51 protein-coding genes (2 of these 51 cut by a window edge) are annotated in these 57,671 nt (G+C 62.1%); 27 read left to right on the forward strand and 24 right to left on the reverse strand.

What is annotated here, in order from left to right; all coding sequences use genetic code 11:
- On the forward strand, positions 1–690 hold the 3' portion of the coding sequence (gene hemB, locus BMZ23_RS03775; protein WP_093472909.1) for a porphobilinogen synthase. Its footprint begins 321 nt before the window's first position; the window shows 690 of its 1,011 coding nt (coding positions 322–1,011); the start codon falls outside the window, past its left edge; the stop codon is at positions 688–690.
- A 14-nt stretch (positions 691–704) separates the two neighbouring features.
- Complete coding sequence (ppk1, locus tag BMZ23_RS03780; protein ID WP_093472911.1) at positions 705–2,876, forward strand: polyphosphate kinase 1; 2,172 nt, start codon at positions 705–707, stop codon at positions 2,874–2,876.
- On the opposite strand, the gene ppx is transcribed toward ppk1, so the two are convergent.
- Positions 2,855–4,357, reverse strand: coding sequence for an exopolyphosphatase (gene ppx / locus BMZ23_RS03785; protein ID WP_093472913.1), 1,503 nt, complete (start codon positions 4,355–4,357; stop codon positions 2,855–2,857). The genes ppk1 and ppx overlap by 22 nt on opposite strands.
- A 153-nt stretch (positions 4,358–4,510) precedes the next feature.
- Here ppx and trxA point away from each other — a divergent pair, with 153 nt between their 5' ends.
- The 4 genes from trxA (at position 4,511) to BMZ23_RS03805 (ending at position 8,899) form a co-directional block, all read left to right on the forward strand.
- Positions 4,511–4,837 carry a thioredoxin TrxA gene (trxA, locus tag BMZ23_RS03790; protein ID WP_093472915.1) on the forward strand — a complete coding sequence of 109 codons (327 nt, stop codon included), beginning with the start codon at positions 4,511–4,513 and terminating at the stop codon, positions 4,835–4,837.
- A gap of 192 nt (positions 4,838–5,029) precedes the next feature.
- Complete coding sequence (gene rho / locus BMZ23_RS03795; RefSeq protein WP_093472917.1) at positions 5,030–6,295, forward strand: transcription termination factor Rho; 1,266 nt, start codon at positions 5,030–5,032, stop codon at positions 6,293–6,295.
- Positions 6,296–6,467: 172 nt separating this feature from the next.
- Positions 6,468–7,937: a 4-hydroxy-3-polyprenylbenzoate decarboxylase gene (ubiD, locus tag BMZ23_RS03800; RefSeq protein WP_093472920.1), complete on the forward strand. Its 1,470-nt coding sequence runs from the start codon at positions 6,468–6,470 to the stop codon at positions 7,935–7,937.
- On the forward strand, positions 7,934–8,899 hold the full coding sequence (locus BMZ23_RS03805; RefSeq protein WP_093472922.1) for a 2Fe-2S iron-sulfur cluster-binding protein: 966 nt from the start codon (positions 7,934–7,936) through the stop codon (positions 8,897–8,899). The genes ubiD and BMZ23_RS03805 overlap by 4 nt, the downstream gene beginning before the upstream one ends.
- A 3-nt stretch (positions 8,900–8,902) precedes the next feature.
- Here the strand turns inward: BMZ23_RS03805 and BMZ23_RS03810 are convergent, their stop codons facing one another.
- The 7 genes from BMZ23_RS03810 to BMZ23_RS03840 form a co-directional block, all read right to left on the reverse strand.
- Positions 8,903–10,000, reverse strand: coding sequence for a glutaredoxin family protein (locus tag BMZ23_RS03810; RefSeq protein ID WP_218143559.1), 1,098 nt, complete (start codon positions 9,998–10,000; stop codon positions 8,903–8,905).
- Positions 10,001–10,008: 8 nt separating this feature from the next.
- On the reverse strand, positions 10,009–11,244 hold the full coding sequence (locus BMZ23_RS03815) for a heme biosynthesis protein HemY (RefSeq protein WP_093472924.1): 1,236 nt from the start codon (positions 11,242–11,244) through the stop codon (positions 10,009–10,011).
- Between the two features lie 3 nt (positions 11,245–11,247).
- On the reverse strand, positions 11,248–12,384 hold the full coding sequence (locus tag BMZ23_RS03820) for a uroporphyrinogen-III C-methyltransferase (protein ID WP_177197212.1): 1,137 nt from the start codon (positions 12,382–12,384) through the stop codon (positions 11,248–11,250).
- Positions 12,385–12,405: 21 nt separating this feature from the next.
- Positions 12,406–13,149, reverse strand: coding sequence for a uroporphyrinogen-III synthase (locus BMZ23_RS03825; RefSeq protein ID WP_093472928.1), 744 nt, complete (start codon positions 13,147–13,149; stop codon positions 12,406–12,408).
- Complete coding sequence (gene hemC / locus BMZ23_RS03830) at positions 13,146–14,084, reverse strand: hydroxymethylbilane synthase (RefSeq protein WP_093472930.1); 939 nt, start codon at positions 14,082–14,084, stop codon at positions 13,146–13,148. The genes BMZ23_RS03825 and hemC overlap by 4 nt, the downstream gene beginning before the upstream one ends.
- 87 nt (positions 14,085–14,171) lie before the next feature.
- Positions 14,172–14,921, reverse strand: a complete 750-nt coding sequence (locus BMZ23_RS03835) for a LytR/AlgR family response regulator transcription factor (protein ID WP_093472932.1) — start codon at positions 14,919–14,921, stop codon at positions 14,172–14,174.
- A 5-nt stretch (positions 14,922–14,926) separates the two neighbouring features.
- Positions 14,927–16,006: a sensor histidine kinase gene (locus BMZ23_RS03840; RefSeq protein ID WP_093472934.1), complete on the reverse strand. Its 1,080-nt coding sequence runs from the start codon at positions 16,004–16,006 to the stop codon at positions 14,927–14,929.
- 93 nt (positions 16,007–16,099) lie between these two features.
- Here BMZ23_RS03840 and argH point away from each other — a divergent pair, with 93 nt between their 5' ends.
- Positions 16,100–17,506, forward strand: coding sequence for an argininosuccinate lyase (gene argH, locus BMZ23_RS03845; RefSeq protein WP_093472936.1), 1,407 nt, complete (start codon positions 16,100–16,102; stop codon positions 17,504–17,506).
- 4 nt (positions 17,507–17,510) lie between these two features.
- Positions 17,511–17,702 (forward strand): hypothetical protein, encoded by a 192-nt coding sequence (locus tag BMZ23_RS03850; protein ID WP_093472938.1) that lies wholly within the window; start codon positions 17,511–17,513, stop codon positions 17,700–17,702.
- On the opposite strand, the gene BMZ23_RS03855 is transcribed toward BMZ23_RS03850, so the two are convergent.
- The 5 genes from BMZ23_RS03855 to BMZ23_RS03875 all read right to left on the reverse strand — a co-directional run bounded on the left by BMZ23_RS03855 (position 17,672) and on the right by BMZ23_RS03875 (position 23,524).
- The gene (locus BMZ23_RS03855) at positions 17,672–19,033 is read right to left on the reverse strand and encodes a hypothetical protein (RefSeq protein WP_093472940.1); all 1,362 of its coding nucleotides are present in this window, start codon (positions 19,031–19,033) and stop codon (positions 17,672–17,674) included. The two genes, BMZ23_RS03850 and BMZ23_RS03855, sit on opposite strands and share 31 nt — an antisense overlap.
- A 138-nt stretch (positions 19,034–19,171) precedes the next feature.
- On the reverse strand, positions 19,172–20,269 hold the full coding sequence (gene aguA, locus BMZ23_RS03860) for an agmatine deiminase (protein ID WP_093472942.1): 1,098 nt from the start codon (positions 20,267–20,269) through the stop codon (positions 19,172–19,174).
- Between the two features lie 2 nt (positions 20,270–20,271).
- Complete coding sequence (gene aguB / locus BMZ23_RS03865) at positions 20,272–21,150, reverse strand: N-carbamoylputrescine amidase (RefSeq protein ID WP_093472944.1); 879 nt, start codon at positions 21,148–21,150, stop codon at positions 20,272–20,274.
- Positions 21,151–21,205: 55 nt separating this feature from the next.
- Positions 21,206–21,982: a M90 family metallopeptidase gene (locus tag BMZ23_RS03870; RefSeq protein ID WP_093472947.1), complete on the reverse strand. Its 777-nt coding sequence runs from the start codon at positions 21,980–21,982 to the stop codon at positions 21,206–21,208.
- A 147-nt stretch (positions 21,983–22,129) separates the two neighbouring features.
- On the reverse strand, positions 22,130–23,524 hold the full coding sequence (locus BMZ23_RS03875; RefSeq protein ID WP_093472950.1) for a glutamine synthetase family protein: 1,395 nt from the start codon (positions 23,522–23,524) through the stop codon (positions 22,130–22,132).
- Between the two features lie 267 nt (positions 23,525–23,791).
- On the opposite strand from BMZ23_RS03875, the gene BMZ23_RS03880 reads away from it, so the two are divergent.
- From BMZ23_RS03880 to BMZ23_RS03925, 10 genes are all read left to right on the forward strand, one after another.
- Entirely contained in the window at positions 23,792–24,565 is a 774-nt protein-coding gene (locus BMZ23_RS03880) for a gamma-glutamyl-gamma-aminobutyrate hydrolase family protein (protein WP_093472952.1), read from the forward strand.
- On the forward strand, positions 24,562–25,908 hold the full coding sequence (locus BMZ23_RS03885) for a glutamine synthetase family protein (RefSeq protein ID WP_093472955.1): 1,347 nt from the start codon (positions 24,562–24,564) through the stop codon (positions 25,906–25,908). The genes BMZ23_RS03880 and BMZ23_RS03885 overlap by 4 nt, the downstream gene beginning before the upstream one ends.
- A 14-nt stretch (positions 25,909–25,922) precedes the next feature.
- Positions 25,923–27,296: an aspartate aminotransferase family protein gene (locus BMZ23_RS03890; protein WP_093472958.1), complete on the forward strand. Its 1,374-nt coding sequence runs from the start codon at positions 25,923–25,925 to the stop codon at positions 27,294–27,296.
- A gap of 321 nt (positions 27,297–27,617) precedes the next feature.
- The gene (locus BMZ23_RS03895; RefSeq protein WP_218143563.1) at positions 27,618–28,706 is read left to right on the forward strand and encodes a polyamine ABC transporter substrate-binding protein; all 1,089 of its coding nucleotides are present in this window, start codon (positions 27,618–27,620) and stop codon (positions 28,704–28,706) included.
- Between the two features lie 62 nt (positions 28,707–28,768).
- Positions 28,769–29,905 carry a polyamine ABC transporter ATP-binding protein gene (gene potA, locus BMZ23_RS03900; RefSeq protein WP_093472964.1) on the forward strand — a complete coding sequence of 379 codons (1,137 nt, stop codon included), beginning with the start codon at positions 28,769–28,771 and terminating at the stop codon, positions 29,903–29,905.
- The gene (locus BMZ23_RS03905) at positions 29,902–30,807 is read left to right on the forward strand and encodes an ABC transporter permease subunit (protein ID WP_093472967.1); all 906 of its coding nucleotides are present in this window, start codon (positions 29,902–29,904) and stop codon (positions 30,805–30,807) included. Before potA ends, BMZ23_RS03905 begins: the two co-directional genes overlap by 4 nt.
- On the forward strand, positions 30,804–31,664 hold the full coding sequence (locus tag BMZ23_RS03910; RefSeq protein ID WP_093472970.1) for an ABC transporter permease subunit: 861 nt from the start codon (positions 30,804–30,806) through the stop codon (positions 31,662–31,664). Before BMZ23_RS03905 ends, BMZ23_RS03910 begins: the two co-directional genes overlap by 4 nt.
- A 230-nt stretch (positions 31,665–31,894) precedes the next feature.
- Positions 31,895–32,500 (forward strand): TetR/AcrR family transcriptional regulator, encoded by a 606-nt coding sequence (locus tag BMZ23_RS03915; protein WP_093472973.1) that lies wholly within the window; start codon positions 31,895–31,897, stop codon positions 32,498–32,500.
- Between the two features lie 40 nt (positions 32,501–32,540).
- Complete coding sequence (locus BMZ23_RS03920; RefSeq protein WP_093472976.1) at positions 32,541–33,023, forward strand: GXWXG domain-containing protein; 483 nt, start codon at positions 32,541–32,543, stop codon at positions 33,021–33,023.
- A gap of 103 nt (positions 33,024–33,126) precedes the next feature.
- Positions 33,127–34,257 carry a pyridoxal-phosphate-dependent aminotransferase family protein gene (locus BMZ23_RS03925; protein ID WP_093472978.1) on the forward strand — a complete coding sequence of 377 codons (1,131 nt, stop codon included), beginning with the start codon at positions 33,127–33,129 and terminating at the stop codon, positions 34,255–34,257.
- A gap of 47 nt (positions 34,258–34,304) precedes the next feature.
- Here BMZ23_RS03925 and BMZ23_RS03930 read toward each other — a convergent pair whose 3' ends face one another.
- Both BMZ23_RS03930 and BMZ23_RS03935 read right to left on the reverse strand, forming a co-directional pair.
- The gene (locus BMZ23_RS03930; protein ID WP_093472980.1) at positions 34,305–35,036 is read right to left on the reverse strand and encodes a VC0807 family protein; all 732 of its coding nucleotides are present in this window, start codon (positions 35,034–35,036) and stop codon (positions 34,305–34,307) included.
- Between the two features lie 100 nt (positions 35,037–35,136).
- Positions 35,137–36,114: a calcium/sodium antiporter gene (locus tag BMZ23_RS03935; protein ID WP_093473152.1), complete on the reverse strand. Its 978-nt coding sequence runs from the start codon at positions 36,112–36,114 to the stop codon at positions 35,137–35,139.
- A gap of 143 nt (positions 36,115–36,257) precedes the next feature.
- Between BMZ23_RS03935 and BMZ23_RS03940 the strand changes: the two genes are divergently transcribed.
- From BMZ23_RS03940 to BMZ23_RS03955, 4 genes are all read left to right on the forward strand, one after another.
- Positions 36,258–36,683: a DsrE family protein gene (locus tag BMZ23_RS03940; RefSeq protein ID WP_093472983.1), complete on the forward strand. Its 426-nt coding sequence runs from the start codon at positions 36,258–36,260 to the stop codon at positions 36,681–36,683.
- A 15-nt stretch (positions 36,684–36,698) separates the two neighbouring features.
- The gene (locus BMZ23_RS03945) at positions 36,699–37,235 is read left to right on the forward strand and encodes a rhodanese-like domain-containing protein (protein WP_093472985.1); all 537 of its coding nucleotides are present in this window, start codon (positions 36,699–36,701) and stop codon (positions 37,233–37,235) included.
- Positions 37,236–37,382: 147 nt separating this feature from the next.
- Positions 37,383–38,621 carry an efflux RND transporter periplasmic adaptor subunit gene (locus BMZ23_RS03950; protein WP_093472989.1) on the forward strand — a complete coding sequence of 413 codons (1,239 nt, stop codon included), beginning with the start codon at positions 37,383–37,385 and terminating at the stop codon, positions 38,619–38,621.
- Entirely contained in the window at positions 38,618–41,761 is a 3,144-nt protein-coding gene (locus tag BMZ23_RS03955; protein WP_093472992.1) for an efflux RND transporter permease subunit, read from the forward strand. Before BMZ23_RS03950 ends, BMZ23_RS03955 begins: the two co-directional genes overlap by 4 nt.
- An 11-nt stretch (positions 41,762–41,772) precedes the next feature.
- Here the strand turns inward: BMZ23_RS03955 and BMZ23_RS03960 are convergent, their stop codons facing one another.
- The 3 genes from BMZ23_RS03960 to BMZ23_RS03970 form a co-directional block, all read right to left on the reverse strand.
- Positions 41,773–42,072: a metal-sensing transcriptional repressor gene (locus BMZ23_RS03960; RefSeq protein ID WP_093472995.1), complete on the reverse strand. Its 300-nt coding sequence runs from the start codon at positions 42,070–42,072 to the stop codon at positions 41,773–41,775.
- 109 nt (positions 42,073–42,181) lie between these two features.
- A complete protein-coding gene (locus BMZ23_RS03965; RefSeq protein WP_218143560.1) occupies positions 42,182–43,117 on the reverse strand; it encodes an SPFH domain-containing protein in 936 nt (311 codons plus the stop codon).
- Positions 43,118–43,171: 54 nt separating this feature from the next.
- On the reverse strand, positions 43,172–43,630 hold the full coding sequence (locus tag BMZ23_RS03970) for an NfeD family protein (RefSeq protein WP_093473000.1): 459 nt from the start codon (positions 43,628–43,630) through the stop codon (positions 43,172–43,174).
- Between the two features lie 308 nt (positions 43,631–43,938).
- On the opposite strand from BMZ23_RS03970, the gene BMZ23_RS03975 reads away from it, so the two are divergent.
- Together BMZ23_RS03975 and BMZ23_RS03980 are read left to right on the forward strand one after the other, a co-directional pair.
- On the forward strand, positions 43,939–44,880 hold the full coding sequence (locus BMZ23_RS03975) for a triacylglycerol lipase (RefSeq protein ID WP_093473003.1): 942 nt from the start codon (positions 43,939–43,941) through the stop codon (positions 44,878–44,880).
- 61 nt (positions 44,881–44,941) lie between these two features.
- Positions 44,942–45,937, forward strand: coding sequence for a lipase secretion chaperone (locus BMZ23_RS03980; protein ID WP_093473006.1), 996 nt, complete (start codon positions 44,942–44,944; stop codon positions 45,935–45,937).
- Between the two features lies 1 nt (position 45,938).
- Here BMZ23_RS03980 and BMZ23_RS03985 read toward each other — a convergent pair whose 3' ends face one another.
- Genes BMZ23_RS03985 through BMZ23_RS03995 form a run of 3 tightly spaced genes read right to left on the reverse strand, consistent with a single transcriptional unit; the run spans position 45,939 to position 49,053 of the window.
- Positions 45,939–46,283, reverse strand: coding sequence for a YdbL family probable chaperone protein (locus tag BMZ23_RS03985; RefSeq protein ID WP_093473010.1), 345 nt, complete (start codon positions 46,281–46,283; stop codon positions 45,939–45,941).
- Between the two features lie 11 nt (positions 46,284–46,294).
- On the reverse strand, positions 46,295–46,486 hold the full coding sequence (locus BMZ23_RS03990; protein ID WP_093473013.1) for a YnbE family lipoprotein: 192 nt from the start codon (positions 46,484–46,486) through the stop codon (positions 46,295–46,297).
- A gap of 14 nt (positions 46,487–46,500) precedes the next feature.
- On the reverse strand, positions 46,501–49,053 hold the full coding sequence (locus BMZ23_RS03995) for an intermembrane phospholipid transport YdbH family protein (RefSeq protein WP_218143561.1): 2,553 nt from the start codon (positions 49,051–49,053) through the stop codon (positions 46,501–46,503).
- 88 nt (positions 49,054–49,141) lie between these two features.
- On the opposite strand from BMZ23_RS03995, the gene BMZ23_RS04000 reads away from it, so the two are divergent.
- Complete coding sequence (locus BMZ23_RS04000) at positions 49,142–50,572, forward strand: phospholipase D-like domain-containing protein (protein ID WP_093473019.1); 1,431 nt, start codon at positions 49,142–49,144, stop codon at positions 50,570–50,572.
- 196 nt (positions 50,573–50,768) lie between these two features.
- On the opposite strand, the gene gabT is transcribed toward BMZ23_RS04000, so the two are convergent.
- The 3 genes from gabT to BMZ23_RS04015 form a co-directional block, all read right to left on the reverse strand.
- Positions 50,769–52,040: a 4-aminobutyrate--2-oxoglutarate transaminase gene (gene gabT / locus BMZ23_RS04005; protein ID WP_093473022.1), complete on the reverse strand. Its 1,272-nt coding sequence runs from the start codon at positions 52,038–52,040 to the stop codon at positions 50,769–50,771.
- A 73-nt stretch (positions 52,041–52,113) separates the two neighbouring features.
- Positions 52,114–53,574, reverse strand: coding sequence for an NADP-dependent succinate-semialdehyde dehydrogenase (gene gabD / locus BMZ23_RS04010; RefSeq protein ID WP_093473025.1), 1,461 nt, complete (start codon positions 53,572–53,574; stop codon positions 52,114–52,116).
- A gap of 133 nt (positions 53,575–53,707) precedes the next feature.
- Complete coding sequence (locus BMZ23_RS04015; RefSeq protein ID WP_093473028.1) at positions 53,708–54,190, reverse strand: MarR family winged helix-turn-helix transcriptional regulator; 483 nt, start codon at positions 54,188–54,190, stop codon at positions 53,708–53,710.
- Between the two features lie 176 nt (positions 54,191–54,366).
- Here BMZ23_RS04015 and BMZ23_RS04020 point away from each other — a divergent pair, with 176 nt between their 5' ends.
- The gene (locus BMZ23_RS04020) at positions 54,367–56,487 is read left to right on the forward strand and encodes a TonB-dependent receptor family protein (RefSeq protein WP_093473031.1); all 2,121 of its coding nucleotides are present in this window, start codon (positions 54,367–54,369) and stop codon (positions 56,485–56,487) included.
- A 251-nt stretch (positions 56,488–56,738) separates the two neighbouring features.
- Positions 56,739–57,671 carry the 5' portion of an omega-aminotransferase AptA gene (gene aptA, locus BMZ23_RS04025; RefSeq protein ID WP_093473034.1) on the forward strand. It continues 408 nt past the right edge of the window, so 933 of the gene's 1,341 nt are visible here — the first part of the coding sequence; its start codon is at positions 56,739–56,741; its stop codon lies off the right edge, out of view.

Consider the following 57,671-nt stretch of genomic DNA (forward strand, 5'->3'; position numbering starts at 1 on the left):
CAACGCGCTACCCGCGCCCTGAAGGCGCGCTTTCCGGCGCTCGGGGTGATTACCGATGTGGCGCTGGATCCCTTCACCACCCATGGTCAGGACGGCATCATCGATGCGCAGGGGTATGTACTCAACGACATTACCACCGAGGCACTGGTCCGCCAGGCGCTGTCGCATGCCGAGGCCGGTGCCGACATGGTAGCCCCCTCGGACATGATGGATGGCCGTATCGGCGCCATCCGCCAGGCGCTGGAACAGGCCGGCCATGTAAACACCGCGATCCTCGCCTACTCCGCCAAGTACGCCAGCGCCTACTACGGCCCGTTCCGCGATGCAGTCGGCTCGGCCGGCAACCTTGGCAAGGGCAGCAAGGCCACCTACCAGATGGACCCGGGCAACAGCGACGAGGCCCTGCACGAGGTAGCCATGGATCTGCAGGAAGGCGCGGACATGGTGATGATCAAACCCGGCATGCCCTATCTGGATATCGTGCAACGCATCAAGCAGGAGTTCGGCGTGCCGACCTTCGTCTACCAGGTCAGTGGCGAGTACGCCATGCATCAGGCCGCCATCGCCAACGGCTGGCTCAGCGAAGCAGTGATCCTGGAGTCCCTGACGGCCATCAAGCGTGCCGGTGCCGATGCCATTCTTACCTATTTTGCCAAGTCCGCCGCACGCCAGTTGCGCGCACTGGAATAACCCACGAGGACCCCATGCAGATCCCTGAAAGCCTGCCTGCCAGCAACGAAACCGAAGCCACCCCGATCCGCGAGGTGGTCAACGAGGCCCCGGCGCCACTGGCTGATATCAACGCTCCGGAACTGTACATTCACCGTGAGCTGTCCCAGCTGCAGTTCAATATCCGTGTGCTGGAGCAGGCGCTGGATGACAGTTACCCGCTGCTGGAGCGGCTGAAGTTTCTGCTGATCTTTTCCAGCAACCTCGACGAGTTTTTCGAGATCCGCGTGGCCGGGCTGAAAAAGCAGATCACTTTTGCCCGCGAGCAGGCTGGCCCGGACGGGCTGCAACCGCAGCAGGTCCTTGGACGCATCAGCGAGATTGCCCATCAACAGGTGCAGCGCCAGTACGCCCTGCTCAACGATGTGTTGCTGCCACAACTGGCCGGCAAGGGCATCCGCTTTGTGCGGCGCCACCAGTGGACGCACAAGCAGACCCTGTGGATCCGCCGCTACTTCCGCCAGGAAGTAGCCCCGATCATCAGCCCGATCGGACTGGACCCGACCCATCCGTTCCCGCTGCTGGTAAACAAGAGTCTGAACTTTATCGTGCAGCTGGAGGGTGTCGATGCCTTCGGCCGCGACTCCGGTCTGGCGATCATTCCGGCGCCGCGCTCGCTGCCTCGGGTAATCCGCCTGCCCGACGAGCTGTGCGATGGTGGTGACAACTTCGTGTTCCTGTCCTCGATCATCCACGCCCACGCCGACGATCTGTTCCCCGGCATGAAGGTGCTCGGCTGCTACCAGTTCCGCCTGACCCGCAACGCCGACCTGATCGTCGACCCAGACGAGGTCGACGATCTGGCCCGCGCCCTGCGTGGCGAGCTGCTGTCGCGCCGCTATGGTGATGCGGTACGTCTGGAAGTGGCGGACAACTGTCCAAAACCGCTGGCGGATTTTCTGCTGCGCCAGTTCGGTCTGAGCGACAGCGAGCTGTACGAAGTGAATGGCCCGGTCAACCTGACCCGCCTGTTTGCCATTACCGGCCTCGACAATCATGCAGACCTGCAGTTCCCGCCGTTCAGCCCGGGCATTCCACGCCTGTTGTCGAATGCCGACAACCTGTTCCAGGCGGTCGGCAAACAGGACATCCTGCTGCTGCACCCCTATGAATCCTTCAGCCCGGTGGTTGATCTGCTGCGTCAGGCGGCGCAGGACCCGGCCGTACTGGCCATCAAGCAGACCCTGTATCGCACCGGCGCCAACTCGGAAATCGTCAACGCCCTGGTCGAAGCGGCCCGTAACGGCAAGGAAGTCACGGCGGTAATCGAGTTGCGTGCACGCTTTGATGAGGAATCCAACCTGCAGCTGGCCAGCCGCCTGCAGCAGGCCGGCGCGGTGGTGATCTATGGTGTGGTTGGCTTCAAGACCCACGCCAAGATGATGCTGATCCTGCGCCGGGAGAACGGCGAGCTGGTGCGTTACGCGCATCTGGGCACCGGCAACTACCATGCCGGCAACGCTCGCCTGTATACCGATTACAGCCTGCTGACCTCGGACCTGGCACTCACCGAAGATGTGCACAAACTGTTCAACCAGCTGATCGGCATGGGCAAGATGCAGCGCATGAAAAAGCTGCTGCAGGCACCCTTCAGCCTGAAAAAACGCCTGCTGGAACTGATCAACCGGGAAACCCTGAATGCTCAGGCCGGCAAGCCGGCGCATATCATTGCCAAGGCCAACTCACTGACCGATGCCAAGATCATCAAGGCCCTGTACAAGGCCTCGCAGTCCGGCGTAAAGGTCGACCTGATCATCCGCGGCATGTGCTGCCTGCGTCCCGGCATTCCGGGCGTCTCGCACAACATCCAGGTGCGCTCGATCATCGGCCGTTTCCTTGAGCACAGCCGGGTCTACTACTTCCTCAATGGAGGCCAGGAACAGGTCTGGCTGGCCAGTGCCGACCTGATGGAGCGCAACCTCGACAAGCGCGTCGAGACCTGCTTCCCGCTGGAGGGCAAGAAGCTTACCGCCCGCGCCAAGCAGGAGCTGCAGGCCTACCTGAGCGACAACACCCAAAGCTGGCTGCTGCAGCCGGACGGCAGCTATGTACGCAGCAGCCCAACCGGTAACCAGCTCTCACGTAGCGCCCAGCAGACACTGCTGGAAAAGCTCGGCAATACCGTTCAGCGCACCGTCAGCGTATAACCGGCACGCGCCCAGAAGCGGGCTTCCTGTTCGAAGTCCGCCTGGGTCAGCGGGTTGCGCTCCAACCAGCTGGCGGGGAAGCGCAGGGTCAGCCAGTCGGCCCCGGCATCCAGTTGCAGACGGGGCATCTGTTGTGTGCCACGGATATGGTGGTAGAGAATCGCCAGCCGCAACACCATGCAAAGACGCAGCAGGGTATTACCCTGCTCGCCGAACTCAGCCAACCGGCGCTGATCGGGCAGATTGCGGCGGTGCCCCCAGACCAGCAGTGCCAACGACTGCTGATCCTCTCTGGAAAATCCGGGAAGATCGGCATGTTCGATCAGGTAAGCGCCATGCTTGTGGTACTGGCTGTGCGCAATATCGAGCCCCACCTCATGCACACGTGCAGCCCAGCGCAACAGGTCAGCGTGCTCTTCACCAAAGGGCCCCCAGTTGACTTGCAGCTTACCCAGCAGACCCAGCGCCTTGCGCTCGACACGCAGAGCCTGCTCCTGATCGACGTGAAAACGCTCCATCAGCGAATTCAGCGTGCGCTCACGAACATCCTCATGATGATGGCGCCCCATCAAGTCATACAGCACGCCCTCACGCAGCGCGCCTTCGGAATGTGTCATGCGCACAATGCCCAGCGCATCCACCAGCGCCTCGAGAATGGCCAGACCGGCCGGCAGTATCGGTCGGCGCTCAGGCTTCAGTCCCGGCAGATCCAGGCGTTCCACATGACTACACTTGAGCAACTTGCGCTTGAGCCACTGCAGGCCCTCCGGAGCAATCTCGCCCTGCCCGTGACCTGCAGACTGGATACACTGGGCAATGCTGCGGATGGTACCCGAGGCGCCGACAGCTTCCTGCCAGCCGAGGCGCTGGATCGACTGTTCTATCGGCATCAACTCCAGGCGGGCCGCTGTGTAGGCCTGCGCATATCGTGCAGCACTGATACGTCCGTCCGCGAAAAAGCGCTGACTGAATGACACGCAGCCCATCTGCAGGCTCTCGCGCATCAATGATTCGAAGCGTTCCCCGACAATAAACTCGGTGCTGCCTCCACCAATATCCACAACCAACCGCCGCCCCTTGTCGTCGGCCTGCGAATGCGACACCCCGAGGTAGATCAGTCGCGCTTCCTCGCGGCCGGAGACGATTTCCACCGGATGGCCAAGAATCTGCCGCGCCCGCATTACGAACTCACCACGGTTGCGCGCCTCACGCAAGGCATTGGTGCCGACCACACGCACCGCACCCGGCGGCAACCCGTTGATCATCTGGGCAAAGCGCCGCAAACAATCAAGCCCCCGTTGCATCGACTCCTCACTGAGCATGCCCCGGGCATCCAGTCCTGCAGCCAACTGTACCTTCTCGCCAAGCCGCTCGAGCAGCCGTGCCTCTCCGTGATCAACCCGCGCCAGCACCATATGAAAACTGTTGGAACCCAGGTCTATCGCGGCAATCAGCGGAAAGTCGACAGTGGTAGCGGTCATCGGCTGGACTCTTTGGATATCGGAATCCGGATCATAACACCGGATCCATGCACAGATTGTTGCACTTGGGTTGCCCGCTTTGTCACCACCGCATCAGGTGCTATGATGCCGCCGATACTTGTCCCCTATTCGTGTTGCAGCCTGGAGAACCCCATGAGTGATTTGATCGTGCATGTCAGCGACAGCAGCTTCGAGGCCGAAGTGCTCAAGGCCGAAGGACCGGTACTGGTTGACTACTGGGCCGAATGGTGTGGTCCGTGCAAGATGATTGCACCGGTACTTGACGACATCGCTCGCGACTATCAGGGCCGCCTGAAGGTCTGCAAACTGAACATCGACGACAATCAGGACACCCCGCCACGCTACGGCGTCCGCGGCATTCCTACCCTGATGCTGTTCAAGGACGGCAATGTCGAAGCCACCAAGGTCGGCGCCCTGTCCAAGTCACAGCTGTCTGCCTTCCTCGACAGCAACATCTGATCGTTCATCAGCCGCCTCCCTGCAGACTGGCGGGGAGGCTGGACGTCACCGCCTTGCGGTGTTAGATTTGCACACCAACCCCAGTTCGCACCCTGCGACTTCGGCTTTCCAGACCGACTATCATCCCGGCTTCGCCTCTGCCGAAGCTTTAAACCAACCTGTCCTGCCTGACAATCACAACTCGCCCAACCTATGAATCTGACCGAACTGAAGCAAAAACCCATTCCCGAACTGCTTGAAATCGCCGACCAGATGAATCTGGAAAACATGGGCCGCTCGCGCAAACAGGATGTCATCTTTGCCATTCTGAAAAAGCACGCCAAAAGCGGTGAAGACATCCACGGCGACGGCGTACTGGAAATACTCCAGGATGGCTTCGGTTTTCTGCGTTCGGCTGACTCTTCATACCTGGCCGGCCCGGACGATATCTATGTGTCACCGAGCCAGATCCGCCGCTTCAACCTGCGGACCGGCGACAGCATTTCCGGCAAGATCCGTCCACCGAAGGATGGCGAGCGCTATTTCGCGCTGCTGAAGGTCGACTCGATCAACTTCGACCGCCCGGAAAACACCAAGAACAAGATCCTCTTCGAGAACCTGACACCGCTATTCCCGGACGATCGCCTGAAGATGGAAGCCGGCAACGGTTCCACCGAAGACCTCACGGCGCGCATCATCGACCTCTGCGCACCGATCGGCAAGGGCCAGCGCGGTCTGCTGGTGGCACCGCCAAAGGCCGGTAAGACCCTGATGCTGCAAAACATTGCGGCCAACATCGCGCGCAACAACCCCGAGTGTCACCTGATCGTCCTGCTGATCGACGAGCGCCCGGAAGAAGTGACCGAAATGCAGCGCACCGTGCGCGGCGAAGTGGTCGCCTCGACCTTCGATGAGCCCCCGAGCCGTCACGTGCAGGTCGCCGAGATGGTGATCGAGAAGGCCAAGCGACTGGTCGAGCACAAGAAAGATGTGATCATCCTGCTCGACTCCATCACCCGCCTGGCGCGTGCCTACAACACGGTAATCCCGAGCTCCGGCAAGGTGCTCACCGGTGGCGTCGACGCCCATGCCCTGGAAAAGCCCAAGCGCTTCTTCGGTGCCGCACGGAATATCGAGGAAGGCGGCAGCCTGACCATCATCGCCACCGCGCTGGTCGATACCGGCTCGAAGATGGACGAGGTGATCTACGAGGAATTCAAGGGCACCGGCAACATGGAGATCCACCTGGATCGCAAGATTGCCGAGAAGCGGGTATTCCCGGCGATCAACATCAACCGCTCCGGCACCCGTCGCGAAGAGCTGCTGACCAGCGATGACGAGCTGCAGCGCATGTGGATCCTGCGCAAGATCCTGCACTCGATGGAAGACATTGCCGCCATCGAGTTCCTGCTGGATCGCCTGAAGGATACCAAGACCAACGACGAGTTCTTCCAGTCGATGAAGCGCGGCAAAAACTGACTCGCAGGCAAAACACCGCAAGCCGCAACCGGACCTGTGCCGGTTGCGGCTTGACGCATTTTACGCCCCCCATCCAAGCGTTTTGTCGGCATAATGCGCTTCTGACCAGACACCCCAGGCTGATGCCTTCTCCGGATTGCCCTCAGCCTGCCGCTTGAGGCTTAAAGCCAAGATGCACTACTCCGACCTGCGTGACTTTATCAAGGGCCTGGAAAAGGCCGGCGAACTCAAACGCATCCAGACCCCGGTTTCGCCGGCCCTGGAAATGACCGAGATCTGCGACCGCACACTGCGCAAGGCCGGCCCGGCGCTGCTGTTTGAAAACCCCGCAGGCTATGACATGCCGGTACTTGGCAACCTGTTCGGCACCCCGCAACGGGTGGCCATGGGCATGGGCGCCAGCGATGTCAGCGAACTGCGCGAAATCGGCAAGCTGCTGGCCTTTCTAAAGGAGCCGGACCCGCCCAAGGGGCTGAAGGACGCCTGGTCCAAGCTGCCGATTTTCAGGAAGGTGCTGAGCATGGCACCCAAGGTGGTGCGCGACGCCCCCTGCCAGGCAGTGGTCGAGGAAGGTGAAGATGTCGACCTGGCCCGCATCCCGGTACAGACCTGCTGGCCTGGCGATGCCGGCCCGCTGATCACCTGGGGACTGGTGGTGACCAAGGGCCCGCACAAGGAACGGCAGAACATGGGCATCTACCGCCAGCAGGTGATCGGCCGTAACCGGGTGATCATGCGCTGGCTCAGCCACCGGGGCGGCGCCCTGGACTTCCACGAATGGAAACAGGCACACCCTGGCCAGCCATTCCCGGTCAGCGTGGTGCTGGGTGCCGACCCGGCAACCATTCTCGCCGCGGTCACCCCGGTGCCTGACAGCCTTTCCGAATACGCCTTCGCCGGACTGCTGCGCGGCCAACGCACCGAGCTGGTCAAATGCCGCGGCAACCAGCTGCAGGTGCCTGCCAGCGCCGAAATCGTGCTGGAGGGCGTGATCCATCCCGATGACATGGCCGACGAGGGCCCGTTCGGCGACCACACTGGCTACTACAATGAGGTTGACCGCTTTCCGGTTTTCACTGTGGAACGCATCACCCGCCGTGAGCAGCCGATTTACCACAGCACCTACACCGGCCGGCCGCCGGACGAGCCGGCGATCCTAGGCGTGGCTCTCAACGAAGTATTCGTGCCGATCCTGCAAAAGCAGTTCCCGGAAATAACCGACTTCTACCTGCCGCCGGAGGGTTGCTCCTACCGCATGGCGGTGGTGTCGATGAAAAAGCAGTACCCGGGACATGCCAAGCGGGTGATGCTCGGCGTCTGGAGCTTCCTGCGCCAGTTCATGTACACCAAGTTCGTGATTGTGGTCGACGATGACATCAACACCCGCGACTGGCACGACGTGATCTGGGCCATTACCACGCGCATGGACCCCAGCCGCGATACCGTACTGATCGACAACACGCCAATCGACTACCTCGACTTCGCCTCGCCGGTCTCCGGCCTCGGCAGCAAGATGGGGCTGGACGCCACCAACAAGTGGCCCGGCGAGACCAATCGTGAGTGGGGCGTGGCGATTGACCGTGACCCCGCGGTGGTGGCGCGGGTTGACGCCCTGTGGAACGAGCTGGGGATTGATCGATGAAGGTCACCCTGCAACCCTCCGGACATGTTATCGAGCTGCTGCCCGGCGAGCGCATCATCGATGCCGCGCGCCGACTCGGCTACGATGCCCCGCAGAGCTGCCGCAACGGCAATTGCCATATCTGTGCGGCCAACCTGATCAGCGGTCAGGTGCGCCAGCGCGACCAGCTGCTGCGCAGCGGTGAGCTGTTCACCTGCGTGGCCGAGCCGCTGGAGGATTGCGAAGTGCACTGGGAAGGCGTACTGGCGCCGGACGAGTTGCCGCTGCGCCGACTGGCCTGCCAGCTGGAAAGCGCCGAACCGCTGGGGGCTGATGTCTGGCGTCTGCGCCTGCGCACGCCGGCTGGCAAGCCACTGCGCTACCACGCCGGACAGTATCTGCTGCTGCAACGCAACAGCGAGGAAATGTCAGCCTTCTCGATCGCCTCGGCACCGCACCAGCAACGCCTGCTGGAACTGCACATCCAGACCCGTGATCCGGCCACCCGCGACCTGATCGAGCAGATCATCCGCCAGCGGCTAGTACGCATACAGGCACCCTTCGGCGACTGCCATCTGGCCCAGCTGCCACAGCAGCCGCTGCTGTTACTGGCCGCCGGCACCGGCATGGCGCAGATGCAGGCATTGATCAACCATTGTATGGAACAGGGCTTCAACCAGCCAATACAGCTGTATTGGGGAGTACGCCAGGCCGCCGACTTCTACCGTATCGACGACTGGCAACGCTGGGAAGACGCCGGCGTGCAGTTGCACCGTGTGGTCAGCGACCAGCCTGACTGGCCCGGCCGGCAGGGTCTGCTGGCAAATGCCGCACTGGCCGATCTGGGCAATCTGAACGAGCAAGCGGTGATTGCCTGCGGTTCACCGCCGATGGTTTACGGCACGCTGGACCGGCTGCTGCAAGCCGGCATGCGCCCTGAGCAGATGCGCTCGGACGTGTTCAGCTACGCGCCGCGCGACTGAGACTCAGAACAGCCACTGCGGGCGCAACATCATTACCAGACCGAGCCCCAGCATCACCACGGCACTCAACAGCTTCAGCCAGCGGCCGCCCTGTTCGCCGAGCTTGCGGCTGCTCATCAGCCAGACAGCGGCACCAACCATCAGCGCATCGTCAAAGATGTAGCCGAGGATATACAACCCCAGATAGCCGTAATGCTGCAGTGGCTCCAGCTCGCGCGCCGAGAGAATCGCTGTATACAGCGCCGGCAAGCCAGCCGTGCAGAGCAGCTCAACCATGTTCACCAACACCGCCAGCACCGCGCAACCCAACAACGCCAGCGGCAGGCTGCGGCTCTGCACGATACCGCGCACCCGCGCATAAGTACCCGGCTTGGCGGCATCCGGAATGGCCAGCTTGACCGCGGACTGCGGTTGTACAAAGGATTTCAGATTGATCAAGCCAACCAGCAATGCCAGTAACGCCAACAGCCATTGCAACCAGAATGTCACGCCGACCAGCAGGAACAGATTCAGCCAGGCCACCATAAACAGAAAATAGATGGCACCACTGGCCAGCACGAAAGTGCCGGCAATCAGGGCCATGCGCAACCGGTCGCGCAGATGCACCAGGATCGACAGCAGAAACAGCAGCACCCACATGGCGCAGGGGTTGAAACCATCCAGCAGACCGACCGCCAGGGTAAACAACGGCAGCCCCAGACGCTCGACACTGAGTTCGCCAAGTGGACCGACACCCAGGCTGTCGCTATGCGGCACCCCGCTATCGGTCAACAGCCGTAACTGTTGCAGCCCTTGACGCTCATCGAAACCAACCAGAAAGCGTCCGTCAAAGGCAAAGGCCGGCACGCCAGGCGGCCACACGCCTGCCTGCTCCGACAGCTGCAAAAACCGCTGCAGGGCTTGGGGATCGCGATCAACCTGAGTCAGACGAACCACTAGCCAGGGACGCTCGGCCAGCAACTGTGGCAACTGCTTTTTTACCTCGCTGCAGTGTGGACAGCCATCGCGGACGAAGACTTCCAGCTCGGCAGCAGGTGCAGCCAACGACCACAGCATCATCAGCAGCCACAGCCAGCGCAGACTGGACATCAGCCGCGACACGACGGCGCTCAGTCGTCAGTTGGCAGGCTGAGCGCCGGCAGGTCGCGGCGCAACAGTTCAAAACCCTGCTGCTGAACCCGCGCCAGCGCCTGCCGATCGCCCAGATGCTCAAGCAGTCTGGCCAGTTCGGCACAGGTCTGCAGATCGCGACGCTCGACGAAACTGGCCTCCAGGTACTCGCGTGCCTTGCCCCACAAGCCCTGGCGCATCGCCAGGCGTGCGGCCGCCAGCAGCAGCACGGCATTGCGTGGATGTTCCTGCAGCCATTGCTCGGCCCGCGCCAACTGATGCAACGGATCTGCTCCGGCAACCAGGCCATACAGGTGAACCAGTCGCTCGCTGAAGCCATGCTCCAACGCCTTGCACAGGAGTTTTTCGATCAGCTGCTCACCGCCAAGCAGGCGCAGCTGCAAGCAATAGGCCTCCAGCAATGCCGCATCACGCTGCAGATGTTTTGGAAGAGAGTCCCACACCTGATGCAGGGGGGAGGCCTGATCGTCGGCACAGCTACGTCCCTGTTCACCAGCCTGCTGCAACAGTGCCAAGGCTGAACGCTGCTCAATGGCGCGCACCTCCTCCTCTGCCAGCACGCGCTGCTCACGCAAGCGCGGCAACCAGGGCTGCAGGCGTGGCCAGTCCTGCAAACGCTGGCACAACTGAACCAGCATCCTCAGCGCGCCAGCATGCTGGGGGTGTTTTTCCAGCACGCCATCGAGCGTGGCCAGCGCCGGCTCCAGTTGCCCCCGAGCCACCTGCATCTGCGCTCTGGCAAGGGAAACAGCCACTGCTGAACGCGGCGTACTGTCATGGGCAAGACGCAGCAGTTGCTCGCAGCCCGCATAATCCTCGAGTTCGTGGGCGGCACGGGCGGCAGCCAGATAGTTGACCAAGGGATGCGCTGCATGATCGGCAGAGCGACGTAACGACTTCAGCGCCGGTCTGAAGCGTCCTTCGGCCAGATCGAGCAACCCCCGGGTAGTGAGACGCTCGGCCCGGCGCCTGCGATTCACTTGCGACCAGGGATTTATGCGTTGACTGCCCACACCAACCATATGCAGCAGCGCGCGCAACAACAACCAGGCCGCCCATAGCAGAAGAACGGCCAGCAGGGCCACCCATATACTGGTTTCCAGTGACAGGTTGCGCCAGGCGATCATCAGGTAACCGGGATCTTCGGCCACTGCCATACCCAAGGCCGCACTCAACAACAGAACCAGTAGAATCGCCAGATAACTCCTGCGCATGGCTCAATCCTCCCGTTGAACGGGTGCCGAGCGACGACTCTGCACATAGGCATCCAGGCTCTGCTGCAATACAGACAGATCCGGCAATTGACGCTGCAGGTTCACCCCACGCAACTCGGCAAAGCGAGCACGCAAGACGCTGACCTGACGGTCGTCCTCCTCGAAGAACTGTGCAAGCACGCCTTCAGCCTGCTCAAAGGATTGCTCCCAGACAGCCTGTTCGCTGCGCAATACTGCCCACTGGGCCTGCTCAAGCTGCAACTGCAGGCTGTGCCTGACACGCTGCAGTTCACTGCGATCCATTTGCGGACGAATATCCCGACCACGCTTGAAATCGACCCGCACGTAGCCATCCAGGCGCTGCAGCACACGCTGCCAGCGACTCTCGGCCGCTACCGGAGGAACATCAGACTGCTCAACCTGATAGACCGGTGCTGGCGCCTGCAAACGTCCTGCCTGCTCCCGCAGCGCGGACAATTGCAGATACAGGCCGGGCCGATCAACGTCCGGCAGCGTGCGCAATTCAGTCAACTGGCGCGCCAACTCCTCACGCACGGCAAAGATACCGCTGTCTGGCTGCTCGCGCAAAATACGGTCGGCGGCCTCAAGCAGTCCTGTCGCCGCCGTTACATCCTCGCCGGCCAGCAGGCGCAAAGACGCCAGACGCAACAGATAGGTCGCTTCGTCCAGCTTCCATTCGCGCTGACCTTCTCCCTGCAGGCTGTCAAAACGCTGGGCCAGTGCCTGCTGGCTACGCTGTAAATCAGCCACCAGCGACTGGGCACGTTCCAGCACCTGACTGTCAGGCAGCGCGCGCACCTGCTGCTGCAGTGCGTCAAGGCGTGTCGACAGGCCATCATCCAGCGCTTGCAACTCTGTCTGGATGCGCTCAGTGCGTAAGTCCGGCTTCTGCTGCTGGTACCACTGCCAGGCATGCAGGCCCAGACTGGCAAGAACCAACAGCAACAGCAGCCAGAGCAACCCGCCACGACGCTCTGGGGCTAATGTACCGTCCGATTCCGGAGGCTGTGACGGCTCACTCGCGGCCGTTGACGGCTCCTGCTGCGGCTCGGCTGCAGGTAGCACAGCCTCGACCAACTCCTGATCCGGCTGTTGTGTCTGCTTGTCACTCTGCTCCACACCCTGTCTCCTTGCGTTCAATCAGTCCGACTGCACGGCAGCCAATACGGCTGCATCATCCGCACCATGGCACAATTGCACGTCACTGCAGCCCAATCCGATGGCATGCTGAGCCACCCGCTCACCCGGCACCCAGCACCGCCAATGGCGTTGCTGCGACCAGTCGGCAGCCGCCGCCTGATGCCAATTCTGCAATGCCTGCACACTGAGCAGAACTATGCCACCAACCCCGGCCCGGGCAGCTTCGCGCAGCTGCACATCGAGCCCGGCCGGCGGCTGGCGACGGTACAGGGCCAGACAGTCAACCCGGCCACCCGCTGCATGCACCCGCTCGACCAGAAGCTCGCGCCCCTGATCGGCACGCCAGATCAGCACCCGCAAATCCGGCAGCTCCAGCAACCGCTGCCATTCAGGCATCCGCAACAGCGCCTCGCTGTCCTGTCCGTCGCACGGCCAGCGGGCCGACAATCCGGCCTGTCGCAACAAGGCTCCTGTACCGGCACCTACGGCATACCATTCAACACCAACCGGAGGCTGCGGCCAGTAGCGATCCAGCCGCTGCAATCCGATCCGTGCCGCCACAGGACTAACCACCATAACCGCCTGATACAGATCCAGGTCCATGATCAGCCGGCGCTGCTCCGGTCCTTCCGGCAGTTCCAGCGTTTCAATCAAGGGCACACTGCAGCTGTCAATCCCGCGCTCGGCCAGTGCCTGCGCCAACCGCTGGTTGTCGGGCTCGGCACGGGTCAGCAGCAGTTTCACTGACCGTCCGCGTCGGCGTACACCGCATCCAGAATCGCCCGCGCGCCCTGCGCCAGCAGCTGTTCGGCAACCGCCACACCGAGGGTTTCAGGGTCGCTGTCAGGCCCGCGGGTCTCGGCGCGCAGCAGGGTCTGCCCCTGCGGGTCGCCGACCAGTCCACGCAACCACAACTGGCCATCACTGCGCTCGGCATAACAGGCAATCGGCACCTGGCAGCCGCCATTCAGGTGATTGTTCAGCGCCCGTTCGGCACGCACGCGCAGTGCACTGTCCTGATCATTCAGCGGCGCCAGCAGGGCATGCAGCTCGCTGTCGTCAGTACGACACTCGATACCCACCGCGCCCTGCCCCCCGGCTGGCAGACTCTGTTCGGCACTGAGGAAGCTGCGGATACGCTCGGCAAAGCCAAGGCGCAGCAAGCCGGCAGCAGCCAGGATGATGGCGTCGTACTCGCCGGCATCCAGTTTGGCCAGACGGGTATTCACGTTACCGCGCAGAAAACGGATCTGCAGGTCAGGCCGCCGCGCCAGCAGCTGCGCTTGCCGGCGCAGGCTGGAGGTACCCACCACGCTACCGGCAGGCAGGCTGTCAAGATCGGCATACTGGTTGGAAACAAAGGCGTCGCGCGGGTCTTCCCGCTCGCAGATGACATACAGACCCAGACCTTCGGGGAAGGCCATAGGCACATCTTTCATCGAGTGCACGGCCAGATCGGCCTCGCCGTCGAGCATGGCGGTTTCCAGCTCCTTGACGAACAGCCCCTTGCCGCCGATTTTCGCCAGCGGGGCGTCCAGCAGCTTGTCGCCGCGACTGACCATAGGTACCAGGCTGACCGTCAGGCCGGGGTGCAGTTGCTCCAGTCGCGCCTTGACGTACTCGGCCTGCCACAGGGCCAGGGCACTCTTTCGGGTGGCAATTCGCAGATGTCGGTTCATGGGATTCTCGTTCCAAAGCCAGACTGCATCATACGCCATGCACCCGGTAGCATCCACGCGCGGCAATGCCGCAGCCCTCCGATGGCGTCAAAGCTTTTCCATCAGTTTGCGAACTCCGGGTACATGCCGGCGGCTGACAACCAGGGGCTGCTCTTCCAGCCCACGCAGGTGAAGAAGGAAATGGCCATGGGCATTACGCTGCAGCCGCTCGATACGGTTGCGCGCCACCAGGGCATTGCGGTGAATACGCACAAAGTGATCGGCAAATTCATCCTCCAGCGCCTTCAGTGGCTCATCCAGCAGCAGTTCACCCTGCTCATGGCGCATGGTCACGTACTTCTGGTCGGCAATGAAATACAGCACGCTTTCGATCGGCACCAGCTCCACACCCTTGCGGGTGCGTGCGCTGATATGGCTACGCCGGCCGGATTCAGCGTGGTCGGCAGGGCTGCGGCCCAGACTGGCCAGTTGCACGCGATTCAGCCGCTGCGCCTTGCCCAGCGCCTCGGCCAATTGCTCACGACGCACCGGCTTGAGCAGATAGCCCACTGCACAAACATCAAAGGCCTCCAGCGCATGGTCATCGTGGGCTGTGCAGAAAATCACTGCGGGTGCTTGCGGCAACTGGCACAGCCGGGCAGCCACCTGCAACCCATCCAGCCCCGGCATGCGAATATCCAGCAGCACTATGTCAGGCTGCAGCTGCCCGACCAGTTCAAGCACCTGCTCACCATTGACCGCCATGTCTGGCGACACCTGATATCCAGGCAACTCCGCTACCAGCCGGGCCAGACGTTCGCGAGCCAGCGGCTCATCATCGGCAATCAGTACGTTCATCCCTATCAGCTTCTCCGCAATGGAACAGGGGTCTGCTCACAAGGATAGACCAGCCGGCTGAAATAGCGTTCGCCTTCGCGCCCATTGTGCAACTGTCCGGCAGCACCATAACGGGCCTTCAGGCGCGCACGGATATTGTCCAGTGCCATGTGCAAGCCTTGATCTGTCGGACCGGATCGCTCCGGGCAACTATTGGAAACCTCGATCTGCACCTGCGACCCCTGGACGCAGCCACTAATACGGATATCACCGCCACGGATGTCCGGCTGCACGCCGTGCAGCACAGCATTTTCCAGCAGTGGTTGCAGGCTGAGTGACAGAATCGGTAACTGCTCCGGCAGTTCGACCGCCCATTCAATCCGCAGGCGCGTACCAAGACGTGCCTGCTCGATACGCAAGTAGCCCTCACACAGGCGCCGCTCTTCGGCCCAGTCAACCAGTCCGTCGACCTCGCCCAGACTGGCACGAAACAGATCCGCCAGATCCAGCAGCGCATCCTCGGCCTTGTGTGGATTGCTGCCAATCAGACTGAGGATGCCATTCAGACTGTTGAACAGAAAGTGCGGACGAATACGTGCCTGCAACGCCTCAAGTCGGGCGCGCACCTCGGCCTGGCTGTGGCATTGCCATTGTTGCTGGAGGTAGAAGTAGCGCAGCAGCAGGCTGGTCATGATCAAGGCAATCAGCCCGTGGCGCAGCAGCAACTCGCCCGGCAGTTGCGGACTGCCAAGCATGCCGCGCAGCAGAATCCAGTCCGCCAGCACACTGAACACCAGCGTCAGACCAATTACCACCAGATGACAGGCCAGGATGGCCAGTAACAGCGGCTGGCGCTGCATCCAGCCGCGCAGCCGACACAGCGACGCCGCCGACAACAGCACAATCCACTGCACAAACAGCGAGGCCATGGCCAGACCGACCCAGTTGAAAGCGCCAGCCACCGGCTGCGCCAGCACCCATACCAGCACCACCAGTTCGGCCAGCACCACCAGGGTAAACACCGCGCGCGGCGAACACAGATCCGGGAGGAAGAAATCTTCCCCCGCATAGGGTTGGGTGAGCAGCGTCCAGAGTCCGTTCTTCATTGATCCAGTGTCAGCCAGCCCAGCCCCCTCGCGCAAGCCTGAAATGTTATGCTATGCGCCTTTCATTCAGCGCCACAGCGGAACCATCCGGACATGAGCCAAGACAAGACAACCAACCAATCCTGGGGCGGCCGTTTCAGCGAACCGGTCGACGCTTTCGTTGCCCGCTTCACCGCCTCGGTGGATTTCGACAAGCGCCTGTACAAGCACGACATCCAGGGCTCGATCGCGCATGCCAGCATGCTCTGCAAGGTCGGCGTACTGACCGACAGCGAACGCGATGCGATCATCGACGGGCTGCGCGAGATTCAGGCCGAGATCGAAGCCGGCCAGTTCGACTGGCGGGTCGATCTGGAAGATGTGCACATGAACATCGAGGCACGCCTCACCGCCCGCATCGGCATCACCGGCAAGAAGCTGCACACCGGCCGTTCGCGCAACGACCAGGTAGCCACAGATATCCGCCTGTGGCTGCGCGAGGAGATCGACATCATCCTCGGCGAAATCGAACGCCTGCAGAGCGGCCTGCTGGACCAGGCCGAGCGCCACGCGGCCGTTATCATGCCCGGCTTCACCCACCTGCAGACGGCCCAACCGGTGACCTTCGGCCACCACCTGCTGGCCTGGTTCGAAATGCTGCAGCGCGACCGCGAACGCCTGATCGACTGCCGCAAACGGGTCAACCGCATGCCGCTGGGCAGTGCCGCCCTGGCCGGCACCACCTACCCGATCGAGCGCAGCATCACCTGCGAATTGCTGGGTTTCGAGGCGATTTCAGGCAACTCGCTGGATGGCGTCTCCGACCGGGATTTTGCCATCGAATTCTGCGCCGCTGCGGCACTGGCGATGATGCACCTGTCGCGCTTTTCCGAGGAGCTGGTGCTTTGGACCAGCGCCCAGTTCAACTTTATCGAGCTGCCTGACCGCTTCTGCACCGGCTCCTCGATCATGCCGCAGAAGAAGAACCCCGACGTACCGGAGCTGGTGCGCGGCAAGTCCGGCCGGGTGTACGGCCACCTGATGGGCCTGCTGACCCTGATGAAGAGCCAGCCGCTGGCCTATAACAAGGACAACCAGGAAGACAAGGAACCACTGTTCGATGCAGTGGATACCCTGCGTGACAGCCTGCGCGCCTTTGCCGACATGATCCCGGCGATCAAGCCACGTGTCGAGGTAATGCGCGAGGCAGCACGCCGTGGCTTCTCCACCGCCACCGACCTGGCCGACTACCTGGTACGCAAGGGCATCCCGTTCCGCGACTGCCACGAGATCGTTGGCCATGCGGTGAAATACGGGGTGGACAGCGGCAAGGACCTGGCCGAGATGAGCCTGGAGGAGTTGCGCGGTTTCAGCGAGCAGATCGAGGCGGATGTGTTCGAGGTGCTGACCCTGGAAGGGTCGGTGAACGCCCGTAACCACATCGGCGGTACAGCTCCCGCACAAGTACTGACTGCGGTTCAGCGCAACCGTGCACTGCTGCCCGGCAACAACGCAGACTGAGTCGATGTCCGACGATTCCCCAGAACGGCCACGCTACCGGATCAGTGCCGACCGCGCGTCGGCACGCCGGCGTGTACGCTATGTGGAAAGCAGTCATCCGGATGACGGCCAGTGCACCCTCTGCCAGCTCGACGAGCTGGCAGGGCAGTGCCCGACCAAAGCGCCTCAGTCGACCGCCGATACCGACAAGGTATAACTGCCAACACCGGCATTCTCGTAGCTGCCACTGATCAGCTCGTAGTCACCCGGCTGCAGGGTCAGGCTGAGCATGGAGTTGGTGCCGCTGCTGCCATCGTCATTTTCTTCCTCAAGCCCCTGACCGCGCAACTTGAGCAGGGTATCGAAGTCGGCGGACATCAGGTCAATCCGGTAATTACCCGCCTCACTGATGCGCAGACGGGTTCTGCTGCTACGTCCCTCCTGCAAGTGTCCAAGCACCAGCTCGCCAACCTCGATCCGGGCACCGGCAGGACGCGCCTGCAGCAGATCGGCCTGCAGGGTAAACAAGCCGTTGTTGCCGTCCATCGAGGAGGCCTTGATGCTGTAACTACCCGCTGCGACCGGTACCTGAATGCGCGCATCATAACCGCTGCCGGCACCATCATCGTCGACCGTGCTTACGCCTTCGCCATTCAGTTCGAGATAACTGTCAATCTCGCTGGAACGCATCTCCACCCGCAACAGTCCCGCCTCGGCAACCTGCAAACTGTATTCAACCGGCTGTGACAAGCCCATACCGGTAATCTGCTGGCCCAGCTGCAACTCGCCGCCATTGGTCAGGCTGACGCCCTCGGGCAGTTCGCGCCGGGTTACCTGCAGGCTGTAGCCACCAGCCCCGGTATTGTCGTAGCCGCCGGCCTGGATCTGGTAACTGCCGGGCTGCAGCATCAGGCTGAGTTTGGCATCGCTGCCACCGCCACTGTCGTCGTCAGTGGTATCCAGGCCATTGCCCTGCAGCTTTAACAATGCATCGAACATGTCCGAGCTCAACAGCAGTTCGTACAATCCAGCCTCACTGACCGTCAGGCTGTAGGTATTGCCGGCGCTGCCGTCGCCCAGCACACCAAGGATTTCCGTGCCCGGCTGCAATGCGCCGCCATTGGTCACCTGAACCGGCTCCAGAGTCAGGCGGAAGGGGCCATAGGCCGTATCCGACGCGCCACTTACTGACAGGGTATGCCGGCCATCACGTTCAGGCATCAGGAACAGGCGGCTGGCGGAGGGGCCGGCGACCGGCCGGCTATCCGCATCCAGCAAGACCAGTACCGGCTCCTGCAAGGCACCGCTACTGCTCACCCGATACACCTCACCGGCGCGCAGGCTGACGAGGAAGGACTGGTAGCGCGAACCGTCATTCTGGTTGACCGGACTGCGCGTGGTGATTTCACCGGACAACTGTACCGGTGCGCCGCCTTGACTGGCTGGCTGCGTGACCTGGGTAAAACAGCCGGTGAGCAGCAGGGAAAGACTTACCGCGGCGCTCAGCGCCAGAACTGACGAAGGGAAAAACCGCTTGCTAGGGTGCATAGGAATCCTGTTGTTGGAAAAGGTCCGTATTCCGCAGGCCGCCTGACTGAAAGCCACCGGGCAGCAACAGAAAAGGCGCTGCCAGGCAGCGCCGCAGATCACTATAGCGAGAATTCTGTACGCCACCAGCCCCTTGTCTCAGGGCGCTGGCTGCTGCTGGGTGATGCAATGGATATTGCCACCGCCGAGCAGGATTTCACGGCCCGGCACCATCACCACGCGACGATCCGGGAACAGTTGCTCAAGCAGCTCGCGGGCGGCCTGATCATGCGGGTCATCAAAGGCCGGAGCGATAATGCCGCCGTTCACTACAAGGAAATTGACATAGGACGCGGCCAGACGAACGGACGGATCACGTGCCTGACTGCCCGGTACCCGATCCACCCCGGCGCACTCCTCGGCCGAGGCGTACAGTGGCCCGGGAATCGGCATGCGATGCACCTGCAGCTCACGGCCGCGCGCATCGCGACTGGCCTGTAAAACCCGCAGTGCGGTCTGACAGCGCGCATGGTTGGGGTCATCCGGGTCATCGGTCCAGGCCAGCAGCACCTCACCGGGGCGCACGAAGCAGCAGAAATTGTCGACATGCCCGTCGGTTTCGTCGTTGTACAGGCCCTGCGGCAGCCAGATCACCTTGTCGATACCCAGATAGTCGGCCAGCTTCAGCTCGATTTCCTCACGCAACAGCTGCGGGTTGCGATTGGCATTCAGCAGGCATTCCTCGGTGGTGATCAGCGTGCCCTCGCCGTCCACATGGAAGGCGCCGCCCTCCAGCACAAAGCCCTCGGTACGGTAACGCGGACAACGCTCGAGCGAGAGGATCTTGCCGGCCACCTGATCGTCGCGCTGCCACGGCCAGTACAGCCCGCCGTTGAATCCCCCCCAGGCATTGAAGGTCCAGTCGACGCCACGCAATCCACCCTGGCCATTGACCACGAAGGTCGGCCCGGTATCGCGCACCCAGGCATCGTCACTGCTCAACTCGACTACCCGGATGCCGGGATGGTCGAGCTGGCTGCTGGCATTGCCGTACTGCGCTGCCGACACCCCGACGGTCACTGGCTCGAAACCAGCGATCGCTCTGGCCACCTCGGCAAAGGCGGCCTGTGCCGGCTTGGCACCGAGCCGCCAGTTGTCCGGACGCTCCGGCCAGAGCATCCAGGTCTGCACATGCGGCGCCCATTCGGCGGGCATCCAGTAGCCATCGGCACGCGGGGAAGTATGCAGGTTGTACATGCTCAGGGCTCCAGCCGGCCATCGAGGGTTTTCAGCGGCGCATACAGGCTCGGCCGGCGATCGCGGAACACGCCCCAGGCGCTGCGTATATGCTCCAGCGCATCCAGATCAAAACTGTGCACCAGCACGCCTTGCTCCTGCTGGTCCAGCTCCTGCACCTTGGCACCGAACTGGTCGGCGATAAAGGAGCTGCCATAGAAAGTAATGCTGTAGTCGTCCTGTAGTTCCCGCCCGACCCGGTTACTGGCCACCAGCGGCATCAGGTTGGCCCCGGCATGCCCCTGCTGCACCCGCTGCCAGTGCTCGCGCGAATTGATCGCCGGATCATGCGGCTCACTGCCAATCGCCGTCGGATAGAACAGTATCTCGGCCCCCAGCAAGGCCATGGCCCGCGCCGACTCGGGAAACCACTGGTCCCAGCAGATGCCCACGCCGATCCGCGCATAGCGGGTCTGCCAGACCTTGAATCCAGTATCGCCGGGATTGAAATAGTATTTCTCGTGGTAGCCGGGTCCATCGGGGATATGGCTCTTGCGGTAGATGCCGAGGTTACTGCCATCGGCGTCAATGATCGCCACACTGTTGAAGCGCGCCCGTCCGGCCAGCTCGAAAAAACTGATCGGCAGCACCACCTGCAGCTCGCGGGCCAGCGCCTGGAAATGCCGGATGGCCAGATTCTCCTCGACCGGCGTGGCCAGCTGCAGGTACTCGGGATTCGGCTTCTGGCAGAAATACGGGGTTTCGAACAGTTCCTGGATCAGAATGATCTGCGCACCTCGCCCCGCTGCTTCGCGCACCAGCGCCTCGGCTTTGGCGATATTGTCCTGGCGATCCCAGCTGCAGGACATCTGGGTGGCGGCAACACTGACAAGACGGCTCATGGACTACTCCGAAAAATGGATTCACCGCCCGTTATAGGCCATGCGCCCACGGCTTTCAAACCTCATCGACTGCCAATGGCCGGTAACCGAAGTAATCCACCAGCAGGGCATACAGGTCAGGCCAGCATTCGCGCAGCGGCTGCGGGGCCTCGAAGAAATGCTCGCAGAGCACCGCGAAGAACTCCGCAGGATCCGCCAGTGCATAGGCATCAATCGGCAACGGCAGGCCCGACGCCTCGCGCCGACACAGGTCCTCCCAGGCTTGCTGCATCAATTGCGACCAGCGCTGCGGCGACACCCCGACTGGCAGCAGCGGTGCCCCATTGGCACCCTGCTGGCGCATATCCAGCACATGCGCCAGTTCATGGATCACCACGTTGTAGCCGTTACCCTGACCGGAAGCCAGTATATCCGCCAGCGACAGCACCACCGGGCCACGCTCCCAGGCTTCGCCGCTACGCTCGCTGAGCTCCTCGTGCACCACGCCGGCGTCGTCCTGCCACTGCTGCGGGCTGATAAAGGCATCCGGGTAGATGATCAAGGTACGCAGACCGGCGTAGGCGTCCAGCCCCAACTGCAAGACCGGCGCCACCGCCATGCCGGCGATGCGCAGGCGCAGCCTGTCATCCAGGTCAACCGGCTGAATGGCGATCAGGCGTATCCGTAACAAAAATCGCAGGGCCAGTTGCTGCAACTGCTGGCGTTGCGCCGGCGCCAACTGCTGCCACAGCGGCCAGTCGCCCAGCGCCTGTTGCCACAACGCTGCATCGACCTGCAGGCCGGCCAGTTGACGACCCTCGCGCCAGCGTCGCCAGCGGGATAGCAGGCCCATGGCTCAACGCAGCACATCGTTGAATGGAAGGGAAGCAAACAATGAAGACACGGGGCAGCTCCGGAACTCAGCGCAAATCAGGCCGGGCCCTGCCTGACAGATAGTGCCGGGCAGCCACTAGGGCCACTACCCGGCAACCGTGACCGTTCAGACGGTATGCAGGTACCACATGTATTCAAGATCGGAGATGGTCTTCTCGAACTCGTCCAGCTCGCTTTCCTTGCACCATCCAAATACGTCCAGATAGTCCTCGCCGATGTACTCCTTCATCACTGCGGAGTTCTCCAGTTCGCGCAGGGCATCGCGCAGGTTGCTCGGCAGAGTCGGCTCATGCTGGTCGTAAGCGTTGCCCTCGGTCATCGGCGGCGGCTCGATGCGGTTGATGATGCCGTGGTGCATGGCACTCAGCAGCGCCGCCATCAGCAGGTAAGGGTTGGCGTCGGCGCCGGCCAGACGGTGCTCGATACGCATCTGCTCGGGGTCGCCGCCGGGCAGACGCACCGCCACGGTACGGTTATCGATTCCCCAGGTCGGCGCACAGGGCACATAGAAGCCGGCACCGAAACGCCGGTAGGAGTTGACGTTAGGACAAAGGAAGGCCATGTAATGGGGCAGGCATTCCAGCAGGCCGCCAACCGCCCAGCGAAGCATGTCACCGGGCTGGCCATCGGCGCCGGCGGCGAAGATATTGTGCCCCTCGGCATCCACCAGACTGATATGCACGTGCATACCATTACCTGCCTGGTCATGGTAAGGCTTGGCCATAAAGGTGGTGTCCATCTCGTGGTCATAGGCCACGTTCTTGATCACCCGCTTGAGCAACACATTGAAGTCACAGGCTTTTACCGGGTCATCCACATGGTGCAGGTTGACCTCGAACTGGCCAGGTGCCGATTCGGCGACGATGGCGTCAGCGGGGATGCCCTGCTCGTGGGCAGCTTCGATGACGTCCTCAAGGAACTCCGCGTACTCGTCCAGATCGTCGATGGAATACACCTGCACCGAGTTCGGCCGCTTGCCGGACATCGGCGAACGTGGCGGCTGCGGACGGCCAGTTATGTTCTCCTGGTCGATCAGGTAGAACTCCAGCTCAAAGGCCGCCATTACTTTCAGATCCATCGCGGTGAAACGCTCAACCACGCGCTGCAGCACATAGCGCGGGTCGGCAAAGAACGGCGTCTGCCGGTCCAGCTCGTACATGGTCATCAGCAACTGGCCGGTGGGACGCTTCTGCCAGGGCTCAATATTGAGGGTGCCGGGGATCGGCAGGCAAATACGGTCGGCATCGCCGATCTCCAGACCCAGACCGGTCTCTTCCACTGTGGTGCCCTGGATGTTCAGGGCGAAGATCGAGGCCGGCAGGGCAATGCCCTTTTCATAGGCCTTGAGCAGTGCCGAGCGGTCAATGCGCTTGCCGCGCACGATGCCGTTCATATCGGCAATCAGCAGGTCGATAAAATGGATGTCCGGATGCTCGGCGAGAAACGCCTCGGCTTCCTGAACGCTGGCGGGCGCAGCGCCCGATCCGGCTGGGGCTAACATGGTGAGTCACCTGTATTTATGTAAAAAATATCAATCATGAATGTACAGCCGTGAGTTAATCCGAAAGCCCGCGCCTAGTCAATACACTGTCTGAACCGCCTTGCAGACCTTTGCACAGGGGCTCTGCCGTGCCTGCAAAGGGCGCATCAACGCACGAAAAAAGGGCAACCACAGGACGCTCAGCCGGCTTTGTACAATCGATTTTTTGCTGCTATCGTGTAAAAAATTGAACAACAACCGATCCTCAACCATCTGACAAACCTGTTTATGCCCTGCACACCGAAACCCGTCATAGGTATAAGTTGCTGTATCCAGCAGGTCGGCCCACACCCGTTCCATATGGCCGGCGAGAAATACATTCTGGCCGCCCAACTGGGTGCCGGCGGACTCCCCTTACTGATTCCTTCGCTGGGCAACCAGCTCGACAATCTGGCACTTCTCGACAGCATAGACGGCCTGCTGCTGACCGGCTCGCCATCGAATGTCGAGCCGCACCACTACCAGGGCCCGCCGAGTGCCGAGGGCACCCACCACGACCCGGCCCGTGATGCCACCACCCTGCCGTTAATCCGCGCCGCCATCGAGCGCGGCATTCCGCTGCTGGGCATCTGCCGCGGCTTCCAGGAAATGAACGTGGCGCTGGGCGGCAGTCTGCATCAGCGACTGCATGAAACCGGCCTGTTCCAGGAGCACCGCGAGGACAAGGAACAACCACTGGATGTGCAGTATGGGCCAGCCCATCCGGTGCGACTGAGCGAGGACGGCCTGCTGGCCAGCCTCTACAGCTACCGCCAACCCATGGTGAATTCCTTGCATACCCAGGGTGTCGAACGTCTGGCACCCGGCCTGCGCGTCGAGGCACAGGCCGAGGACGGACTGATCGAGGCATTCAGTCTGCCGGACGCCGCCGGCTGGGTGCTGGCCGTGCAGTGGCACCCGGAATGGAAGGTGCTGGACAACCCGTTCTACCAGTCGATATTTACCGCCTTTGGCAACGCCTGCCGGGCCTATCACGCTGCGCGCGCGCAGAGGAACCCATGAACAAGATCGAGAACTGGCTCAAAGAACACAAGATCACCGAAGTTGAATGCATGGTCAGCGACCTGACCGGTATCGCCCGGGGCAAGATTGCCCCGACCATGAAGTTCATCTCGGAAAAGGGCATGCGCCTGCCCGAGAGCATCCTGTTGCAGTCGGTCACCGGCGACTACGTCGAGGACGACATCTATTACGACCTGCTGGATCCGGCCGATATCGACATGATCTGCAAGCCGGACGAGAACGCCATCTATCTGGTGCCCTGGGCGATCGAACCGACCGCGCAGATCATCCATGATTGCTACGACAAGAACGGCCTGCCGATCGACATGGCACCGCGCAACCTGCTGAAGAAAGTGCTCAAGCTTTACGCCGACAAGGGCTGGCAGCCGCTGGTGGCGCCGGAGATGGAGTTCTACCTGACCCGTCGCAACGAGGACCCGGACCTGCCGCTGCAGCCGCCGATTGGCCGTTCCGGGCGTCAGGAAACCGGCCGCCAGTCGTTCTCCATCGATGCCGCCAACGAATTCGACCCGTTGTTCGAGGACATGTACGACTGGTGCGAGGCCCAAGGCCTGGATCTGGATACGCTGATCCACGAGGAAGGCACCGCGCAGATGGAAATCAACTTCCGTCACGGCGACCCCTTGATGCTCGCCGACCAGGTGCTGGTGTTCAAGCGCACCATGCGTGAAGCGGCGCTGAAGCACGATATGACCGCCACCTTTATGGCCAAGCCGATCACCAACGAGCCTGGCAGTGCGATGCACCTGCACCAGAGCATCATCGACCGTAAAACCGGCAAGAACATCTTCTCGAATGCCGATGGCAGCATGAGTACGCTGTTCCTCAACCATATCGGCGGGCTGCAGCGTTACATCCCCGAGGTGCTGCCGCTGTTCGCACCGAACGTCAACTCGTTCCGCCGCTTCCTGCCGGACACCTCGGCACCGGTAAACGTCGAATGGGGCGAGGAGAACCGCACCGCCGGCCTGCGCGTGCCGGACTCCGACCCGCAGAACCGCCGGGTGGAAAACCGCCTGCCGGGTGCCGACGCCAACCCCTACATCGCCATCGCCGCCAGCCTGCTGTGCGGCTACCTGGGCATGACCACCGGCATCGAGCCATCACCGCCGGTCAAGGGCCGCGCCTATGAGCGGCGCAACCTGCGTCTGCCGCTGACCCTGGAGTCGGCGCTGGAGTGCATGGAGCAGTGCAAGGAAATCGAGGCAGTACTCGGCAGAAAGTTCTGTCGCGGCTATGTCGCGGTAAAACGCGCCGAACATGAAAACTACAAGCGGGTGATCAGCTCCTGGGAACGTGAGTTCCTGCTGCTGACCGTCTGAGCGGAGGCCTGTTGATGAAGTCTGCCGAAACCCTGAGTACCCGTCGCCTGCAGGAACTGGATGCCGCGCACTACCTGCATCCGTTCACCGACCACAAGTCACTGGGCGAGCGTGGTGCACGCATCATCGAACGCGCTGACGGCGTCTACCTGTGGGACAGCGAGGGCAACCGCATTCTCGATGGCATGGCCGGCCTGTGGTGCGTGAATGTCGGCTATGGTCGCAGCGAGCTGGCCGAGGCAGCCTATAAACAGATGCTCGAACTGCCCTACTACAACAGCTTCTTCCAGTGCGCCCATCCGCCAGCGGTCAAGCTGGCGGCGGAAATCGCCGCACTGGCCCCGGCGCACATGAACCGGGTGTTCTTCACCGGTTCCGGCTCCGAGGCCAACGACACCGTGCTGCGCATGGTGCGCCGTTACTGGGACCTTAAAGGCCAGCCGGGCAAGAAGACCATCATCAGCCGGATCAACGCCTACCACGGCTCCACCGTGGCCGGCGCCAGCCTCGGCGGCATGCTACCGATGCACGAGCAGGGTGACCTGCCAATCCCCGGCATAGTGCACATTGCCCAGCCCTACTGGTATGGCGAGGGTGGCGACATGGACCCGGAGGAATTCGGGCTATGGGCGGCGCGCCAGCTGGAAGCGAAAATTATCGAACTGGGCGAAGATCAGGTCGCCGCCTTTATTGCCGAGCCGATCCAGGGTGCCGGCGGCGTGATCATTCCCCCGGCCAGCTACTGGCCGGAAATCAAACGCATCCTCGGCAAGTACGACATTCTGCTGGTGGTTGACGAGGTCATTTGCGGCTTTGGCCGCACCGGCGAATGGTTCGGCAGCCAGTATTACGACCTGCAGCCGGACCTGATGCCGATTGCCAAGGGCATGACCTCCGGCTACCTGCCGATGGGCGGGGTGATAGTTGCCGACCGGGTCGCCGACACGCTGATCGAACACGGCGGCGAATTCTTCCACGGCTATACCTATTCAGGGCATCCGGTGGCCGCCGCCGTGGCGCTGGAAAACCTGCGCATCCTGCGCGATGAGGGCATAGTCGAGCGGGTACGCACGGAGCTGGCACCCTGCTTGCAGAGCAAGATTGCCCGACTGGCGGAACACCGACTGGTCGGAGAGGTGCGCGGTGTCGGCATGCTCGGCGCCATCGAGCTGGTACGCAACAAGCAGACCCGCGAGCGCTTCCCCGACAAGGGCAGCACCGGTACCCTGTGCCGCGACCTGTGTGTTGCCAATGGACTGGTGATGCGCGCGGTGGGCGATACGCTGATCATGTCTCCGCCGCTGGTAATCAGTCCGGCGCAGATTGACGAACTGGTTGATACAGCCTGGAAGTGTCTGGATCTGGCTGCACTGAAACTGGGCGTCTGAGAAATACCGGCCCATTCAAGGGCGTCACAACAGAACAACAAGAACAGGTGTTGAACATGCTGAACAGTGCGACTGCGAATGTCGAACGGATCGACGCAAAAGTATGCAAACGGCGGTTTGCAGCATCTATCCGAACGCCACGCGCTTGAATACACTTTTCACGCCGGCCGGACCGCTGCATGGTCCGCACCAGCGTCAGGGCAGCATCGCGGTCAGTGTGCTGCCATCCGCAACCGACCGGAGACGTGCTTCGGTCAACACCAGAACGGCAGGCCGCCAAGCAACGGACCTGCGACAGGAGACGCCATGAAACATTCCATCATGCACAATACCCTGCTGGCGCTGGCCAGCGCCGGCCTGCTGACCAGTGCCACCGCCCAGGCGGCCGGCTCGCTAAAAATCTTCAACTGGTCGGACTACATCGCCGAGGACACCATTGCCAATTTCGAGAAGGAAACCGGCATCAAGGTGACCTATGACGTCTACGACTCCAACGAAACCCTGGATGCGCGCCTGCTCACCGGCCGTTCCGGATTCGATGTGGTAGTGCCGTCCAACCACTTCCTCAGCAAGCAGATCGATGCTGGCGTCTATCAGGAACTCGACCACAGCAAGCTGACCAATATGGCCAACCTTGACCCGGCGCTGATGGCCCAGCTGGAAGAGGTAGGTCTGGGCACCCGCTATGCCATCCCCTACATGTGGGGCACTAACGGCATCGGCTACAACGTCGACAAGGTCACCGCCATTCTCGGCGAGGACGCCCCGCTGGACTCCTGGGATCTGGTATTCAATCCGGAGATCGCAGCCAAACTGGCCTCTTGCGGCATCTCCATGCTGGACTCCGGCGATGACATGATGACCTCGGCGATGGGCTACCTGGGCCTGGATCCGAACAGCAACGATGCCGATGACCTGAAAAAAGCCGAAGACCTGCTGATGAGCGTGCGTGGCTCGGTTCGCTACTTCCACTCCTCGCGTTATATCAGCGACCTGGCCAATGGCGACATCTGTGTGGCTGTCGGCTTCTCCGGTGACGTGTTCCAGGCAGCCGACCGCGCCAATGAAGCCGAGAACGGCGTCAACATCGCCTATAGCATTCCCAAGGAAGGCACCCAGCTATGGTTCGACATGATGGCTATCCCCAAAGATGCCCCGAATGTCGCCAACGCCCACACCTTCATCAACTACATCCTGCGCCCGGAAGTGGTAGCACCGATCACCGACTACGTGGCCTATGCCAACCCGAACAAGGCGGCCAACGCACTGGTTGATCAGGATATCCTCAACGATCCGGCGATTTACCCCACCGAGGAAGTCATGGCCAAGCTGTACATTGCCAAGCCTCGCCCGCTGGCTGCCCAACGCATCGTTACCCGCTCCTGGAACCGGGTCAAATCCGGCCGTTGAACCCTGACGCGCGGGGGCCTCGGGTCTCCGCGCCGCTGTTAACCTGACGTGCGGAGTGTCCTATGGTGGATGTGGCAGGCGCCATGAAGCAGGCGACGACCCGGGCCAAGCCCGAAGAATTCGTGCGCATCGAACGGGTCAGCAAACGCTTTGACGACGCGCTGGCAGTCGACGACGTGAGTCTGACCATCAACCGTGGCGAAATCTTCGCCCTGCTCGGTGGTTCCGGTTCCGGCAAATCAACCCTGCTGCGTATGCTGGCCGGATTTGAACGCCCTACCGAGGGCAAGGTATTGCTCGACGGCCAGGACATCACGGCCCTGCCGCCCTATGAGCGCCCGATCAACATGATGTTCCAGTCCTATGCACTGTTCCCGCATATGACCGTGGAGCAAAACATCGCTTTCGGCCTGAAGCAGGACAAACTGCCCAAGGCGGAAATTAGCGAGCGTGTGGCCGAAATGCTCAAACTGGTGCACATGACCCAGTTTGCACGACGCAAACCTCATCAGCTATCTGGCGGCCAGCGTCAGCGCGTGGCCCTGGCCCGCTCACTGGCCAAACGCCCCAAGCTGCTGCTGCTGGATGAACCCATGGGCGCACTGGACAAGAAACTGCGCACCCAGATGCAACTGGAGCTGGTGGAAATCATCGAACGGGTCGGCGTGACCTGCATCATGGTCACCCATGACCAGGAAGAGGCGATGACCATGGCCCAGCGCATCGCCATCATGCACCAGGGCTGGATCGCCCAGGTCGGTTCGCCAATGGATATCTATGAAAGCCCGGTCAGCCGGCATGTCGCCGAGTTTGTCGGCAGCGTGAATATTTTCGAGGGCCAGATTACCGCCGACATGGAAGATCACGCGATCATCGAATGTCCGCAACTGCCCCGCCCGATCTATGTCGGACACGGCATCAGCACCCGCGCCGAAGACCGCAGCGTCATGTTTGCCCTGCGCCCGGAAAAACTCTGGGTCAGCAAGGAAGAACCGGAAGGCGAGTTCAACTGGGCTGAAGGCACAGTGCATGACATTGCCTATCTCGGCGGCCATTCGGTCTATTACATACGCCTCGACAGCGGCATGCTGGTGCAGGCGTTCTTTGCCAACGCCGAGCGCCGCCAGCAACGCCTGACCTGGGACGAGCGGGTGTTCGTCAGTTGGGAAGGTGACAGCGGCGTGGTACTGCAGTCATGAAATCGCCGCTCAGACGCCTGCTGCCGAATGGCCGCTTCTGGGTCATTCTGGTTCCCTACCTGTGGCTGCTGCTGTTCTTTCTGCTGCCGTTTGCCATCGTCGGCAAGATCAGCTTTTCCCAAGCGGCGATTGCCATTCCGCCCTACGAGCCCATCTTCAGCTGGGCCAACAACACCCTGAATGTCGCGCTCAACGTCGGCAACTACCTGTTTCTGGCCAGCGACAGCCTGTACTTTGCCTCCTATCTTGGCTCCCTGAAGATCGCCTTTTTCTCGACGCTGATCTGCCTGCTGATCGGCTATCCGATGGCCCATGCGATTGCCCGCGCACCACGCGACCGCCAACTGGTCTACCTGCTGCTGATCATGATGCCAACCTGGACCGCGATCCTGATCCGTGTGTACGCCTGGATGGGTATTCTCAGCACCAACGGCCTGCTCAATTCGACGCTGATGTCACTGGGCCTGATCAGCAGTCCGCTGCAGATTCTCAACACCAACACGGCCGTGTATATCGGCATCGTTTACGCCTACCTGCCCTTTATGGTGCTGCCGCTATACGCCAATCTGGTCAAGCATGACGATACCCTGCTGGAAGCCGCCATGGACCTGGGTGCCAGCCGCATCAAGGCGTTCTGGACGGTAACCATCCCGCTGTCAAAAAGCGGCATCATCACCGGATCGATGCTGGTATTCATTCCGGTAGTGGGCGAGTTCGTGATCCCTGAGCTGCTCGGCGGTCCGGACACCCTGATGATCGGCAAGGTGCTGTGGCAGGAGTTCTTCAACAACCGCGACTGGCCGGTGGCCTCGGCGCTGGCGATCGTGATGCTGGCGATCCTGCTGATTCCGATCACCCTGTTCCATTACAACCAGGCCCGGGAAATGGAGAAGAACCAATGAACAGCAGTCACCGCTTCTCCAGCCTGATGCTGTGGCTGGGGCTGGCGTTCATCTATCTGCCGATGATCATTCTGGTGATCTACTCCTTCAACGCCTCACGGCTGGTGACTGTCTGGGGCGGCTGGTCGGTGCACTGGTATGTCGGCCTGCTGGATAACACCCAACTGATGAACTCGGTCAAACGCAGCTTGCAGATCGCCTTCTACACCGCCACCGCCGCCGTCGCTCTGGGTGTGCTGGCCGCCTTCGCCATGACCCGGATCAAACGTTTCCCCGGTCGCACGGTATTTTCCGGCATGGTCACCGCGCCGCTGGTGATGCCTGAGGTGATCACCGGTCTGTCGCTGTTGCTGCTGTTTGTGGCCATGGCCCAGTTGATTGGCTGGCCGGCCGAGCGCGGCATCATGACTATCTGGATCGCCCACACCACCTTTGCCACCGCCTACGTGGCACTGGTGGTCAGCAGCCGCCTGCGCGAGCTTGACCAGTCGGTGGAAGAAGCGGCGATGGATCTTGGTGCGCTGCCGTGGAAAACCTTCCTGCTGATCACCGTGCCGATGATCGCCCCGTCGATTGCCGCCGGCTGGCTGTTGGCTTTCACCCTGTCACTGGATGACCTGGTGCTGGCCAGCTTTGTTTCCGGACCGGGCGCCACCACCCTGCCGATGGAAGTATTCTCGGCCGTGCGACTGGGCGTCAAACCGGAGATCAACGCGATTGCCAGCGTGATCCTGCTCGCCGTGTCACTGTTCACTCTGTGCGCCTGGCTGTTGGTGCGCAGTGCCGACAAGCGCAGCCGGCAACTGCCGCCGGACGACGACAGCAACACTGGCAGCAACCAGCCGCAGTCATCCTGAGCACTACCTGACAATCCCCGCCGCCGACCACTTGCCAGCCCCCCTTGGCAAGTGGTCGGCATTGGCTTACCCTTAATTCGGAATGAACATTCACTCTAATCCGCATTCAGGAGCCAGCCATGCACCGTCACGACCCACAGCAAGCACCACCAGCGCTCGATTGCCGACACTGCAGCCACTAACACCCAAGCGGGACTGTACAGCCGGATAGTTCAAGATAGAATCCGCACATGCAAACTCGAACAGCTGCCAGCAAACAGCCAGCGCCCCGGATCCGGGACAAGCGTGCTGCCATCCTCAAGGCGGCCCTCAAGGTATTTGCCGAGGGCGGTGTGAATGGCGTGCCGATGCCGGCACTGGCCGAACAGGCCGGAGTGGGCACAGGAACCATTTACCGCTATTTCGCCAGCAAGGAAATACTGGTCAATGAGCTGTTCCGCGAACAGAAGGCCGCCGTCGAGCAGCGCCTGTATGGCGGGCTGGACCTGCAGGCTCCGCCCAGGCAGCTGTTTGAGCAGATCTGGGAGCGTATGCTTGGCTACAGTCGCGAAGCACCGGATGCCTACCGTTTTCTCGAGTTGCAGGATCACCGTCCATACCTGGATCAGCAGAGCCGCGAAACGGAGCTGCGCCTGCTCAGACGCATCGCCTCCCAGTACCGGGCCTTGCAGCAGCGCGGCATCTTCCGCAATGACCTGCGCGCCGAAGTACTGATGACCCTGGTCTGGGGCGCCTTTGTGCACCTGGTCAAGGCCGAGCGCGATGGCCACATGCAGTTGAGCAACGCCGACGTGGAAGCCGCGCGCAACGCCTGCTGGGCACTCTGTACTGGCTGACAGTCCCTCGGATTAGCATTCAACCAACCGAGGAAGACCGATGAAGAAAGCAAGGAACCTGCTGGCAGCCGCGCTGCTGGCATCCACCACGGCCACCAGTGCCACAGAGGCGGAAACACAGCTGCTGCAGATGATCGCCAGCGGTCAGGCCTATAGCGCCGAGCAACTGATGCCGTTATTCGAACAGCTGGAGCCGGTCAGCATCGAATTCATGCTGGGCACCTGGAAAGGCGGCAAGTTTGACGGCGGCAGCGAACCGGACCCGATCAACTGGTACGGCAAACGCTTCAACTCGGAAAATGACGTCGAACCGCTGCTGGTCTACGGCGCCGACGGCGGCATCGCCACCTACGAAGCCCTGGGCCGCGCCCAGCTGCGCGAAATACGCTATGCCGGCACGGTGTCGGCGGCGCTGATCTACGACAAACAGCCGATCATGGACTACTTCCGCAAGGTGAATGACGATCTGGTCATCGCCTTGGCGACATCAAGGGTAAGCCGACCGACTTCTTCTTCCACCTAAGCCGCGAACAACCCTGATCAAAGCGGCATTTTCGGGTTAGGATGGTGCCAGCGCCCGGAGTATTCCTCCGGGCCTTTCCATTTCCGATCAGGAGCATCACAACGTGTCTCGTCTGGTTCCCGCCATCGACCCGGATGGCCTTCTCGAATATTCGGTTGTGTTCACCGACCGCTCGCTCAACCACATGTCGCAGACGTTCCAGCAGGTCATGCGCGACATCTCCGGCACCCTCAGGGACGTCTACCAGGCCGATGCCGTCGCATTGGTCCCGGGTGGTGGCACCTACGGCATGGAGGCAGTGGCCCGCCAGTTTGCCCGCGGCAAACGCTGTCTGGTAATCCGTAATGGCTGGTTCAGCTATCGCTGGAGCCAGATTTTCGAGATGGGTGGCATGCCGTCTGAAGAACGCGTGCTAAAGGCCCGCCGCGTCAGCGAAGGAAGCCAGTCAGCCTTCGCCCCCTGTCCGATAGAAGAAATCGAAGCTGAAATCCGCACCTTCAAGCCGGACCTGGTATTTGCCCCGCATGTAGAGACAGCCTCGGGCATCCTGCTGCCGGACGACTACCTGCAACGCATCGGCGCGGCGGTCCGCGAGCACGGTGGTTTGTTCGTACTCGACTGCATCGCCTCCGGTACCCTGTGGGTGGATATGCGCGCCAACCTGGTTGATGTGTTGATCAGCGCCCCGCAGAAAGGCTGGAGCGCCTCCCCTTGCAGCGCACTGGTAATGCTCGGCGATCGCGCCGTACCTGTCCTCGAGCAGACCAGTAGTGACAGTTTTGCCTGTGACCTGAAAAAGTGGCGGCAGATCATGCAGGCCTACGAGAACGGGGGGCATGCCTATCACGCCACCCTGCCCACCGATGCCTTGCTGAAGTTCCGCGACACCATGCTGGAAACCCGCGACTACGGCTTCGAGCGGGTCCGCGACGAGCAACTGCAGCTCGGCCGTGCGGTGCGCCAATTGCTCGCCGAAAAGGGTTTTGCCAGCGTTGCCGCCAGCGGCTTCGAGGCACCGGGCGTGGTCGTCAGCTACACCGGCGACGACAGTATTCACAACGGCAAGGCGTTCATGGCAGGTGGCCTGCAAACCGCTGCCGGCGTACCGCTGATGTGTGATGAAGGCGCAGACTTCAAGACCTTCCGCCTCGGCCTGTTCGGTCTGGACAAGCTGCACAATATCGAGCGCACACTGGACAACCTCAAGCAGGCACTCGCCAGCATCAAAGGCTGACAACAGCGGCCGGGGCACAGGCATCCGCCTGTCGCCCCGGCAAACGCTCAACGCCCGGCGGCTTTCTCCAGATGCTGCGGTGCGACCATCTCTTCCATCTTCAGGCCGGTCAGACCATGGATGGTTCGCCACAGGTACAGCAGTATCCCCATCATCATCAGCATCGAGGGAATCGCGATCATCGGGTAGCTAACCAGCGTCATGCGCCCCAGCTCCTCGTTGAACGCCTGAGTACCGGCCGGGCTGACCACTATCCACTTGGCGACTATGTAGTTCATCGCCGAAGAAAAGAAGAAGGTTCCTGCGAGAAACCAGGTAGCACGCAGCAGGCGCAGATCGAAGATTTCCAACAGCCCGCGCTCTTCAAGACGCTGGTGTATCAGTTCGGTATTCAATACCTTGGGGTTGAAGAGCAGGGTACGGATCAGCGGATAGCGGGTACGCGTGGACAGCAACACGGCCAGACCAATGATGCCGGGCACTGCCGCCTCCTTGACCGCCAGCCACTGCGGATCAAGCTTTAACAGGCCAATGCCGCCCGTCAGGCCGACGCTTATCAGACCAAGCAGGGCAATCCAGTTGTACTTGCGGTAACGCACAAGTTCGAACAGTCCCCAGCCGAGCGGAAAGGCCAGCGCCAGCAGCAAGGCCTGGGTTGCCCCCAGGTGCTGGTCACCACTGAACTTCATCAGAATCACGGAAGGAATGACGATGCTTACCAGCAGGTCAACCAGCGGACGGGGCTTGTGTTCGGGGTATCGGGTATTGCTGTCAGTCATCACGATTCAGGGTATTGCGGTATGTGGCTGGCCATCATACACCTTGGCAGGCACAGCGCACCGGTGAATCCGACCGGATGCGCTACCTGATGTGTCGATATCAGAACCAGCCAATGATGGTGCCGGCCAGGTAACCGGTATAACAGGCATATACCAGCAGCAACAGGCCGCCCTCGATACGGTTGACCCTGCCCCCACGGCCGTTGATACCCAGGCCTATGACGAACAAACCCAACGTCAGCAACGCCATCAGCATCCAGTCACGCCAGAGCACCACGCTTTCCACATCCAGCGGCATGATGGCACCGGCCAGACCGACCACGGCCAGAGTATTGAACAGCCCTGAGCCGATGATATTACCCAATGCCAGATCATGTTCATTCTTGCGGATTGCAGCCAGCGACGAGGCCAGCTCCGGCAATGACGTCCCGACCGCCACTATGGTCAACCCGATAATCAGTTCGCTGACTCCCAGGCTTTGCGCCACAGTCACCGCCCCCCAGACCAGCAGACGCGAGCTGAGAACAAGCACCAGCAAACCAAATGCCAACCAGAACAATGCCCGACGCAGCGGCATGGCCGCTTGCACCAGCTCCCCTTGAGCATGAGCCGCCAGCTTGTCATCCTTGTTGCGCACCCCTTGCACAATCGACCACCCCATCAACAAGGCAAACACCCCCAGCAACACCCAGGCGTCGGCACGGCTGATTTGCCCGTCCAGCAACTGCGCACCGGCCAACAGGGTCACCCCAAGCAGAATCGGCAGTTCACGGCGCACCACCTGGGAGCTGACAGCAATCGGACTGATCAACGCCACCAGTCCGATAATCAACGCGATATTGGTAATGTTCGAGCCGTAGGCATTGCCCAGCGCCAGCCCGGGATTCCCCTGCGATGCTGCCAACGCTGACACCACCAACTCTGGGGCCGAGGTACCAAAACCGATGACCAGCATGCCGATCAGCAGCGGGGGCATACCGGCATGCACCGCCGTCGCCGAGGCACCATCAACAAAGCGATCGGCGCTCCACACCAGAACAATCAGACCAGCAACGATAGCGGCAAAGGCAAGCAACATGAACAGAGACTCCAGGCGGATAAGGGCAGCCATTATGAGGCAATCGCCGTCAGCCCGCGATATCGCGTTACAGCTTCCCGATGCGGGCCAGGAAGCATTGTGCTTTAATACCCCATACCGTATATCAACAGGAGTGACCCTCAATGCGTATGATCACAACTCTGGGCGCAATTGCCGCCCTTACAGCAGCCTTCACAGCTCACGCCGACAACGCCGAACGTCACCTGCTCCTGCTCAACAGCGGCTCCCTGCAAACCCAGGGCATGGCACTGGTGCTGGGCAATGCCATTGCCGAACGCGGCCACAGGGTGGATGTATTGTTATGTGACAGCGCCGGCGACCTGGCACTCAAGGATGCCGCACCAGCCGCTCTGGAGCCGCTCAAGGCCAGCCCGGTCCAGTTGCTTGGCAAACTGCAACAGGGTGGCGCCACTGTCAGCGTGTGCGCCCTGTACCTGCCGAACAGCCCGCATGACAGTAACGACCTGCGAGAGGGGATCACGGTTGCCACGCCACCAGCGATCGCTGAGCGCATGACCGCCGCCGATACCCGCGTTCATATCTTCTGATTCAGGGAGCGCCCCATGAAATACTGGATCACCCTTCTGGCACTGGCTTTCACATCCAACCTGCTGGCAGATGACTTCGGTATCACCCCTGCCGACACCCATGCGCTGGTCACGCAACAACCTGACAAGGTGCTGTTCATTGATGTGCGTGATCCGGTAGAAATCATGTTCATCGGTCATCCGCAAGGTGCTGATGCCAACATCCCCTTCCTGCTGGTCGACCGTTCCGACTTTGACGCACAGAACACCCGCTTTCGCCTGAACCAGAACCCTGACTTTGCCGCTTCTGTAGACGCGGCGCTGGCTGCCAAAGGACTGGACCGCAGTGCGCCCGTCATCACTATCTGCCGCTCCGGCAGCGAGCGTGGCGAACCCAGCGCCAGCTTTCTGCGCGAACAGGGCTTTGCCGATGTCCGCTATGTCATCAACGGCTTCCAGGGCAGCAGCCGCAAGGACGCACCGCAGCAAGGCATGCGCACTGAAAACGGCTGGCAGAATGAAGGTCTGCCCTGGTCGGCCCGGATAAACCCGGAAACCATCTTCAGACCCTGACCCCGCGAAACTGCCGCCGACGCGCGACTGCCCGTTGCGAGCCGGCGGGCAGCTCTTGCCCCGCACCCTGTATTCCGGCTATACAGTCCCAGCATCCGGCAGCCGTCAGGATTGGCTGCAAACCAACACAAAACAACAGGACTCCCCATGCGCAAGCGCACCTTACCCCTCCTTATAGTTGCCATCGGCATTCTGGGGTTTATCCTGCTGCGCATCACCCGGCCCGAACCAGAACCGGCCACCCCGACCGAACGCAGTTGGCGGGTAGAAACACAGACCATCATCCCGCAACAACTGCAAGCCAACCTGACGTTGTACGGCACACTGGAATCACCCGAGCGCTTCACTGTGGTAGCCCCGCTGGCCGGGCGCATTTCCGCACTGCCTGTGCGCGATGGCGGGCAGGCCCGTCAGGGGCAAGCACTTCTACAGCTCGATCCGGCCGACATCCAGCCGCGTTTGGCCCAGGCCCAGGCCGAACTGGACGATATTGAAGCCCAATTGCAAAGCGAGAAGCTTGGCAACAGCAACGACCGTGAGGCGCTGGCACTGGAACGCCGCCTGATGGACAACGCTGAACGCAACCTGCAGAGGGTCACCCAGCTGGTCGAACGCGAGTTGGCGCCGCGCTCCGAACTGGACAACGCCCGCGACCTGCATGACCGCGCCCAGCTCACCCTGAGCAACCGGCAACGCAGCCTGAACACCTTCAATGCCCGACTGGCGGCATTGCAGGCGCGACGAGAACGAGCCGCCGCCAACCTCGATGCGATTCGCCGGGATGTCGAGCGCAGCCAGCTGGCTGCGCCCTTTGACGGGCTGGTCGCCAACCTGCGGGTTGCAGTAGGCGACCAGGTCAATACCAACGCCCCGCTACTGGATTTCTACCCCCTTCAGGGCATGGAGTTACGCGCCCTGCTGCCACACCAGCACAGTCAGGACTTCCTCGATGCACTTGCCGCCGGCGAGCAGCTGGATGCCCGTAGCCTGGGCCGCGAACGCCCGCTGCAACTGGTGCTTGAGCGTATCGCCGGCCAGGCCGATGCCCGCGGCGTCGAGGCACTGTTCCGTGTACTCAACCCCGGTCCCGAACTGCGCCTTGGCAGCCTGCTGGCAATCAGTGTCGAGCGTCCCACCCGTGGCCTCAACGTAGCGCTTCCCTACACCGCACTCTATGGCAACGACAGCATCTACCAACTGGTAGACGGGCGCATGCACCGCCTGCAGATTGAACGGGTGGGCGAACAACTGGGCGAGAACGGCGAGCGGCTGATTCTGGTGCGTTCCGGGCAGCTTGAAAGCGGCATGCAGATCATCACCACACACTTGCCGAATGCCGTTCAAGGCCTGCGTGTCGACAGCGTCACGGAGGAGTCGGCACCATGAGCCGCTCGCTCAGCCCGTTGGGTTTTTTTGTAAGGCACAAGGTAGCCGCCAACCTGATCATGCTGTTGATGATTGGTGGTGGCCTGCTTGGCCTGTCGCGCATGAATATCCAGTTCTTTCCCAACTTCGCTCTGGATTTCGTCACAGTGCGGGTGGTCTGGACCGGTGCTGCCGCCGAGGACATCGAGCAGGCCATCACCATTCCGCTGGAGCAGCGCCTGCGCAGCCTGCCCAATCTGAAAAACATGACATCCACCTCGGCCCAGGGCGTATCCAGCATCACCCTGGAGTTTCGCGAAGGCACTGATCCCATCATTGCCCTGGACGACACGCGCCAGCAGGTCGACGAGTTCCGCAACCTGCCGGGAGACGCCGAAAAGCCCGAAGTGACCCGAGTGGCCCGCTACGAGCCGATCGCCAGCCTGGTGCTGTTCGGCCCCTACACTGACCATGAACTGCGCAGCCTGGCCAACCGCTTCGAGCGCGAACTGCTGTCACGCGGCATCGACAAGGTGGAAATCCGCGGCCTGCCCAAACAGCAGATCAGCATAGAGGTGGGGAGCACCAGCCTACAACAACTGGGCTTGTCCCTTGACCAGCTCGGAGACCGTGTAGCCGCCACCTCCCGCGACCTCCCCGCCGGTCTTGTCGGCGACGACGAAGCCGCCCGCGAGTTGCGCGCCATCGAACAAAGACGCAGCCCTGCCGGCTTTGCCGACCTGCCCCTGCTACCGGGCAGCAACAGCCATCTGCTGCTCGGCGACATTGCCGATATCCGTCTCGAACCCATGCGCAACCAGCCTTTGGTAAGGCATGCCGAACTACCCGCCGTTGAACTGCAACTACAGCGAGCGGAAACCGGCAACTCGCTGAAGTCCGCACGCATCCTTGCTGACTGGCTCGAGGAAGTCCGTCCCGGACTGCCACCGGACATGGGGCTGCACATCTACGATGAAGCCTGGCAACTGATCAACGACCGCATCAGCCTGCTGGTCAATAACGGCATTACCGGCCTGCTGCTGGTAGTGCTGCTGCTCTATCTGTTCCTGCCCGGACGCGTTGCGCTCTGGGTTGCCATCGGCATTCCCACTGCCTTTATGGCAGCGCTGCTGGTGTTCTGGCTGATCGGCGGCAGCATCAACATGATGTCGCTGTTCGCCCTGATCATGGCGCTGGGGGTAATCGTCGACGACGCCATTGTGGTCGGCGAAGATGCCGACGCACATTTCCGCAGTGGCGAACAGGCCGAATATGCCTCCGAAGGTGCGGCAAAACGCATGCTCTGGCCGGTACTGGCCTCCTCGTTGACCACCATCGCCGCCTTCATGCCACTGCTGATGGTGGGCGGCATCATCGGCAACATCCTCAAGGATATTCCGGTGGTGATGATCTGCATCCTGATCGCCTCGCTGGTGGAGTGTTTTATCGTTCTGCCACACCACCTGCGCTCGGCCTTCAACCCGTCGTCCCGCAGCAACAATAAACCCGGTCGACTGAGCGCGCTCGGCGGCTGGATCGAAAGGCGGCGCGACCGCTTCGAGCAGCGCTTCGAGCAACTGCGTGATGGCCCCTTCCGGCGGCTGTCGGCCTGGACCCTGAGCCATCGCAGCGCCACCCTGGCCATCGCATTTACCTGCGTAATGCTGACCGCCGGCCTGGTCAGCAGCGGCCGCCTGGGCTTTACCTTCTTCCCGACACCCGAACCACAGGTGCTCTACGCCAACGCCAGCTTTGTTGCCGGCACGCCCAAATCGGTAGTCGATGACTTCCTGCTACACCTGGAACAGACCCTCAACCAGACCGAGAACGAACTGGGCGGCGATCTGATCCTCACCGCCATTACCCGTCGTGGCGAAATCATCGGCGCTGCCGGCATGGGCAGGCGCGGCGACCAACTGGGCTCGCTACTGATAGAACTGACGTCGCCGGATCATCGCGATGTGCGCAACCAGACCTTCATCCGCGCCTGGCAAGACAACATAGAGATGCCGCCCGGCATTGATCGTCTTACCGTCAGTGAGCGCGTTGCCGGCCCGCCCGGCAAGGATGTCAATGTTCGCCTGACCGGCGAAGACCCGATACGGCTCAAAGCGGCCGCCGATGCCGTTGGCGTGATGCTGGGAGGCATCGAAGGGGTGCTCAGCACCGAGGACGACATGGCCTGGGGCCGTGAACAACTGGTATACAGCCTGACGACCTATGGTCAGTCCCTGGGGCTAAGCACCCAAAGCCTCGGACGTCAGCTGCGTGCTGCCTACGATGGCCGTCTGGTACAGATTTTCCAGCGTCAGTCGGACGAAGTCGAAGTGCGCGTACAGTTGCCGCGGGATGAACGCGGACGTCTGGCCAGTCTGGCCGAACTGAATATCCGCCTGGATGACGGGCGCTTTGTGCCCCTTGAGCAGGTGGCGCGCTTCTCCGCCCAGCAGGGTTTTGAAGCACTGCGGCATGCCGACGCCCGGCTGGCGGTCGAGATCACCGCCGATATAGATCTCAGCCGCACCAACGCCGGACAGGTTCTGGAAAGTCTGGGCAAAGTGCTGCCGCAAGTAGCCGCCGAACACAATGTGCGCTACAGCTTTGAGGGTCGTTCTGCCGACCAGCGCGAAACCATGGCGGACATGCGCGCCGGCCTGCTGATCGGTGTATTGCTGATGTACGCCGTGCTGGTCTGGGTGTTCGCCTCATGGTCGACACCACTGATTGTCATGGCCGTGATACCGCTGGCGCTGGTCGGCGCGTTACTCGGTCACTGGGTGCAGGGAATGAGCATCACCATGCTGTCACTGTTCGGCCTGTTCGGCCTGTCCGGCATCGTGGTCAACAACTCGATTATTCTGGTGAGCTTCTATCAGACCCAGCGCCAGCGCGGGCTGGACATCAACGAAGCGATCAACCAGGCCGTGGTACAGCGTATGCGCGCGGTGCTGCTGACCTCGCTGACCACCATCGGCGGCCTGCTGCCACTGCTGTTCGAAACCTCGCTGCAGGCACAGTTCCTGATCCCGATGGCGACCTCGATCGCCTTCGGACTGGGCTTCTCCACCCTGCTGGTACTGCTGGTGATACCGGCATTGCTGTCGGTACTGGAGGAACTCAAGGAGCGCCGCGCATCCCGCACAGCACCAGAGGAAGCCTGAAGCGCAAGCCTTCAGGTGTACTTGATAAAGATCTTGCGCACCCGCTCCACTGCCTCGGCAGCGTTCTGGTCGGGCTCCTGCAGGGTTTCTTCAATCAGACAGGTCAGCATCAGCCGGTAGGCCTTGTCCAGTGCACTGCGCGAGGCGGAAAACTGCTGGGCCACAGCCTCGCAGGGTTCACCACGCCGAATCATCGCCTGAATCCCGCGGATCTGCCCCTCGACCCTGGCAAGACGCTGCAACATGGCCTTCTGGCGATCGGCAGCAGCCTCGCACTCGATATTTTCTGATACTGCCGGCGTCTCGCTCATCTCTGCTCCAAACTGGATAACCGGCGCCGGTCCACCCGGCGCCAGTGACAGTGTATGCCGATTTACCTGCAGCGGCCATCCTGAATGAGACGGTTTTGCACCTCTGACCTCAGCTGCCTGACTGACTCTTGCCCGCCACTTCCAGCGTACGGGTAATCGCCGCCACTGCGCCGCCGATATTGCTCAGCTCCGCCGGCAGAATCATGGTGTTGTTGGTTTTCGCCAGCTTGCCGAATTCATGCACGTACTGCTCCGCCACCCGCAGAGCCACCGCGTCCTTGCCACCCTGAGTATTGATCGCTTCGGCCACCCGGCGCAGACCTTCTGCTGTGGCCGTGGCAATCAGCTCGATCTCACGGGCCTTGCCCTCCGCCTCATTGATCTGGCGCATCTTGTCCGCTTCGGACAGGTTGATGGTCTCCTGCTTCATACCCTCGGAAACGTTGATCTTGGCCTGACGCTCACCTTCGGACTGCGCCACTACGGCGCGCCGTTCCCGCTCGGCGCGCATCTGCTTTTCCAGGGCGTCGAGGATGGTTGCCGGCAGCTCGATATCGGCGATCTCGTAACGTAGCACCTTCACACCCCAAGGCTTGGCGGCATCATCGAGCGCCTGCACCACCTGCACGTTGATGGTCTCACGCTCCTCGAAAGTCTTGTCCAGATCAATCTTGCCGACTACCGAACGCAGCGTGGTCTGCGCCAACTGCATGGCCGCATAGCGGTAGTCATTGATGCCGTAACTGGCCTGCTTGGGATCCACCACCTGCAGGTAGATCACCCCATTCACCACCACCTGGATATTGTCCTTGGTCACACAGGCCTGACGCGGCACATCAATCGCCTCCTCCTTCAGCGTGTGCTTGTAGGCGATACGGTCGACAAAGGGAATCAGCAAGTGAAAGCCGGCTTCCAGGGTCTTCACATACTTGCCCAGACGCTCAACCACATAGGCCGAACGCTGCGGCACAATCTGTGCCGTCTTGGCGATGGTGACAATAATAAGCGCGAGAAACGCCAGTGAAATCAGTGTAACGATATCCATACGATTGATCCTTGCTTGCTGTTGTTGTGCGAATGTGCCGGCCTGACCGGCACGCTATGACTTGTTGCCGACCTGCAGCACTATGCCAGTATGCCCGACTACCCAGGCCACCTCACCGGTTTTGAATGGAAGTTCGGATTCGGCATCCCAGCGGGCGCCATTCAGGCTGACCACACCGGCGCCGTTGACAAAATCACTGAGCACCGTGACGCGTGCGCCCAGCAGACCGGCATCATCCAGATCATGGGTGGACTTGTCTGCCTCTGCCCCATGCATCCAGCGCCGGAAGCGCTGGCGCAGTAAAAAAAGGAACACCACACTGCTGATACCGAACAGGCTTAACTGCACGGCCAGCGAGTCAACCAGCCCGATCAGGGTCAGCAATCCAACCAGCAACGCACCAATTCCGAAAAACACGGCGATCACGCCGGGTACAAAAAACTCGGAAATCAGCAACAGCAATCCCAGCAGCAGCCAGAATGCATAACCGTCAAACGCCAGTGCCTGCCACATTTGTATTCTTCCTTGCCGAGTGGGTATCAAAGGAGACTAACAGATGCCTCATGCCGAAGAAATGCGCGCGACAAAGCACAGACGCCCGCAAAAAGTGAATTACCATTCGTCGGATTAATAAAACAAATAATGCCGTCGCAGACATATTGACCTAACAGTCATATAAAGACCCACCCAGCTGCCGCGCAACAACTGTCTCATGTCGTTTATTTGTCTCACGCAAAGGACTACTCTCAAGGGGCTTTGCAGGTTTCAGCTTGCTGCACTGAGACAACAATTACAACAAGGCCTTTACAGGACTCGCTCACATGAAGAAAACCGCGCTTAGCGTTGCGCTGGGTGTCACCACCCTGCTCGGCGCTACCAGTCAGGCCCAGGCCTTCTGGTTTGGCTCCTCCGACTACACCAAGACCCGTTACCCGATTGTGCTGGCCCACGGCATGCTCGGCTTCGACAGCCTGCTCGGCGTCGATTACTGGTATGGCATCCCCTCGGCCCTGCGCAAGGACGGCGCCAGCGTGTATGTCACCGAGGTCAGCCAGCTGGATACCTCCGAAGCCCGTGGCGAGCAACTGCTGGCCCAGGTCGAGGAAATTGCCGCCATCAGTGGCAAGGGCAAGGTCAACCTGATTGGCCACAGCCATGGTGGTCCGACCATCCGTTACGTGGCTGCCGTGCGACCGGATCTGGTAGCCTCGGCGACCAGCGTCGGCGCGCCGCACAAGGGTTCGGATGCCGCCGACTTCATCCGCAATGTCCCCGAGGGCTCGGCCGGTGAGGCCATGCTGGCGGGCATCTTCAACGGTATGGGCGCGCTGATCAACTTCCTCTCCGGCAGCAGCTCAAGCACCCCGCAAAACTCGCTGGGCACGCTGGAGTCGCTGAACTCCCAGGGCGCCGCACGCTTCAACGCCAAATTCCCCCAGGGCATCCCCACCACCGCCTGTGGTGAAGGGGCCTACCGGGTAAATGGCGTACGCTACTACTCCTGGAGCGGCACCTCGCCGGTCACCAACGTGCTGGATCCGTCTGACCTGCTGCTGGGCGCCACCGCCCTGACCTTCTCCGGCGACAATGACGGCCTGGTAGGGCGCTGCAGCTCGCGCATGGGCATGGTGATCCGCGACAACTTCCGGATGAACCATCTGGACGAGGTCAACCAGACCTTCGGCCTGACCAGCTGGTTCGAAACCAGCCCGGTCTCAATCTACCGCCAGCATGCCAACCGGCTGAAACTGGCCGGCCTGTGAGCCGACAGCGGGCCGACCTGCCGGCCCGCTGACTCCCTGCAGTGATTATGGAACCCTGCCGATGAAACCCCTGGTATATGCCCCCCTGCTGGCCAGTGCGCTGCTGCTTGGCTGGTACCTGCTGCCCGAGCGGGAAACGCCTGAGCCGCGGCAAGCTGCTGTTGCGACGCCCCCGCCTGCCAGCCCCCCAACCGCCCTGCCAGCCATGCTGACAAACCAGAGGCCGGAGCAACCGCCACTGGAAGCCTCGCAACGCGGCACCCAGGTTGACGGTCAGTTGCAGGTGGATGCCAACGGCAACCTGATCGTCACCGACCAGCTGCGCCACCTGTTCGACTACTTCCTTAGCGCGGTCGGCGAAATCAGCCATGCACAGGCACTGCAGCGGATTCGCCAGTACCTGCAGGCCAACCTGCGCGCACCGGCCCTGCAGCAGGCCGAACAGCTGCTGGACAGTTATGTGGAATACCTGCAGGCGTTGATCGAGCTGGAGGAACGCTTTCCGGTGGTAGCCGATCTGGACGGCCTGCGCGCCCGCGAACTGGCCGTACAACGACTGCGCGCCAGCCTGTTTGATGCCGAAGCGCATGCCGCCTTCTTTGCCAAGGAAGAGCTGTACAACGGCTTTACCCTCGATCGCCTGGCCATCCAGCATGACAGCCAGTCAAGCGCGGCGGAAAAGGCCGAACAGATAGAGGCGCTGCGCGAGGGACTGCCGGAGGAACTGCAGGCCCTGCTGGTGCCGCAACTGCACAGTGAACTGCGCCAGCAGACCAGTCAGTTGCAGGCACAGGGCGCCAGTGCCGAGGAAATTCGCGAACTGCGCATGAATATGGTCGGCCCGGAGGCCACCGCGCGGCTGGAAGCGCTGGATCAGCAACGCAACCAATGGCAGCAACGCTTCCAGCGTTTTAGCGAGCAGCGCCAGCAGATACTGCGGCAATCAGGATTGGCTGACAGTGATCGTCAGGCGGAGCTAGAGCAGCTGCTGCACAGCCAGTTCACCGACAGTGAACGGCTGCGCGTGCTGAGCTTGCTGGAACTGCAGGGCGACTGAACTACTTGCGTGTCCAGCCGCCATTCAGGCGAATGTACTGACCGGCTGGCGTGCGCTCGATAGCCTTCTTGCCGGCCATGGCCTCGACATCGCCGAGGTTGATGCGGTTTTCCGTGGCCAGCCGCTGGTATTCCGCGCGGCGCGCCTGATTGATCAGCCGGGTAATGGACTCAGCCTCGGTGCCAGGACGCACCACGCCGAGATAGCCGTCGACCTGCTCACCCACCTGGCCAGCCGCCTTGGCCGCCGGCAACGCAGTCATCGCCTGACTCAGATCCATTGCCAGCAAGGAGCCGCTGAACAGCAGGGTCAGCAGCAAAAGTGTATTTCGTGTCAGTGCGCGCATGATCAGGCTCCCTAGAACAGTCCGCTGGATTCGCTGAACAACTCATCCAGCTGCTTGTCGACCTTGACGTAAATCTCGTGCTGAATCTTCACGTTGAGGTTGATATTGATCGGCTCGTTGGGGGCCTGCAACTTCACGGTTGGCGCACAGCCAGCCAGCCAGAACAGTGCGGCAAGCACCAGTAACCCTCGGCTCCAGTACATCGGCGTTTCTCCTGTCAGGGCTGCAGACGCTGTTGCAATACGCGCTGCTCGACCCGCTTCCTGATGATCTCGCTGAGCTGTCCGCTGAGTTGCAGGCTGGTCAGCAAGGCTGGAATATCCTCTTCCAGATTGATGTTCAGATGCACCGGCCGGCCACCCTGCAACTTCGGGTTGGCGCCTTCCAGGCGCAATCCAAGCTGCAATCGCCCGTCGGGGGCATACTCCAGATCACTCTGCAGCAGTGTATAGCGAAAGTCGTCCAGTGCCAGTGCCAGTTCGGCCATCGCCGGATTGCCACGACCCATGGCGGCCAGCGCTGGCGTGCGGTACTGCAACACACCACCACTGCGCGCGCGCAGCCAGCCACCACTGATGCTCGGACCCGCCGCGCTGAGGCGCAGCGGCAGCCGTCCATCAATCAGGCCATCGCCATACAACCCTTCGGTAGGGTAGACCTCCAGCAGGCTGGCCAGTTCCAGCCCGCTCAACTGCAGCTCCAGCAACTGCTCATCCTCGCCCAGCTGCAAGCGCTGCGGCGTCACGCTGATCTGCGCCCCCAGCGCCTGAAGCGTGGCGCGCTGCAGCTGCAACTGGCCGGCCAGCGGTGCGCCCAGCGTGGCGCGGTACTGCGCCGCCAGCTGCAACGGCCCCAGTGGCAGGCCCGGATCAATCTGCGCCAGCTGCATGTCCGCCACCTGCAGCTGCAGTTGTTCGCCATTCAGGCTCAGCTGCAAGGGCAATTGCAGCCCGGAAAAACTGCTGCGGTCGTAAATGCCCGCCCCCCCGTCCAGCTGCAGCAAAAAGCTGGCCCGATCCAGCCCGCTGCTGCCATGCAGCTGGCCCTGCCCGCGCAGGCTGCCGGCGGACAGGCTGAGCAGCGGCGGCCAGTCAGCCAGGCTGGCCGCCAGCGGGTTACCTGCGGCAAAGTCCAGTGCGACCAGCTCAAGCGCGGCCTGCCAGCCAGCGGCCTTGGCCGGCCAGCGCCAGTCCAGCTCGGCCGCCAGTCCGGCAGGGTTGTGCAGCCGTGCACGCAGCTGCATATCCGCAGCACCGCTCAACTCACCGTCCAACTGCCAGGATTGGGTCTGCAACAGCGGGTGCTGCAGGCTGTCGATACGCACCTGCAACGGCAACCGCCAACTGGCGGCAGCCTCCGCCAGCGGCAAACTCAGGCGACTGCCGGCCAGACCAGCCCGCAGCCCCTGCAAGCGCAGCTCAGCCGGCGCCAGCTGTAACACGCCCAGCTGCAGGCTGGCATTGCGCAACAGCTGCAGCTGCAGACCGCTTGCATCCAGCTGCAGCCCTGCCAGAGCCTGCACGCGCAGGCCCTGCAAGCGCAGGTCATCAAATTGCAGTGAGTCAGCCTGCAGCTCCAAACGCATTGCCTCGGCAGCGATCTGCCAGTCTGGCAACAAGCCCAGCATCAAGGGTCCCTGCAGGCTGGCCTGCCAGGGTCCTTGCAGCTGAAGCTGAACATCCAGCGCCAATGCCTGTTGTCCGTCGAGGGCCTGATCCTGTGCTTGCAAGACCAGAGTCAGTTGCCGCGGCTGCAACTCATCAGGCAGCCAGTCATCCAGCAAGCCAGTCTGCGGCTGCAATATCCATTCGCCACGACCTTCATGCAGCTGCCAGCGGCCCTGCTCCAGACTCAGCGACAACCGCTGCTCGCCACGCAATTCACCCAGACCGGGAATCGCTGCAGGTTGCTCAAGCACCACCTGGGCGCCCAGTTGCAACTGCTGCTGCAACAGCTCAGCGGGCTGCTGCGGCCAACGCTCACCCTGCCAGTCCCAGCCGAGGGTCATCTGCAACCCCTCGGGCAGGTCGGCAAGCGGTAAGCTGTGCTGCGGCAGCCATAACCCCAGCAGCGCCATCAGCTGCGGACTACCCGGCCAGTCGGGGATGCGCAACCAGCCCTGCCAGTGCGCCCGGTCAGCGGCACTTTGCTGCCAGTCGGCATGCATCTGCAGCGCCTCACGCCCGTCCAGCTGCCAGTCACTGCCGAGCTGCCAACCCTGCGCCTGTACCTGCAGGCGCCAGTCGCCGCGCAGCTGCAGCCCTTCGCTGTGCGCCTGCAGCTGGCCGTGCATTTGCTGACCAGTGCGCTGGCTGTGCAACGCCCCCTCAACCAGGCAACGCCGCCCGGCACAGGGCAACTCCAGCTGCAATTCGGCTATCTGCACGACTTGCGGTAACCAGCCCAGTGCCGCCAGCCATTCACGCGGATCGGGCAAGGGGGCTGGTTCTGACTGCGGCGGCGGCAAGGGGTCCCAGTGCAGCCGCAAGTGCCCGATCTGCACCTCGCGCAGCAGCCCGTCGCCCGGCCATTGCGGGCGCAAGACCAGTTGCTGCACGTGCACACGGGCGCTTAGCTCAGGCTGTTCGATATTCAGCTGCAACTCACCGAGCTGCAGTGCCCCGCCGCGCCAGGCCAGTCCCTGCCAATGGGCCACCTGCACGCCGGCCTGACGCAGCTGCTGCAATACCAGCGCGCCGGCCAGCAGCACCAGCGCCAGCAGCACGGCCAGCGCGAGCAAAGCCCGCCGCCACAAGGTTGTCACCCGCACGTCCGTTTCCCCACCACGCAGACCCTCGCCGTATTCAGCCACTGCCGCTCAGGTTAGCATGCGTCATCGTCCCCGCACGGAGCCAGCCATGCCTCGCACGCGACCGCCCCAACGCCCATTACGCCGCTGGCTGCTGGCCGCACTGCTGCTGGCATGGCTGATCAGTGCCCTGTATGCCGGCTGGCGGCCGCTGCCGGACGGGCTGTCGATGCAGTACCCGGCGCGCAGTGCAGAGGATCTGCAGCTGCTGGTGGACCTGAGCTGGCAGGAGGCCGATGGGCAGCTGCATAGCCAGCAGCAGATTTTCGACGAGACGCTGACCATGATCGCCGCCGCCGAGCGTTTTATTCTGCTCGACATGTTCCTGTTCAACGACTTTGCCGGCAGCGACAGCTACCGCGCCCTGTCCGGCGAACTGACCAGCGCGCTGTTGCAGGCGCGCCAGCGCAACCCGCAGATGCCGGTGGTGCTGATTACCGATCCCTTCAACACCCTGTATGGCGGGCTGCGCTCGCCGCACCTGGAACAGCTCGAACAGGCCGGCGTGCAACTGGTGTTTACCGACCTGCAGCCTTTGCGCGCATCCAACCCGCTGTGGACCGGACTCTGGCAGCTGTGTTGCCAGTGGCTGGGCAACAGCCCTGACGGCGGCTGGCTGCCAAACCCGGTCGGCCCGGGCAAGGTCAGCCTGCGCAGCTACCTGCACCTGCTGAACTTCCGTGCCAATCACCGCAAGACCCTGGTTACCGGGCTGGCGGACAGCTGTCAGGCACTGGTCGGCTCGGCCAACCCGCACGATGCCAGCAGCCGGCATGCCAACCAGGCCCTGCGCTTTGCCGGTGGCGCCGCCGCCGACCTGCTGGACAGCGAGCTGGCGCTATTGCCAACCCCGGACCCGCGCCTGCACTGCCCGACCGGGGCGCCAGCCGAGAGCGGCAGCCAGCTGCAGGTACTCACCGAGGGGGCGATCGCCAGGCAATTGCTGGCACTGGTCAACAGCAGCCAGGCCGGTGACCGGCTGGATCTGGAGGTGTTCTACCTGTCGCACCGCGAGCTGATCGAGGCACTGCAGCGGGCGCAGCAACGGGGTGTGGCGGTGCGGGTGTTGCTCGACGCCAACCGCGATGCCTTTGGCCGGCAGAAGAATGGTATTCCCAACCGTCAGGCCGCCTGGGACCTGCAGCAGGCCGGGATTGCGGTGCGCTGGTGCGCCAGCAGTGGCGAGCAGTGCCACCGCAAATGGCTGCTGCTGCAGCGCACTGACGGCAGCGCCGCACTGCTGGCCGGCTCGGCCAACTTCACCCGGCGCAATCTGGACGACCTGAATCTGGAAACCAGCGTGCTGCTGCAGGGCCCGGCTGAGGAGCCCAGCCTGCAACAGGCGCTGACGCTGTTCGAGCGACTCTGGAGCAATCAGGACCGCGAGTGGTCACTGCCCTACGCGCAGTACGCCGACCACAGCCGCTGGCGTTACCTGCAATACCGGGTGATGGAAGCCAGCGGGTTGTCGACGTTTTGAGTGCATGACTGAGATGCAGACATGTGAGCGGCGGTTGCCGGTGTACTGTTCCGGACCGTCGACGCCCTGGCAGGAAATTGCTCCTGCATTTCCTGCACTTCCGCCATCCTTGGCGGTCGGACGGGCGTCGCCGAGCCCCCATGGATGGGTTTACGGCGTGTCCGGAACAGTACACCGGCAAACGGCTGACACCAGATCAGCAGTCCGCCAGACACCCGGCCAGAATATCCATGCCCTGCTGCACCTCGACATCACTGGCGGTCAGCGGCACCAGAATGCGGATGACATTGCCGTACTGACCACAGGACAGCAGGATCAGCCCGCGCTCACGGGCCATGCCCACCAGCTTCGCCGCCAGCGCCGAATCCGGCTTGCACTCGGCATCGAACAGCTCACAGGCGACCATCGCCCCCAGCCCGCGCACATCACCGATACGCTTGTCGGCCTCGGCCAGCGCCCGCAGTCGCTGGCTGATCAGCTCGCCCAGACAGCGACTGCGCGCCAGCAGGTTCTCCTCCTCGAACACCTCCAGCACCGCCAGCGCCGCCGCACAGGCCAGCGGACTGCCGGCATAGGTGCCACCGAGACCACCGGGCGCCAGTGCATCCATCACCTCGGCGCGCCCGCAGACACCCGCCAGCGGAAAACCACCGGCAATCGACTTGGCGAAGGTGGTCAGGTCCGCCGCCACACCCATCTGCTGCATGGCAAAGAAACTGCCGGTGCGCCCGGCGCCGGTCTGCACCTCATCAGCCACCAGCAGAATGCCATGCTGGTCACAGAGCGCACGCAGGCGCTGCATAAAGGCCGGCGTGGCCACATAGAAACCACCCTCGCCCTGCACCGGCTCAATGACGATGGCGGCGATATCCCGTGGCTCGGCATCGTTCTTGAAAATCCGCTCGATGCTGGCCATCGCATCGTCCTCGCTGACCCCGTGCAGCGGGCAGGGGAACTGCGCGCGATAAACGCCACCCGGCATCAGGCCCATACCGGCCGAATAGGGCACCACCTTGCCGGTCAGCGACAGGGTCATCATGGTGCGGCCATGGTAGCCGCCGGTAAAGGCGATCACCCCGGCCCGACCGGTGGCGGCACGGGCAATCTTCACGGCGTTTTCCACCGCCTCGGAACCGGTGGTGACCAGCAGGGTTTTCTTCTCGAAATCACCCGGCACCAGCGCATTCAGCCGCTCGCACAGCTCCACATAGGGCTCATAGGCCAGCACCTGGAAACAGGTATGGGTGTAATGCTCCAGCTGGCGCTTCACCGCATCAATGATTTTCGGGTGGCGATGACCGGTGTTAAGCACCGCGATACCGCCGGCAAAGTCGATGTACTGTCGCCCCTCGACATCCCACACGGTGGCGTTCTCTGCCCGCTCGACAAAAATCGGATGAATCTGGCTGACACCACGCGCCACCGCCTTGTTCCGGCGCTGCATCAGCGAATCGTTGCTCTTGCTCATGGAATGCCTCGGTTAAAAGGGGTTGAACCTGCGAACGGCACGCTGACTGCGGCGTTGCCGGTCATTACAAAACTCAGATTCCGCCCAGACACAGATACTTGATCTCCAGATAATCCTCGATACCGTACTTCGACCCCTCGCGGCCCAGCCCCGATGACTTCATGCCGCCAAAGGGCGCCACCTCGGTGGAAATCAGCCCGGTATTGATCCCGACCATGCCGTACTCCAGCGCCTCCGCCACGCGGAACACCCGGCCCAGATCACGCGCATAGAAATACGCCGCCAGACCGAACTCGGTATCGTTGGCCTGACGGATCACATCCGCCTCATCGGAAAAACGGAACAACGGCGCCAGCGGGCCGAAGGTCTCCTCCCGCGCCACCAGCATCGACGCATCGACCCCGGTCAGCACCGTCGGCTCGAAAAAGAACCCGCCCAGCGCATGCGGCTGGCCACCGCAGAGCACCCTGGCGCCCTTGTCGGTGGCATCCTTCAGGTGACGCTGCACCTTGGCCAGCGCATTGGCATCAATCAGCGGCCCGGTGGTCACCCCGGCCTCGGCACCATTGCCGACTTTCAGCGTTGCCACCGCCTCCGCCAGCTTCGCGGCAAAGGCCTCATACACACTGTCCTGCACATAGATACGGTTGGCACAGACACAGGTCTGCCCGGCGTTGCGGTACTTGGAAATCATCGCGCCCTCGACCGCCGCATCCAGATCGGCATCGTCGAACACGATAAAGGGCGCATTGCCACCCAGCTCCAGCGACAGCTTCTTCAGGGTCGGCGCACACTGCTGCATCAGCTGAATACCCACCGCCGTGGAACCGGTAAATGACAGCTTGCGCACAATCGGATTGGCACACAGCTCACCACCCACCTCACGGGAACGCTCGACATCCGCGGTGATCACACTCAACAGCCCGGCCGGCAGCCCGGCCTGCTCGGCCAGAAACACCATCGCCAAGGCCGAGAACGGCGTTTGCGGCGCCGGCTTGAGCACCATTGCACAGCCGGCCGCCAACGCCGGGCCGGCCTTGCGGGTAATCATCGCACTGGGAAAGTTCCACGGCGTGATGGCCGCCGTCACACCAATCGGCTCCTTCTGCACCAGAATCCGCTTGTCCGGCTGATGACCGGGGATAATGTCGCCGTAGACCCGCTTGCCTTCCTCGGCAAACCACTCGATAAAGGACGCCGCATAGGCAATCTCGCCCCGCGCCTCGGCCAGCGGCTTGCCCTGTTCGGCAGTCATGATCCGCGCCAGATCCTCCTGATGCTGCAGCATCAGGTCGTGCCACTTGCGCAGGATTGCCGCACGCTCCTTGGCGGCCTTGCGGCGCCAGACCGGCTGTGCCGCCTGGGCCGCCAGAATCGCCCTGCGGGTTTCCGCCGCGCCCATGTTCGGCACGCTGCCCAGACGCTCGCCCGTGGCCGGATTGCAGATCTCGGTTCGCCCACCCTGCTCGGCCTCGCACCAGTGACCATCGATAAAGGCTTGCTGACGAAAAAGCTCGGGGCAGTGCAGTTCCATGGGTGGAATCCTCCGGTCGGCACGCAGCGTCATGCATTTGCTACGGCATTGTTTGAAATTTCAAACAATGTAGGCCGCAGAGCCGTCGGGGACAAGGGGGAGAGAAAGAAAAATCCCTCAGCCAGTCACTGCCTCAGGACCTGTTGCCGACAACTGCCAGCGGCTCGTCAAACAGCTCGACAACTCCCTGCTGCCCCTCTTCCAGGAGGCCGGCTACTCGTTGCAGGCTGGCCAGCAACATCAACTGTTCCCAGTCCGGCAACTGGCCGTAACGGCCAAGAAACTCCGCAGGCAGCAACGCCGGTTCAGCCTGGATGGCGGCCGAGCCCTCTTCGGTCAGCGCCAGATGAACCTTGCGCTTGTCGCTCTGGCTACGAATGCGCTCGAGCAACCCGCGCCTTTCCAGTCGATCGACTATGGTGCTGAGAGTCGCCTGGGATACACTTACGCTGCGTGCCAGATCGCCAAGTGTGCTTTCACCGCGTGCCTGAATGCCATGCATGATCAGCAACTGGATAGGCGTCAGACCGCTCTTGCGCCCCAAACGCTTGGCGTGGATTTCGGAGGCGCGCTGCAAGCGACGCAGGGCCAGATACAGATCGTGCATCATGTGCATGAATACAACTCCCGATCGCCGTCCCTACCGGAACGGCAACACAAAAATTACAGCAGTAAATCTGAGAAGCCGGATTTTAAGCTGGAAAATGGCAATAAAACTGAGCAAACAGCGCCAATACTACACCAATTTACTTATATATAAAAATATTCAGGCAAGCCCGAGACGAACCGCTCATGACCCGCGACATCCGGATGACCTGCACCCGCTACAGCCTCTTCATCGCTTTACTGGCCAGTATCTACAGCGGCCAGCCGATGGCCGAGAACGCAAGCCTCGCCCTGCCGGCACAGCGCATTCTCGGCAGTCAGCCCGGCACCGCACACCTGCCGCAACCGCTGAGCCGCAGCATCATCAGTGGCGACCGCCTGAACAACGCAAACGCCGGCGCACACATCTCCGAAAGCCTGCAACAGGTGCCCGGCCTGCTGGCACTGGATCGCCAGAACCACGCCCAGGACCTGCAGATCTCCTCACGCGGCTTTGGCGCACGTGCCAGCTTCGGTGTGCGCGGTGTACGCCTATCGCAGGACGGCATTCCCCTGACCATGCCCGATGGCCAGGGCCAGCCGGCACTCTTCGATCTGGACAACCTGCAGCGTCTGGAGGTGCTGCGCGGCCCGCTGGCCAGCCTGTATGGCAATGCCTCCGGCGGCATCATCCAGGCCTTCAGTGCTGAACCCCCTTTGTTTCCGACTCTCGACAACCGCAGCGCTGCAGGCAGTGACGGTTTGTGGCGCAGCCGGTTACGCTATGGCGCCCAGTACGGCGATCTGAACCTGTCGACCAACCTGAGTCGCCTGGAAAGTGACGGCTACCGCGATCACAGCCGGGTTCGCCGCGACACCGGCAACCTGCGCCTGGGCTGGGATATCGACGAGCTATCCAGCCTGACTTTACTGGTCAATAGCCTCGACCAGCCCGACACCCAAGACCCCCTCGGCCTGAGCGCCAGCGAACTGCGCGCAGATCGCCGCCAGTCGGTCGCCGCCAGCCGCCTGTTCAACACCCGCAAAAGCGTCCGCCACCAACAAGCCGGGCTCAACTACCAGCGCCAAGTGCACAACGCAGACCAGCTGACCTTTATGTTGTACGGCGGCACCCGCGACGTGCAGCAGTTTCTGGGCTTTCCCGGCGACAACCAGCAGCGGCCGGATGGCAGCCTGCGTCCAGGCAGCGGTGGCGTGATCGAACTGGACAGAAGCTTCCACGGCGGCGAACTGGGCTGGGAGCGCCAGACACTCCTGTTCAATCAGCCGCTGCAACTGGCTGCCGGGCTCACACTTGACCATCAGGGCGAACAGCGTCGCGGCTTCGTCAACCTGCGCGGCAGCAAAGGGGAGCTCAGGCGCAACGAGTACAATCGCGTGGACAGCCGTGACCTGTGGCTGATCAGTCGCTGGCAACCGGCAGCGCGCTGGGAGCTGACCGCCGGCCTGCGCCACAGCCGCATCACCTTCGACTCCGACGACCGCTATATCGCGGACACCAGCGACGACAGCGGCCAGCTGCGCTTCCGGCGCAGCAGCCCGGCGCTGGGCCTGAGCTGGCAGTGGACGCCGCAACTGAACCTGTATGGCGCACTCGGACAAGGCTTTGAAACGCCCACCTTCCAGGAACTCGCCTACCGGCCCGAAGGCACCGGCCTGAACCTGGCACTCAAGCCGGCACGGTCGACCAATGCCGAGCTCGGCCTGCGCTGGCAACACCAGCACGGCCAACTCGACCTGGCGCTGTTTGAAAGTCGCGTACGCGATGAGATCATCCCCGGCGAGCCACAAGCCGGCACCGACCGCAGCACCTTCACCAATGCCGCCCGTTCACAGCGGCGCGGCATCGAACTGCAACTGCAGCAGCAACTGGACCATGGCTTCAGCAGTCATCTCGCCTGGACCTGGCTTGACGCACGCTTCCAGCGCTACCGGCGTGCTGACGGCAGCGACCTGGGCGGACGCCAACTACCCGGCATCCCCCGGCAACTGCTGTATGCCGAACTGCAGTGGCAGGCAGCCGGCAGCGGCTTCACCAGCGCCCTGGAGCTGCAGCACATGAGCCGCCGCTACGCAACCGACGACAACCGCGCCGACACGCCCGGGCATAGGTTACTGCACTGGCGTGCCGCCCATCGCCAGCAGATCGGCAACTGGCGACTCGAACCCTTTGTGCGCATCAATAACCTGACCGACCGCCATTACGTCGGCAGCCTGATCGTCAACGCGGCAAACCAGCGCTACTACGAACCCGCTCCCGGCCGCCAATGGCTGGCCGGTGTCGGACTGGAGTATCAGTGGCGCTGAGCAAACCGAGGGACGCGGGCATCTCCGACAAACGATGATTGACCCGCCCCGGACAGCCGCCCGAATATTTCAATATTTTTGACACAAAAATCCTTTTACTGACAGACACCACTAGCTGAACCAGACACAGAAAAAGGAATAAGAGACTGCATCCGCTGCCGTCCACAGACAACCCCACACCCCCTTTTGCGTTTGTTATTTTTGACATAGACTCTGGGCATTCACCCGCCAGTCCAGCCCAGGAAACCGCCATGGACAGCTTGCAAGACCCCGCCAGCCTGCTGAGCAGCCAGAACCTCGACGCCTTCTGGATGCCGTTCACCGCCAACCGCCAGTTCAAACAGCGCCCACGCCTGCTGGAAAGCGCCGAAGGCATGTACTACCGCGACGTCGACGGCCGCCCGATCCTCGACGGCACCGCCGGCCTGTGGTGCTGCAACGCCGGCCACGGCCGGATCGAAATTGCCGAAGCAGTCAGCCGGCAAATCAGCCACATGGACTTCGCCCCGACTTTCCAGATGGGCCACCCGCTGCCCTTCGAACTGGCCGAACGACTCGCCGAGATCGCCCCACCCGGCCTCGACCGGGTGTTCTTCACCAACTCCGGTTCGGAATCGGTCGACACCGCCCTGAAAATCGCCCTGGCCTACCACCGCGCCCGTGGCGAAGGCACCCGCACCCGCCTGATCGGCCGAGAACTCGGCTACCACGGCGTCGGCTTCGGCGGCATCTCGGTCGGCGGCATGGTCAACAACCGCAAGGCCTTCAGCGTGCAGCTGCCCGGCGTCGACCACCTGTCACACACCCTCGACCTGGAACGCAACGCCTTCACCCGAGGCCTGCCGGAACACGGCGCCGAACTGGCCGAGCAGCTGGAACGGCTGGTCACCCTGCACGGCGCAGAAAACATCGCCGCCGTGATCGTCGAACCCATGTCCGGCTCGGCCGGCGTGATACTGCCGCCCAAGGGCTACCTGCAACGCCTGCGCGAGATCACCCGGCGCCACGGCATACTGCTGATCTTCGACGAAGTGATCACCGGCTACGGCCGCCTCGGCGCACCCTTCGCCGCGCAGCGCTGGGGCGTCACCCCGGATATCATCACCACCGCCAAGGGCCTGACCAACGGCGCCATCCCGATGGGCGCGGTATTCGTCAACCGCATCATCCAGGACGCCTTCATG

The organism is Halopseudomonas yangmingensis (assembly GCF_900114825.1).
GTDB classification, from domain to species: Bacteria; Pseudomonadota; Gammaproteobacteria; order Pseudomonadales; family Pseudomonadaceae; genus Halopseudomonas; species Halopseudomonas yangmingensis.

Coding starts and splice junctions, on each gene's coding strand:
- BMZ23_RS03985 (WP_093473010.1), bottom strand. CDS start 46,283: ATGCGCGCACTGACACGAAATACACTTTTGCTGCTGACCCTGCTGTTC.
- BMZ23_RS04000 (WP_093473019.1), top strand. CDS start 49,142: ATGCCTCGCACGCGACCGCCCCAACGCCCATTACGCCGCTGGCTGCTG.
- BMZ23_RS03935 (WP_093473152.1), bottom strand. CDS start 36,114: ATGTTGCTTGCCTTTGCCGCTATCGTTGCTGGTCTGATTGTTCTGGTG.
- ubiD (WP_093472920.1), top strand. CDS start 6,468: ATGCACTACTCCGACCTGCGTGACTTTATCAAGGGCCTGGAAAAGGCC.
- BMZ23_RS03840 (WP_093472934.1), bottom strand. CDS start 16,006: ATGAAGAACGGACTCTGGACGCTGCTCACCCAACCCTATGCGGGGGAA.
- rho (WP_093472917.1), top strand. CDS start 5,030: ATGAATCTGACCGAACTGAAGCAAAAACCCATTCCCGAACTGCTTGAA.
- BMZ23_RS04015 (WP_093473028.1), bottom strand. CDS start 54,190: ATGCACATGATGCACGATCTGTATCTGGCCCTGCGTCGCTTGCAGCGC.
- BMZ23_RS03970 (WP_093473000.1), bottom strand. CDS start 43,630: ATGTGGCAGGCACTGGCGTTTGACGGTTATGCATTCTGGCTGCTGCTG.
- BMZ23_RS03930 (WP_093472980.1), bottom strand. CDS start 35,036: ATGACTGACAGCAATACCCGATACCCCGAACACAAGCCCCGTCCGCTG.
- gabD (WP_093473025.1), bottom strand. CDS start 53,574: ATGGAACTGCACTGCCCCGAGCTTTTTCGTCAGCAAGCCTTTATCGAT.
- BMZ23_RS03880 (WP_093472952.1), top strand. CDS start 23,792: ATGCCCTGCACACCGAAACCCGTCATAGGTATAAGTTGCTGTATCCAG.
- argH (WP_093472936.1), top strand. CDS start 16,100: ATGAGCCAAGACAAGACAACCAACCAATCCTGGGGCGGCCGTTTCAGC.
- ppx (WP_093472913.1), bottom strand. CDS start 4,357: ATGACCGCTACCACTGTCGACTTTCCGCTGATTGCCGCGATAGACCTG.
- hemC (WP_093472930.1), bottom strand. CDS start 14,084: ATGAACCGACATCTGCGAATTGCCACCCGAAAGAGTGCCCTGGCCCTG.
- BMZ23_RS04020 (WP_093473031.1), top strand. CDS start 54,367: ATGACCCGCGACATCCGGATGACCTGCACCCGCTACAGCCTCTTCATC.
- ppk1 (WP_093472911.1), top strand. CDS start 705: ATGCAGATCCCTGAAAGCCTGCCTGCCAGCAACGAAACCGAAGCCACC.
- BMZ23_RS03815 (WP_093472924.1), bottom strand. CDS start 11,244: ATGCGCAGGAGTTATCTGGCGATTCTACTGGTTCTGTTGTTGAGTGCG.
- BMZ23_RS03920 (WP_093472976.1), top strand. CDS start 32,541: ATGAAGAAAGCAAGGAACCTGCTGGCAGCCGCGCTGCTGGCATCCACC.
- BMZ23_RS03850 (WP_093472938.1), top strand. CDS start 17,511: ATGTCCGACGATTCCCCAGAACGGCCACGCTACCGGATCAGTGCCGAC.
- BMZ23_RS03910 (WP_093472970.1), top strand. CDS start 30,804: ATGAACAGCAGTCACCGCTTCTCCAGCCTGATGCTGTGGCTGGGGCTG.
- BMZ23_RS03870 (WP_093472947.1), bottom strand. CDS start 21,982: ATGGGCCTGCTATCCCGCTGGCGACGCTGGCGCGAGGGTCGTCAACTG.
- BMZ23_RS03805 (WP_093472922.1), top strand. CDS start 7,934: ATGAAGGTCACCCTGCAACCCTCCGGACATGTTATCGAGCTGCTGCCC.
- BMZ23_RS03975 (WP_093473003.1), top strand. CDS start 43,939: ATGAAGAAAACCGCGCTTAGCGTTGCGCTGGGTGTCACCACCCTGCTC.
- BMZ23_RS03895 (WP_218143563.1), top strand. CDS start 27,618: ATGCACAATACCCTGCTGGCGCTGGCCAGCGCCGGCCTGCTGACCAGT.
- trxA (WP_093472915.1), top strand. CDS start 4,511: ATGAGTGATTTGATCGTGCATGTCAGCGACAGCAGCTTCGAGGCCGAA.
- BMZ23_RS03915 (WP_093472973.1), top strand. CDS start 31,895: ATGCAAACTCGAACAGCTGCCAGCAAACAGCCAGCGCCCCGGATCCGG.
- BMZ23_RS03890 (WP_093472958.1), top strand. CDS start 25,923: ATGAAGTCTGCCGAAACCCTGAGTACCCGTCGCCTGCAGGAACTGGAT.
- BMZ23_RS03885 (WP_093472955.1), top strand. CDS start 24,562: ATGAACAAGATCGAGAACTGGCTCAAAGAACACAAGATCACCGAAGTT.
- BMZ23_RS03980 (WP_093473006.1), top strand. CDS start 44,942: ATGAAACCCCTGGTATATGCCCCCCTGCTGGCCAGTGCGCTGCTGCTT.
- BMZ23_RS03990 (WP_093473013.1), bottom strand. CDS start 46,486: ATGTACTGGAGCCGAGGGTTACTGGTGCTTGCCGCACTGTTCTGGCTG.
- BMZ23_RS03955 (WP_093472992.1), top strand. CDS start 38,618: ATGAGCCGCTCGCTCAGCCCGTTGGGTTTTTTTGTAAGGCACAAGGTA.
- BMZ23_RS03835 (WP_093472932.1), bottom strand. CDS start 14,921: ATGAACGTACTGATTGCCGATGATGAGCCGCTGGCTCGCGAACGTCTG.
- BMZ23_RS03945 (WP_093472985.1), top strand. CDS start 36,699: ATGAAATACTGGATCACCCTTCTGGCACTGGCTTTCACATCCAACCTG.
- aguA (WP_093472942.1), bottom strand. CDS start 20,269: ATGTACAACCTGCATACTTCCCCGCGTGCCGATGGCTACTGGATGCCC.
- BMZ23_RS03965 (WP_218143560.1), bottom strand. CDS start 43,117: ATGGATATCGTTACACTGATTTCACTGGCGTTTCTCGCGCTTATTATT.
- BMZ23_RS03950 (WP_093472989.1), top strand. CDS start 37,383: ATGCGCAAGCGCACCTTACCCCTCCTTATAGTTGCCATCGGCATTCTG.
- BMZ23_RS03875 (WP_093472950.1), bottom strand. CDS start 23,524: ATGTTAGCCCCAGCCGGATCGGGCGCTGCGCCCGCCAGCGTTCAGGAA.
- BMZ23_RS03940 (WP_093472983.1), top strand. CDS start 36,258: ATGCGTATGATCACAACTCTGGGCGCAATTGCCGCCCTTACAGCAGCC.
- aguB (WP_093472944.1), bottom strand. CDS start 21,150: ATGAGCCGTCTTGTCAGTGTTGCCGCCACCCAGATGTCCTGCAGCTGG.
- BMZ23_RS03905 (WP_093472967.1), top strand. CDS start 29,902: ATGAAATCGCCGCTCAGACGCCTGCTGCCGAATGGCCGCTTCTGGGTC.
- potA (WP_093472964.1), top strand. CDS start 28,769: ATGGTGGATGTGGCAGGCGCCATGAAGCAGGCGACGACCCGGGCCAAG.
- BMZ23_RS03960 (WP_093472995.1), bottom strand. CDS start 42,072: ATGAGCGAGACGCCGGCAGTATCAGAAAATATCGAGTGCGAGGCTGCT.
- gabT (WP_093473022.1), bottom strand. CDS start 52,040: ATGAGCAAGAGCAACGATTCGCTGATGCAGCGCCGGAACAAGGCGGTG.
- BMZ23_RS03855 (WP_093472940.1), bottom strand. CDS start 19,033: ATGCACCCTAGCAAGCGGTTTTTCCCTTCGTCAGTTCTGGCGCTGAGC.